The following is a 55,225-nucleotide window of genomic DNA, read 5'->3' on the forward strand; positions in this document are numbered from 1 at the left end:
GCAATTCTTCACTGGCATCGCCCGCAGCTCCGTGCCCGTGCTGTTGCCGTTCGATGCGGCGGCCTACCTCGAGGCCCAGCGCAGCGGGGCGCCCGCGAGCCTGTCGCCGGCGCGCTTCCAGGCCGATTTCAACCCCGTCGATGTGTTCGATGCCGGCCCCGCCGGCTACAGCGCGACGTTCTCGCTCGAGCCCGGCGCCGGCGACGGCATGCCGAGCCGCGTGTTCGCAAGGCCGGTCGAGGTGCAGATCACGGGCTCGGCCCTGATCTACGACATCTCCGATCCCTCGGGCGGCAAGGGCGAGCCGGTCAAGCCGCTCGCAGCAACCTATCCGGACCTGCGCAGGTTCATCCGGGAAGGCTACGTGCGTTACGCCTTCACGCGCTTCGGCGTCGCCTATGTGGTGTCGATCCAGTGCCTGGACAGCGTCGCCAAGCCGCGGCGGCTGGCCTGCAAGGAAGCCTATCCGGTCGCCGAGCGTTTCCTGAAGGCACTGCGGATCGCCGGCGGCCAGCGCCTGCGGCCGCTGACGGACATGGCCTCCGGCATCATCGACCGTCCCGTGGAGCGTTCGGCGGACTTCAGCTATCGGCCAAGCGGCGACATCATCCCGAACACAGGCTATCGCAACAGGGGTGGCCATCCCGACGTGATGGCCTATGCGCAGATCCGTTTTCCGCTGGAGAAGGTGCCCGCCATCGTGCGCTCGCAATCCTACGCCAAGCGCGACAGGAACGAAGGTGCGACCACTTATCCCTGGCGCGACAATTTCTGCGAGTCCCGCAGTTTCGAGGTCTGGCAATGCGCCGGCGGTTACGGCCATCAAGGCGAGGACATCCGCGCGGCGAACTGCCCGCCGCCCGGCGAAGGTCGCGCGCCCTGCGATCCCAAGCAGCGCGGCGTCGTCGCGGTACGCGACGCCATCGTGATCCGCGGCGCCAAGGATCAGGCCGTAACGCTCGAGGTCAACAGCCGAACCGAGCATATCCGCTTCCGCTACATGCACATGAACCCGCAGGTGCTGACCGCGGACGGCGTACTCAATGGGCGCATCGTCATCGAAGGCGAGAAGATTGGCGTGGTCTCGAACTATCTCGACCATCCCGCCGGCACCTCGATGCATTTGCATTTCGATGTGCAGCTGTTCACCCGCGACGGCTGGATCTGGGTCAGCCCCTACGTCACGCTGGTCTCGGCGTATGAACGCCTGATCCACGCTCGCGGCCGCGAGGTCGGCCCGGAGATCGCGGGCGCGCCGCAGCCGGTGGCCCATGCGCTGCCGGAGGACGTGGTCAAGCCGGACCTGCGCGAGGGCTCGAGCGGCGAGGAGAATTGAGCGGCCGGGTCCTTACAAATCACTCCAGATACGTCGTCAGCTGCGCTCCCTCGTCCGCAACGAACACCGCGATCAATTCCGCCGGCTCCGTGGCGCTGGCATTGGCCGAGACCAGATGCGTCGAGCCTGGCGGCTCGAAGAAGGACTGGCCGACGCCGAACGTCTCGACCGGGCCGCCGCCGAGTTGGGAGCGGATCTCGCCCTTGGTGATGTAGGCCGTCACCGAACCGGCATGCCGGTGCGGCCGCGAGAAGCCGCCGGGGCCGTAGAACACGCGCACGATGGTGACGCGCTTGCCCGGCACGTCGGGCAGCGCGTAAGAGCCGATCGGCTCGACCTTGTCGAGCGGAGAGCTCTCCGCCGCGGTGGCGCAGAGCGGCGCCAGCGCGCCGGAAACGGTGTCCATCGTCACCGGCAGCGCTCTGCCGATCGCAAGCGCGCAGGCAAGTCCGCCGACGACGGCCAGCGCCGTCGCGCGCGATGGCACCGGGCGCAGCGTGGTGGCCAAATCCATTGCTGTCATGACAATCTCCCCTTGTTGCGATCAGGATGCCGCGGCATGCGCCGCGCCCGGCCGCTTCGCCGGCGTCCAGCGAAATGCCGCGCCAAAACGGTTCCAGACGTTGATCGAGGCGACCGCCGAGGTCAGATACGTCAACTCCGTCTCGGAGAACTCGCGGCTCGCCTCCGCGTAGACGTCTTCGCCGACGCCGTCCGGCAGCAGGGTCAGCGCTTCCGCCCAGGCGAGCGCCGCCCGCTCACGCGCGGAAAAGATCGGCGCCTCGCGCCAGACCGCGACCAGATGGAGCTTGTCGGCGGGCACGCCAATCCGCTCCGACAACAGGACATGATGCTGCACGCAAAAGGCACAGCCATTGATCTGCGAGGCGCGCAGCTTGACCAGCTCGAGCAGCTGCTTGTCGAGGCCAGCCTTGGCCGCCACCTGGCCCAGGGCGAGCACCAAGTCGTACGCATCGGGCGCGATCCGCTTGAAATCCTCGTATTCACTGCGGGCGTGTGACATTGCCGTTCACCTCGTGCTATTGTAAGTGCGCTTACATCTTATAAGAGCTCTTACATGCCACGCAAGTCTGCCGACATCACAAGATCGAAAACCGCGCGCAAGAGTCCGGCGGACGCCGTGCGCGTGCCTGCTCCCGGCGAGGGCAAGCGCGGCGAAGAAGGCTATCTCGGCTATCTCCTGCGCCAAGCCCATGCCGCGGTCCGGCTGACGATGGAGCGGACGCTCGCCGATCTGGGCGTGACGTCGCCGCAATTTGCGGTGCTGACCATGCTCAAGGCCTATCCGGGTCTGTCTGGAGCCGATGTCGCCCGCCTCACCTTCCTGACCCCGCAGACGGTCGGCGTGATCATCCGCAATCTCGAACGCGACGGCGCCATTGAGATGACGCCTCATCCCGTCCACGGCCGCATCCAGCAATGGACGCTGACGCCGCGTGGCACGAAGTTGCTGACGGCATGCAGGGAGCGCGTGATCGCGCTGGAGAAGCGCCTCGCTCGAAATCTGGATGGCGACGCTGAAACCATGGTCCGGCGCTGGCTCGCCGGCATCGCAGCCGATTTGCAGGAAGATCAGGACGAGGCCTAGTCGCCCCCGCCTCCTCCGTCGCCACCGCCGCTGTCACACCCGCCGAGATCTGGGAAGTCGCCGCCGGAGGCGCCGTCACCATGGATGCCGCGGCCAAAATTCTCGGCGATGATCATCAGAATCACGACGAACAAGCCGGCCCCGAAGGGCCAGGGATTGGCACGGATGATGTCGAACAGCTCCCGCATGCGCGCATTCTGCGCAGAGGGAAACGAACCGACCGTAAAGCGCCGGCTAAAATTTGGGAGATATGCAGCGATGCGGATGGATGACCTATCCGCCCTTCAACGATTTCTTAACCTCGCCGTCGGGCCAGGTCTCGCCTGCGGCGATCACCCGGACGCGGCTTTGGTCGGCGGCATTCACCAGCACATGCGAACTCACCCGGTCGCGGCATCGCTCCAGGTGCAAATCCGTCTCGGGCTTCCAGCTCAGCGTCGTCGCGAGATCGCCAGGGAAAATCTGCCACTGCGATCCGTCATCCAATTGGACGACATGGCTTTCCGCATGCGCGCGTATCTTCATTTCACCCCGAATGCTCGATGAACAGATTGTGGCCCCGGCGATCCGCCGGGGCCGTGCGCCGTCAGTCGTTGTCGTGATGAATCACGGTCTTGCTGCGATTGCCGAATTCATCTTCCTTCTTGATGACAGTGGTGCGGTCTGCGGGCGCACGCTCCTTGATGACGGTCGTGCGGTCGCGATCACGGTCGCGGTATTCATGGGACTGGCCCACCGTCACGCCGGCGCCAACCGGACCGACGTGAACGCCGACTTCGTCCGCAAATGCGGGGGCCGCGATCGCAGTGACCATGGCGGCGGCAAACAGATATTTCCTCATCTTCTCCTCCTCATTGTCGTGTAGGGAATGCGATAGTGCGACAGTTTGTTCCGGGCGAACGGGCTGTTCCCGGCGTTCCGGGAACCGAGTCACATGCGCGATTTTCCGGCTAGAATGGCATCATGAAACAAGCTGATTCCTCGTCCCCTCGCAGCCGCCGCACCCTACTGAAATCCGCGCTCGGCGGAGCCGCCCTGCTCGCCTCGCCTGCGCATGTGCTCGCGGCGCCTCCGGGCTTCGACGAGTGGCGCGAGAGCTTTCGCGCCCGCGCGATGGCCAAGGGCATTTCGGCCGCGACATGGCAGCGCGCGATGGGACGGGTCGAGCCGGACATGAGCGTGTTCAAGCAGATGCGCAACCAGCCCGAATTCCACGAGCAGGTCTGGCAATACATCAATCGCCGCGTCTCGGATTGGCGTATCATCAACGGCAAGATCGCGCTGAAGAACAACGAGGCGCTGCTCGCGCGCATCGAGCGCGACTTCGGCGTCGAGCGCGGCACGCTGCTGGCGCTGTGGGGCGTCGAGTCCGCCTATGGCGATCCCTTGGTGCAGCAGAACCACATGACGCCGGTGTTTCCCTCGCTCGCCGCGCTTGCCTGGAACGAGCCGCGCCGGAAGGCCTATTGGGAGACTGAGCTGATCAACGCGCTGCGCATCGTCGACAAGGGCTGGAGCACGCCCGAGGAGATGAAGGGCTCGTGGGCCGGCGCGATGGGGCATTCGCAATGGATGCCGGAGGTCTGGCTCAATGTCGGCATCGACTATGACGGCGACGGCAAGGTCTCGCCGTTCGGCAAGCCCGACGATGCGCTGGGCTCGACCGCAAAATATCTCGTCAATCGCGGCAAATGGCATCGCGGCGAGCATTGGGGCTACGAGGTCCGCGCGTCCGGCGAGGCAAGCGGCAGCCGTACCTATGCGGCGTGGCAGGCGGCCGGTGTCTCCCGTGCCGATGGCCAGCCGTTCCCGCAGCCCAATGCGTCGGCGCAGATGTGGACACCGGTTGCCGGCGGACCGACCTTCCTCCTCGGACCGAACTTCTATTCGGTGAAGAGCTACAATCCCTCGATGAATTATGCGCTGGCGATCTGCCATCTCGGCGACCGCTGTCTCGGCGCGCCGCCCTTCATCCAGCCCTTCCCCGGCTCCGAGCGCGCGCTGACGCTCGCCGAGGTGCAGGAGATGCAGACGCGGCTAACCAAGGCCGGGTTCGACACCGGCGGCACCGACGGCCGCGTCGGCAACGACACCATGAAGGCGATCAAGGATTTTCAGCAGCGCGCCGGGATCATGCCGGCCGATGGATATGGCGGGCTCAAGGTGCTGGCGAAGCTGCGGCAGGGGTCGTAGGCACCCCGTCATTCCGGGGCGCGCCGCTTGGCGCGAGCCCGGAATGACGCCGAGAGTTCAGTGCCGGTACTGCGGCTCTTCCGCATCGAGCTGCCGCCGGATCGCGGCGAGGTGCAGCCGCGCGGATTCGGAATCGCCCTCGCGCATCTGCCTGTAGGTCTCGGCCGCAATCGTGGGGTCGACCGGCAGAACCTTGCGCCCCGTCGACATCGCCAGCACCTGCACCTCGGCGGCGCGCTCGAGATAATAGAGATCGTCCCAGGCTTCCGCGATGGTCGGCGCCAGCACCATCACGCCGTGATGCTTCATGAAGACGATGTCGGCTTCCCCAACGGCGGAGGCGATGCGCGCGCCCTCGCGGTTGTCGAGGGCAAGGCCGTTATAGTCGCGGTCGACCGCGGTGCGGCCGTAGAACTTCAGCGCGGTCTGGCCGGCCCAGATCAGCGGATCGCCCTCGGTCATCGACAGCGCGGTGGCATAGGGCATGTGGGTGTGGAACGCGACCTTGGCGCGCGGCAGGCGCTTGTGCATCTCGGCATGGATGTAGAAGGCGGTTGCCTCCGGAACGCCTTCGCCGTCGAGCACGTTGCCGTGAAAGTCGCAGATCAAGAGCTTTGACGCGGTCAGCTCGCGGAAGGCGTAACCATAGGGGTTGACGAGGAAGAGATCGTCATGGCCCGGCACGACGGCCGAGAAATGATTGCAGATGCCTTCCTCAAAGCCGTTGCGTGCGGCCATGCGGAAGCAGGCGGCGAGGTCCTCGCGCGCAGTGCGGATCGCGTCGGTGGCAAGGTCCGGCCGGTTCGAGCGGACGGGCTCAGGCGCGGAAGACGGCGAATGAAGGCTGTGCGCCATGGCGAAGGACACCTCTGTCGGTCGGAAGCTCCCAGCGTTCTACAGGGGCCGCGCCTGCACGTCAGCCCCTGCGACCGCCACCCTGCCCTGCGCGTCTCACGCTCGACGCGGCACTCCGCCGGCATTCATGCCGCCGTCGATGACGAGCTCGCTGCCGGTGACGTAGCACGAGGCATCGGAAGCCAGATACAGCACGCCAGACGCGATCTCCGCAGCCTGGCCGGCGCGGCCGAGCGGGGTTGCGACCCTGGCCCGTTCCTCCGGATCGATCGGCGCATTGCCCTGGTTGCCGGTCGCGCCGGTCGGAATCTTACCCCAGATCGGCGTGTCGATGATGCCGGGGTGCACGGAGTTGACGCGGATGCCGTCACCTACTGCGGCGCACTCCATCGCGATCGACTTGGCGAACAGCCGCACGCCGCCCTTGGTCAGCGAATAGGCTGACAGCCCGGGCGCACCGCGCAGGCCCGCGAGCGATGACATCATCACGATCGAGCCGCCGCCGGTCTTGCGCATCAGGGGCAGGCAGTGCTTGACCGAGAGAAACACGCCGTCGAGGTTGATCGCGTTCTGCTTGCGCCAATCGCCGAGCGTCATGTCGACGATCGAGGGCACGGCAATGCCGATGCCGGCATTGGAGACCATGATGTCGAGCCGGCCGTAGCGCCTCGCGATCTCGGCGACGATCTCGATCCAGCGCTCCTCGCTGGTCACGTCCTGCTCCAGGAAGATCGCCTTGCCGCCGGCCTTGGTGATGCGCTTTTCGAGCTCGGGGCCTCTGAGTTCGTCGATGTCGGTGATGACGACTGTGGCGCCCTCGCGCGCGAACAGCTCGACAATGGCCTCGCCAATACCTGACGCGCCGCCCGTCACCAGCGCGACCTTGCCCTCAACCTGCCCTGCCATGTTCACTCCCTTTCTTTTTTGTTGTTTGAGCGATCTATTTTTGACGCATGGGCCCCGCCGGATCTTGCGTTATCTGATCACGGATGGGCCCTGGTCCGGTAGCGCGACGTCGAGGACGCGGAATTGCACGCGCTCGGCGCCCTGGTAGCGGTCGACCGACAGTGAGCCTGCGACATGCAGTTGCTGGCCGCGATTGGCGAGCAGCGCATTGCCGAGCTTCTGGCCGACCGCACGGAATGCGATGCCGTTGACGATCGAACCGTCGCCCGACTTGAAGCGCAGCCTCAAGTGCGCCTGCCCGACCTCGTCGGCAAAGACGAGCTGATGCCCCGGCAGCGCCAGCACCGGCTCCGGGTTGCCGCTGCCGAACGGCCCCGCGCGGTTGAGCGTCGTCGCCAGCTCCGTCGTCACCGCGCGCGCGGAGACCGCGCCGTCGATATCGAGCTCGTTGACGTGGCGTGCTTCGGCGACATCCGGCCCCAGCGCACCTTCGAGATAGGCACGGAATTCGGCGAGCTTCTCCTTGCGCAGTGTCACGCCCGCAGCCATCGCGTGGCCGCCGCCCTTCAGCAAAATGCCGTCGGTCACGGCCTGCCGCACCGCCTTGCCGAGATCAACGCCCGCGATCGAGCGGCCCGAACCAGTGCCGATGCCGCCGGGCTCGAGCGCAATGGCAAAGGCGGGGCGCAAGAATTTCTCCTTCAGGCGCGAGGCGACGAGCCCGACCACGCCCGGATGCCAGCCTTCGGACGCCGTGACGACGACGCCGAGCTTGTCCTCCAGCCCGATCGAAGCCAGCGCCTCCGCTTCGGCCTGCGCTTCCGCGGCCTGCTCGATGATGCGGCGCTCGCTGTTGAGGCGGTCGAGCTCGGCCGCGATCCGCGCCGCCTCGACGCTGTCCCCTTCCAGCAAAAGCCGCACGCCGAGATCGGCGCGGCCGATGCGGCCGCCGGCATTGACGCGCGGACCCAGCATGAAGCCGAGATGCCAGGCCTCCGGCGGGCCGTTGAGCCGCGCGACGTCCATCAGCGCGGTGTGCCCGACATGGTCGCGCCGCCGCATCGCGATCAGGCCTTTGGCGACGAAGGCGCGGTTCAGACCAATGAGCGGCGCGACATCAGCGACCGTGCCGAGCGCGACGTGATGCAGCATGCCCAATAGATCGGGCTCGGGCATCTCGGCATTCCAGAAGCCGCGCTGGCGCAGCTCGCGATTGACCGCGACCAGCGTCACCAGCACGAGGCCGACGGCGGCGAGATGGCCAAGACCCGAGAGATCGTCGAGCCGGTTCGGATTGACCAACGCATCGACCTCCGGCAGTTCGTCACCGGCTTGGTGATGGTCGATCACGACCACGGACATGCCGAGGCGCTTTGCTTCGGCGAGCGGCTCGATGCTGGTGGTGCCGCAATCGACGGTGACGAGCAGCGTGGCACCCTTGGCCGCCAGTCCGCGAACCGCTTCGACGTTGGGGCCGTAGCCCTCAAAAATGCGGTCAGGGATGTGGATCAGCGGATCTAGTCCGCAATGGCGCAGGTGCCAGGCCAGCAGCGCCGCCGAGGTCGCGCCGTCGACGTCGTAGTCGCCGAAGATCGCGACCTTCTCGCCCCTCGCCGCCGCGTCCGCGATCCGCTTCGCGGCCGCCTCCATCTCCGTGACCGTGAACGGATCCGGCATGAGCTTCCGGATGGTCGGATCGAGGAAGTCGGCGACCGCGTCGATATCCACCCCGCGGCCCGCCAGCACCCGCGCCAGCAGTTCCGGCAATTGATGCCGCTGCACGATGGCGAGCGCCTTGGCCGCCCCGCGCGCGTCCAGCCGGTCGCGCCAGAGCTTGTCGGTGAGCGAGCGCGCGACACCCAGGAACGCGTGGGGCGTCTCGACGGGCAAGGCGGTGGCGGGCGGTGTCATGGATCGAAATTGGCTTGAGGAACCCGGAGCCGGACACAGGGCGATACGGTGATCGGCTGACAATGACGATTGACCGGGAATTCCCTGGTGTTTGCAATGTCCCCGCCGCACAAAGCGGTGGATTGCCGCTTTGCTGCGCCGACTGACTATCATTTGGGCAATCCGCGGAACAGCAAATTAAGCAGGCGTTAGGCGGAATCCTCGAAAAAGAATTGTATTAGATCTGTGAGTTGTTGTTCCGGGTTCATTGCAGATCAGGCCTCATTGCCAAGGGAAGTCCCCGATGTCTGCTGCGCTGGGTCTCAAAGCCAAGCCGATCGCCACCGAACCCGCCGACGACGATTCCGACATCTCCGCGCTGATCAACCGCCTCACTGCGGAGGTCAACCAGATCGCGGTCGACAAGACCAAGGCGATCCAGCAGATCACCAACCAGATGAAGATGCTGGCGCTGAACGCGCTGATCGAGAGCTCGCGCGCCGGCGCGCAAGGTGCCGGCTTTGCCGTGGTGGCGCAGGAGGTGCGCGGCGTCGGCCAGCAGGTCGAGACCATCGCACGCGAGCTCGAGACCCAGCTGACGAAACGCACCGGCGATCTCGTCGCCTCGATCGACCGCATGAGCCAGCGCTCGCGCGGCGAGCGCATGGTCGACCTGTCGCTCAACGCGGTCGAACTGATCGACCGCAACCTCTATGAGCGCACCTGCGACGTGCGCTGGTGGGCAACCGACTCCGCCGTGGTCGATTGCGCGGCCACGCCTGCTCCGGCGGCGGTCACCCACGCCTCGCAGCGGCTCGGCGTCATCCTCGGCGCTTACACCGTCTATCTCGACCTCTGGCTCTGCGACCTCGACGGCAACGTCGTCGCCAACGGCCGCGCCGACCGCTTTCGTGTCGTCGGCCAGAACGTCGCCCATACCAAATGGTTTCGCGAGGCGCGAACCCTTCGCTCTGGTGACGACTATGTCGCCGGCGACGTCGAGAACCAGCCGCTGCTCGGCAACGCGCAGGTCGCGACCTACTGCGCCAGCGTGCGTGCCGGCGGAGAGGCCCACGGTGAGCCGATCGGCGTGCTCGCCATCCATTTCGACTGGGAGCCGCAGGCGCGTGCTATCGTGCAAGGAGTCCGCGTCGGCGACAGCGACAAGGCCCGCGTGCTGCTGGTCGATTCGAACCTCCGCGTGATCGCCGCCTCCGACGGCCAGGGCATTTTAAGCGAACGCATTGCGCTGTCTCTCAACGGCCAGCGCTCCGGCTTTTACCACGACCGCACCGGCACGATGATCGCCTTCCACGCGACGCCGGGCTATGAGACCTATCGTGGGCTCGGCTGGTACGGCGTGATCGTCTGCGGGGCGTGAGCGAACGCCGGCGAAATGGCCGGCCCAAACAAAAACCGCGAAAACAACCCCATGCACAGTAGCGAGCGCGTTGCTTTCGTTGGTGTTCTACGCGCCATCGACACGTCAGAGCGCTAGGCTCGGGCGATGCCGGCTCGTTGTGCCGGCAACGCGGCAACTCCGAGTGTCTGCGACGGGCGCTCCCCAAACACTGCAAAGTAATATTGCGCGAACCGGCCGAGTTCGTAAAAGCCCTGCTCCATCGCGACGGCCGCCACGGTGGTTGAGCCGGGCGCGCTCTCGCGCAGGATGGAATGAACGGCGCAGAGCCGCTTGTGCCGGAGGAAACTGACCGGGCCGAGGCCGAACACCTCCTGAAAGGCGCGGTGCAAGGTGCGCCGCGACACGCCCAGCGCCGCGCAAATTTCCGACACGTGCACCGGGCGTGTGCCGGCTTCGTCGAGATAATCCTCAACCCTGCGGATCATCCGTCGCGCCGAAGGCAGCCAGCCGCTGTGGTCAGGCGGCAGCGACGACATGACGTTGGCCGCCATGCATTCGACGATCGCTCGTTTCCAGAACTCGGCGGTCGAGGGCGTCAAGCCGTCCTGGTTCGTCCGCAGATGCGACATGATCCGGACCAGGCGACGCGAGGCAATCGTACCGGTCTCGGGATCCGCCCGAAAATGGCCGCGGCTGCGCCAGGTGTCGGGATCGCTCAGTCGCGCCTCGCCGCCGAACAGCGAGGCAACCCCATCGAGGTCGAAGCGCATCGCGGCGTAAGCGGACGCGCCGTGGAAGACGCCGTCATGCTCGAGCAGCGGCGGGATCACGAGCACGTCGTTGAGCTGCATGTCGAACGACCAGTGCGCAACGCGCTCCTCAGCCGCGAGCAGCATGCCGATGATCAGCTTGTCGTCGCTGGAGACGCGCTGCGTGCGCATGCCGACGTTGAAGGCGCCGATGCTGAGAGAGAAGTCTCCGATACCAACATGCGACAACGTCCCGCGCAGCCGTCCGCGTCCGAGCTGCATCACGTCGACATGCGAGCCGTGAACGGCCTGGTGAAGTCCTTCGAAACCGTCGAGCTTGCGCGAATCAACCAGAAGGAACTGCCCCATGGCCGCACCCTGTGACTCAAGCGCGACAATTCTGCGGCATGCAGCGGTGCGATACCACCACAACGCGAGATGGATGCGACAACCCGCCTGCGCGTTTTGATACAAACGCTATCGAAATCCGGCGAGCGAAATTGCTGCGTCCGACGCTAGTTGCTGCGATTTGTAACATGGGGCGTTAAGTCTCACCCACTGCTTCAGCGTACTGGCACAAACTGCACATCACAGCCTCCCATTCTTCGGATACCGTTTGCAACCTCAGCGATATCAATCGGAAGCGCTCTGTCGATGGCGGAGCGCACGCGGTGGGGTTTTTGCCGCGTGGTGGAAGCCGTGCGTAAAGGAAAGAGCGGTTGACGCAATACCGCGTCTTCCTCTCCAAGAGCGCCGAGAATAAGGGGGCCAGACAATGCGTCCAGCGTACAGGACCACGCGCCGTCGTCGGCATCTGCCACCTACGCCGTAGCGTCGGGTCCACCATGCTGCGGGCGGACCTCGATCATTGTGAGTGGTTGCCGGACGATGCGAAGACCGGCGAGATGGTCTTCATTCCCGGCGGAACCTTTCGCATGGGATCCGACCATCATTATCCCGAGGAGGCGCCGAGCCATCGCGTTTCGGTCGACGGCTTCTGGATCGATCGCACACCCGTCACCAACCGGCAGTTCAAGCAGTTCGTCAACGCGACCGGCCATGTCACGGAAGCGCAGATCGTTCCAGACCCCAAGGACTATCCCGGCGCCCTGAAAGAGATGCTCTACGCGGGATCATTGGTGTTCTCGCCGCTGCCGCGCATCACCGATCTCGCCGACTGGAGCCAGTGGTGGTCTTTCATGCGCGGCGCCAACTGGCGCCATCCTTACGGTCCCGGCAGCAACATCAAGGGCCTCGACGATCATCCGGTCGTGCACGTCTCCTACAGTGATGCGGCAGCCTATGCCCATTGGGCCGGCAAGGAGCTGCCGACGGAAGCCGAATGGGAGTTTGCCGCGCGGGGGGGCCTCGAAGGCGAGGAGTTCGCCTGGGGCGATGCTCTGATGCCGGGCGGCAAGCACATGGCCAATATCTGGCAGGGGAACTTCCCCGTCCAGAATCTCGGCGAGGATGGGTTCAAGCGTACCTCGCCGGTCATGGCCTTTCCGCCGAACGGCTACGGTCTCCACGACATGATCGGCAATGTCTGGGAGTGGACATCCGACTGGTGGTCGGCCCGACACATCGCCGAGGCTGCAAAACCCTGCTGCATCCCGAAGAATCCGCGCGGCGGCCCCGAGGATGCGAGCTTTGATCCATGTCAACCCGACATCCGCATCCCGCGCAAAGTCTTGAAGGGCGGCTCGCATCTGTGCGCGCCGAACTATTGCCGCCGGTACCGCCCCGCGGCGCGCCATGCCGAGCCGGTCGATACCTCGACCAGCCATGTGGGATTCAGGTGCGTGGTGCGGCTACCGGTTGGCGTTCGTCACGAGCAGGAAGGACGTGCCGCAACGTAGGGAGTATCGCATGAGCAGCGAGTCGAAGAACAAGAACAACCAGTCCCGTCAACCGATCGATCGCAGACATCTGCTGCTTGGAACATCCTCCATCGTCGCCGCCGCGGCCCTGACGTCCGAGGCCATGGCGCAGGCCCAGAAAGCAGCCCCTGCCCCCGCCCCGTCGCCGACGTCGTCCGGCCGCAAGCCGAACATCCTCGTGATCTTCGGCGACGACATCGGCCAGACCAATATCTCCGCCTATTCCTTCGGCGTGATGGGATATCGCACCCCGAACATCGATCGCATTGCCAAAGAAGGCATGATGTTCACCGACTATTATGCAGAGCAGAGCTGCACCGCCGGGCGATCCTCGTTCATCACCGGCCAGTGCACGCTACGGACGGGATTGTCGAAGGTCGGCATTCCCGGTGCCGCCGTCGGCCTCCAGTCACGCGACGTGACGATCGCCGAATTGCTCAAACCGCTTGGCTATGCAACCGGCCAGTTCGGCAAGAACCATCTCGGCGATCGCAACGAATACCTGCCGACCGTTCACGGTTTCGACGAGTTCTTTGGCAATCTGTATCATCTCAACGCCGAGGAGGATCCGGAGAACCGGTTCTATCCGCGCGACCCCGGCTTCCTGGAGAAATTCGGACCACGCGGCGTCCTGCGCTGCAAGGCCAGCGATCGCGACGATCCGACCGAGCACCCGCGCTTCGGACGGGTCGGCAAGCAGACCATCGAGGATACCGGGTCCCTAAACAAGAAGCGGATGGAGACGATCGACGACGAGACCTCGGCTGCGGCGATCGATTTCATCAAGCGGCAGGTGCAGGCCAACACGCCGTTCTTCTGCTGGTTCAACTCCACCCGCATGCATTTCCGCACGCATGTCCGGCCCGAGCATCGCGACAAGCCTGGGCTGACGTCCCGGACCGAATATGCGGACGGTATGATCGAGCACGATGCGACGATCGGAACGATCCTGAAGGCGCTCGACGATCTCGGCATCGCCAATGACACCATCCTGATCTACACGACCGACAACGGACCGCACCAGAATTCCTGGCCCGATGCGGGCACGACCCCGTTCCGCAGCGAGAAGAACACCAATTGGGAAGGCGCATTCCGCGTTCCCTGCATGATCCGATGGCCTGGCCGCGTCGCAGCCGGCTCTGTCTCGAACGAGCTCGTCAGCGGTCTTGACTGGATGCCGACGCTGCTCGCCGCCGCAGGAGATGCCGACGTCAAGCAGAAGCTCCTGAACGGTTATCAGATCGGCGGCAAGACCTTCAAGGTCCATCTCGATGGCTACGACCAGCTTGCCTATCTCACGGGACAGCAGCCCAACGGCGCGCGCAAGGAGTTCGTCTATTTCAACGACGACGGCGATGTCGTTGCGGCGCGTATCGAGAATTGGAAGATCGTGTTCGAGGAGCAGCGTGCAAACGGAACGCTGCGCATCTGGGCCGAGCCGTTCACGAAGCTTCGCGTCCCGAAATTCTTCAACCTGCGCTCGGATCCCTATGAGCGCGCCGACGTCACGTCCAATGTCTACTACGACTGGCTCATGTCGGACGCGGCGGGCGTCATGATCGCGGGGCCAACGATCCTGTCGCAGTTCCTGCTGACATTCAAAGCGTACCCGCCGAGCCAGCGGCCATCGAGCTTCAGCATCGACCAGATGGTCGAGAAGATGCAGCAGAGTTTTGACGCGGTGCAGAGTAACTGACGGTGGCGCCAGGGCAGACGCAGACGTCGCGCACGGCCGTCATGCCGAAGGCGATCGAGGCCGTGCCGTTCGCCGTTCGCGTCAGGCTCGACAACGCGGAGTTCGTCAGGCGACTGCCGACCGGCAGCGCCGGAACGGCGGCGATCTACACCGACCACGTCAGGCCGACCCACATCGTCCACCGCCTGCGCCTGCGGCAGGTCGCGATCCTGAACTACGTCAATCCGTTCTAGCTGAGAGGACACATGAAAAGAACAGTGCTGACGGTCCCGTTCCTTCTCTTCATGTCGAGCGCGCAAGCGCAGTCGCCGGTCCCGGTGACCGTCGATAATTTCGGGCGTGCGGAGTCCGACCTCTACTTCGGTAACGGGGTCAAGGAGGCCGGCGGGATCGGCAAGCTGTTTCACCACCGCGAGCCCATGGCGATGGACAAGCAGGGCGTTATCCGCTCGAACCGCGATACGCTGTATTCGCTGGCCGTGGTCGATCTCGATGCCGGACCGGTGACGATTACCTTGCCCGACGCTGGCAACCGGTTCCGGTCGTTGATGGTGATCAACGAGGACCACTACATCGTCGGCGACATCGAGTATCGCGCCGGCAAATACAGCTATGACCGGAACAGGGTCGGCACCCGCTATGGGCTGATCGGACTGAGGACCCTCGTCGATCCCAGTGATCCCAAGGATGTCGAGAAGGTCCGCGCCGTCCAGGACGCCGTCACGATCAGCCAGAAAGCGCCTGGCAAGTTCGAGATACCGAACTGGGATCCGGCAAGCCGGAAGAAGGTGCGCGACGCCCTCCTCGTGCTTGCCTCGACCGCAGGCGGCTTCAAGAATGCGTTTGGCGCCAAGGGACAGGTCGATCCGGTCAGGCATCTGATCGCAACCGCAGCAGGATGGGGCGGAAATCCCGACAAGGACGCAACCTATCTCAGCTTCACCCCCGAGAAGAACGACGGCAGCATGGTCTACAAATTGACCGTTCCCGGCAACGTGCCGGTCGATGGCTTCTGGTCCATCAGCCTCTACAACGCCGAGGGCTATTTCGAGAAGAACCCGTACGACGCCTACTCGCTCAACAATCTGACCGCGGCGAAATCGGCTGACGGCTCAACGACCGTCCAGTTCGGCGGCTGCGACGGCAGGATCCCGAACTGCCTGCCGACCATGAAAGGTTGGAATTACACGGTCCGGCTCTATCGGCCGCGCCCTGAAATATTGAACGGCAAGTGGAAATTCCCCGAGCCGCAGCCGGTGGGCTGAGCATGCACACAGGGAGCCTGCCATGAGGACGTTGCTTTCCGGAGTTGTTGCCATGATGCTGACGGCTACGGGGACATCCGCGCAGACCGCCTCGCTGGACGAGCTCGCCGCGCGCCAGGTCCAGCGCCGCGCCGTCGAGGCGGTTGTCTGGGGCATGCCGATCGTCAATTACGATCTCATGCTGCAGGAGATGCTGACCAAGACACCAGGCAAGGTGAACGAGGTGATCTACTGGGGCAAGCCGCTGGACTGGAAGAACCAGACGCTGACGCCCAATCCCGACACGCTCTACTTCATGGCATTTCTGAATACGAAGGACGTCGGTCCCATTGCCATCGAAATTCCGCCGGCGGGGCCCGCTGGCTCCCTCAACGCCAACATCGTCAACGCCTGGCAGCAGCCGCTGGAAGACGCAGGCCTGCTCGGCGTGGACAAGGGCGCCGGCGTCAAGCTCGTGATGCTGCCGCCCGGCTACACGGGCCAGACGCCGGCCGGATTCGAGCCGCTCCAGCCCAACACGTTCGGCAGCTACGTGCTGTTCCGCTCCAACATGAAGAGCCACGGCGATGCCGATGTCGCCAATTCCATCGCTTACGGCAAGCAGATCAAGGTTTATCCAATTTCGCAGGCATCGAATCCCCAGGCGACGGTCTTTACCGACGTCAAGGACGTCCTGTTCGACTCGACGATCCGCTACGACGACAGCTTCTTCGTCAATCTCGATCGCGCCGTGCAAAGCGAGCCATGGCTGATGCGCGACCGGGCGATGATCGATCAGCTACGCACGATCGGCATCGAGAAGGGCAAGGCGTTCGCACCGGATGCGAAGCTGAGGCAGGCGCTGAAGGATGGCATTCGCGAAGCCCACGCACTGATAGGAGCGAGATACGACGCCGGTCTGCCCGCATTTTTCGACGGCACGCACTGGACGCTCCCTGCGCATCCGGAGGTGCTGAACGCGGCCGCGGCCAATTTCGAGGAGCCGAATGCCTATCCGGTCGACTGGCGGGGTCTCGCCTACACCTATGCCTATGTCGGCATCAAGCGACTCGGCGCCGGCCAGTTCTACCTGATCAACATCAAGGATAGGGATGGCCAGAGCTACGACGGCGGAACGACGTATCGCCTCCACGTTCCGCCGAACGTACCAGTGGACCAGTATTGGTCACTGACGGCCTATGACCGCGATACGCACGCGCTGATCAAGAATGTCGACCGTGCCAGTCGGGCTTCGAACAACGCCGACGTGAAGAAGAATGCCGACGGCTCGGTCGATGTCTACCTTGGACCCAAGCCGCCCACAGGCCAGGAGGCGAACTGGATCCCGACCGATCCCGCCCGCAAATTCGAAATGATGTTCCGCCTCTATGGGCCGAAGCAGGAGCTGTTCGCAAAGAGCTGGAAGCTGCCTGATGTCGAGCCTCTCGCCACGACGGTCGGCGGCGCGACGAAGTAGCGGGAGCCGCGTTTGGGAAGCCCGGCCTGGTGGGTGCAACGACAAGAACGAGAAAACGACATGACGGGACACATGCGAAGCGCCGCGCTGGCATCTGCGTTGATGGTGACGGCCTTCCCCCCTCAACCCGCCCTCGCCGCTGCCGGCGGCGTCAGCTTCTGGCTTCCAGGCATCTTCGGCAGCTTTGCAGCCGTGCCGGTGACGCCGGGATGGGCCTATTCGACGATCTACATTCATCTCAGCGACAAGGCCGGGACCGGGCAGAACTTCGTCACCAGCGGCGGCATCCCGGGATCGGTGACTGCCGGCCTCAATGCACATGCCGACGTGCTCGCGATGGGTATCACCTACACCTCGCCGACGCCGGTGCTGGGCGGCCAGGCCGGATTCAGCGTGCTCACCGCGCCCGGCAATATCGGGGCCGGCATCGACGCGACGCTGACCGGCCCGCGCGGCAACACCATCTCGGGCAGCGCCACGGACAATCGCACCACGCTGACCGACGTGTTCTACCAGGGCACGCTGAAATGGAACCAGGGCGTCCACAACGAGCTGATCTACATCACCGGCAACATCCCGAGCGGCACCTACGATTCCAGCCGGCTCGCGAATCTGAGCTTCGGCTTTCCCGCGATCGATGCGGGCGCCGGCTACACCTATCTCGATCCGAAGACCGGACACGAATTCTCCGTCGTCGGCGGCCTCACCTACAGTTTCATGAACGGCGCGCTGCAGTACCAGAACGGCATCGACTTCCATCTCGACTGGGCCGCCTCGCAGTTCGTCAGCAAGAACGTCCATGTCGGTCTCGCCGGCTATTACTTCCAGCAGATCACCGATGACAGCGGCCCCGGCGCCAAGCTCGGCGGATTCAGAGGCATGTCGGTCGGCATCGGCCCGCAGATCGGCTTCATGATCCCGATGTCCGACGACTATCAGGGCTATCTCAACATCCGCGGCTACAAGGACCTCGAGACCGAGAACCGGCCGAACAGCTGGTCGACCTGGGTCACCTTCTCGGTCTCGCCGGCAGCGCCCGCAGCGGCCGCGACGAAGCCGATCGTTCGAAAATACTGACGGAGGCGTCACGCAGCTCCGATGACGGGAGAGACGACAAAGCGGCAGTTTCGCATCGGCTTCCAGACATCGATCATCACGGTGTTCGTGGGCGTGGTGCTGCTTGTGGGTCTGACGCTGGTCTATCTCAGCTTCGCGCGCGTGACATCGATCACGCGGACCGCTGCCTCCGGCTTCATCGAGAAGGTGGCGCAGCTCGGCGCCGACCACGTCGACGAGCAGTTCCAGAATGTCCGCGACAATCTCGACATCCTGTCCGGCCTGCCGGCGATCCAGGAGGCCGACATCGCGGACAATTCGCGGCTGTACAGCCTGATGGCGGCGATGCTGCGCAACAACCCGCAGCTCTTCAATCTCTATGTCGGCTATGAAGACGGCTCGTTCATCGAGATGGACGTGATCGACCGCGCCAAGCCGGCGTTCAGGTCGGGCCTGAAGGTCGATGAGGATGCGAAGTTCCGGCTGGTCGTCATCTCGCGCACGGCCGGCAGCGCGCCGGTCACGCAATATCTGTCCGAAAATCTCATCGAGGTCGCGGAGGTCCCCGGCCCCACCGGCTACGACCCGCGGCAGCGGCCCTGGTATGTCGAGGCGTTCAGGACCGACAAGACACTGCTGACGGGGCCTTACGTCTTCTACGCCACCGGCGAGCCCGGCTACACGCTGCGGACGCCGCTGAAGGAAGGCCGCCGCGGCGTCGTCGCCGGCGACGTGCTGCTGAACCGGTTCGAGGACATGCTGGCGGAGCAGAAGCTCGGCCAATCCGGGCTCGCCTTCCTCTTCAACGATGCCGAGCGCATCGTCGGCCATCCCGAGATGAGCCGCCTGATGGCGGAAATCCCGGAGCGGCAGGACGACCTGCCGCAGATCGGCGGGCTCAAGATGCCGGCGCTGGTGCCGATCATCCGGTCCTGGCGCAACGGCGGGCCGGCCCAGCAGTTCTTCGCGGATGGCGCGGGCCGGACCTATATCGCTGCGGTTCACCGGCTCGATACGACCGGCTCCGCCAATGTCCGGCTCGCGATGTTCGCGCCACTCGATGAATTCTACGCCCGGATCATCGATGAGCGGCGCACGCTGTTCGCGCTGGCGCTGGCCTTCGTCGGCGCCACGCTTCCGTTCGCGTTCTGGCTGGGGTCGCTGATGGCGCAGCCGCTGCGCAAGCTGGTCGAGGAGACCGATGCGATCCAGCGTTTCGACATCGCGGAACGGCCGCGCATCCATTCCGCCATCGGCGAGATCGAGGAGCTCGGCCGCTCGGTCTTCACCATGCGCAGCGTGGTCCGCAGCTTTGCGAGCTTCATCCCGCGCCCGATCGTGCGGCAGCTGATCGAGACCGGCTCGTCACTCCGCCTCGGCGGCTCCCGGCGCGAGGTCACGGTGCTGTTCACCGATGTCGCCGACTTCACCGCCAAGACCGAACGCGCCGACCCGTCGCAGGTGATGATCTACACCTCGCGCTATTTCGCGGCGCTGTCGGACGAGATCATGCGGCACCAGGGCACGGTCGACAAATATATCGGCGATGCCGTGATGGCGTTCTGGAATGCACCCGCGGATGACCCTGATCATACCGCCAACGCGTGCCGCGCGGTTCTCGCATGTCTCGCCGCGAACGAGGCCCTCAACAAAGACTTCCGGCGCGACGGCTGGCCGCCCTATGACACGCGCTTCGGCCTACATGTCGGCGACGCCGTGGTCGGCAATATCGGCTCGAGCGACCGGATGAACTACACCGCGCTCGGCGCCACCGTGAACCTGGCATCGCGGCTGGAAGGCCTCAACAAGAGCTACGGCACACGCGTGCTCGTTAGCGCAGCGGTGCGCGCCCGAGCCGGGCACGCGTTCCTGTTCCGCAGCGTCGACAACATCACCCCGAAGGGGTTTGCCGAGCCGATCGAGGTCAGCGAGCTGCGCGGCGAGCTGGCGCAGGCCGGCGAGGCCGAGATCGCGATGTGCCGGCGCTGGGACGAGATCTTTGCGTTGATCGCCCAGGATGGTTCCGCCGAGACGGCCCGGGTCCGGCTCTCCGGATTCTTGCACGACCATCCCAAGGATTCCGTCGCACTGCTTCATGCCCAGCGATTGCGGTCCTCGGCCCAGGGGGCGGCGGCATGAGCATTCGCGCCCCCAGTCGCCGGCAATTGCTGCGCCGGGGCGCGGCGCTGGCGGCCGCGTCGGTCGTGCTCGCGGCACCGGCCATTGCGCAGGCCCGCACCAAACTCCGGCTCGGCTATCTCCACGTAGTCGCGGTGGACGGTCACATCTGGACCGGGCTCGATCGCGGCGCGTTCGACCGCGAAGGCATCGATTTCGAGCTGCACGAGTTCAACACCGGCCCCGAGGTCTTCGAGGCGATGACGCGCGGAGAGCTCGACGTCGTCTCGGCCGGCGGTGTCATCTCCAATTATCTGGCGCTCGGCCGCGGCCGGGGTTTTCTCATCAACGACATCGAGGTTGCGACCGCGCAACTCTGGGTTCGGCCGTCGCTCGGGGTGACCAGGCTCGCCGATCTCAGGGGCAAGCGGATCGCGACGACCAAGAAGACCACGGCGCACATCTTCCTCGACCGGGCGCTGCGCGCCAACGGCATCAATCCGTCCGAGGTGGAGATCGTCAACTCGAGCATGCCGGATGCGGTCAAGGCATTCATCGCCGGCGAAGTGCCGGCCGTCGCGCTCTGGGTGCCGTTCAACGTCGCCGTGCGCGAGGCGCTGCCAGACGCGGTCAAGCTGGTGGATGCCTCTGCCTTCTATCCGCAATCGGCCGTGCTCGGCGGCTGGGCGACGCGGACGGATTATTACGCCGAAAACAAGGGGGTTCTGAGCCGGATCATCCGTGGCTGGTTCGATGCGAACGACCACATGGTGCGCAACCCGGCCGCGGCGGCCGAGGCGCTCCAGGCGCACTACGGGCGGTCGCGTCCCGCCGACATCGTCGAGGCCTTCAAGGCGCAAAAACTCTATTCCGCGCGTGAATGGCGCCGGCTCTACGCGGACGGCACCGTCGCAAAATGGTTGCAGCAGGTCAGCGACTTCTTCATGACGGACGCCGGCGTCACCAATGCCCTGCGCGCGACCGATTATTTCGATACGCAGCTCTACCTGGCAGCCGTCGGATAGCGATCGTCCACGAACACGACCGGCGTTCCTTTCGCGACACGGCCCGCAACGCGCTCGGCGTCCCAATTGGTGAGACGCACGCAGCCGTGGGATTCGGCCTTGGAGATCTTGTCCGGCGACGGCGTGCCGTGAATGCCGTAACCCTCGGCGGAGAGGTTGATCCAGACCGTGCCGACCGGGTTGTTCGGACCGGGCTTGATGGTGAAGGGCTTGCGGGAATGGACGCCCTTGAAGCGGTAGGCGGGATTGTAGCGATAGAACGGATTCTTGCTGACTTCCGTCACCTTGAGCGTACCTGAAGGCGACGGCTTCTCCTCGCTCCCGACGGTTGCCGGATAGAACCCGATCAGCGCATTCGACTTGTCGAACAGCTTGACGGTCTGCCTGACCTTGTCGATCTCGACCCTGTCGGCTTTGGCAGGTGCCTCCTCGCCTGCGCTCGCTGTGTCGACGACGACGATGGTGTCGCCGGCACGATCGAACTGGCGCCCGGGATTGAGCGCGGCCAGGAGCCGCTCGCTCATGTGGAACTTCTCGGCCAGGGCTTCGCGCGGACTGGTGTAGCCAAGCTTCGGAATGTCCTTCATGTCCTCCATCTTCGACGGCAGCTTGTTCAGGAACGGTCCCGCCACGTCCTGCCCGGTGATGGTGTAGGTCAGCGTCACCGGCCGGTCGTCCGCCCGCAGTGCCTTCCAGACATCCTCGGTCGGGGTGTCCGTACTCGGCAGTTGCCGGGCTTCGGCATAGGCCCGCAGCGCCTTCTTCGCGTTCTCGCCGAACCTGCCGTCGATCTCGCCTGGCGAGAAATGGGCCCTGTCGAGCAGGACCTGCAGACGCACGCCGGCCGGCGTCGGCTTCTCGTTCGAGAGAGTCTTCTTCGAGGGCTCGGCAGAATCGATGGCAGCGGGGTTGATCTCGGCCGCGAATGCGGGCGCTGCGCTCAGCGCAAGAGCCAGAACAAGGCAGATTTCGCGGGCGCGCCCAATCGACCACGCGCTATTCACCGTCCTCCGTCGCACGCCGTCGTCGCCCATGTGCCAGCTCCGGGATGGAGACATTCACCGAAATGGCAACTCGGCGCGAGGGCAGAAGTTTCCAGTTCTTCCCGGAAGACGACTGGCGCAGCACCTTGATCGGGCGCCACTCAGGATGAGGTCGCCATCTCGGCCGCGAGCAGCAATGCGGCGCGGCTCGCGCCGATCGAGGCGATGCCCTGGCCTGCGATGTCGTAGGCGGTGCCGTGCGCGGGCGTGCAGATCGGGAACGGGAAGCCGCCGAGCAAGGTCACGCCGCGATCGAACCCCATCAGCTTCATCGCGATCTGGCCCTGGTCGTGATACATCGTCAGCACCGCGTCGAACACGCCGGCCTTGGCGCGCAGGAACACGGTATCGGCCGGAAACGGCCCCTCCGCGGCAATGCCCTCGGTCTGCCCCGCCGCGACCACGGGCGCGATCACGTCGATCTCCTCGCGGCCGAAATTACCGCCGTCGCCGGCATGCGGATTGAGACCGGCGACTGCAATGCGCGGCCGCGCAAAACCGGCATTGCGCATGCAGGCATCGGTCAGCTTGAGCGCGCGGTGGATGCGCTCGCCGGACAGCTTTGCAGCGACGTCCTTCAGCGGAATGTGGGAGGTGACGCGCGCGTTCCAGAGCCGGTCCAGCACGTTGAATTCGCTTGCGGGTGTCTTGAGCCCGACGACTTCCGCGGAAAACGCGATCTCGTCGTCATACTCGGCGCGGGCAAGCCGCATCGCCTGCTTGTTGAACGGCGTGAAGCAGACCGCATCGACGCGGCCGTCGCGGCCAAGCTCGAGCGCGTGGCGATAATTGGCCAGCGCGAACTTGCCGCCGGCAAGGGTCGCGGTCTTCGGCTCGACATCCCGGGGATCGAGGTGGCGGAGATCGACGAACAGCGCATCGCCCTGGGTCGCGCGAAAATCAGCGCCCTGCTCCGCCATGGTCAGCTCCGGCATGACGCCAGCGACGCGCGCGCCCTCGTCGAAGATGCGGCGGTCGCCGATCACGACGAGGCGGCAGCGGGCGCGGATGTCGTCCTGCGCCACGAGCTTTGCGGTCAGCTCCGGGCTGATGCCGGCGGGATCTCCCATTGCCAGTGCAATGAGCGGCTTTGCGGTCATATGATTACCTTCTCTGGGGCTCTCTCTTGGGTCGACGGCGCAGGCTTGCGAAAGAGGCGCACGAGCTGCAAGGCGAGCGGAAGCAGCAGCAGCGCGATGCCACCCACGATCAGGCAGGTCACCAGCTTGTTGGCGAAGAAGATCCCGAGCGAGCCCTTCGACATCAGCATCGACTGCCGGAACGCATCCTCGGCCTTGTCGCCGATGACGATCGCGAGCACCAGCGGCGCCAAGGGATAGAACAGCTTCTTGAAGAGATAGCCGACGATGCCGAAGCCGAGCATCATGACCACGTCGAGATAGGAGTTCGACACCGAATAGGCGCCGACGACGCAGATGATGACGATCAGCGGTGCGATCACCACGAACGGAATTCGCATCAAGGCGGCGAACACCGGCACGGTCAGCAGCACCAGCGCGACGGCGACGATGTTGCCGACATACATCGAGGCGATCAAGCCCCAGACGAAATCTTTCTGGTCCACGAACAGCATCGGCCCGGGATTGAGGCCCCAGATCATCAGTCCGCCCATCATCACGGCCGCGGTCGCCGAGCCGGGAATGCCGAGCGAGAGCATCGGCAGCAGCGCGCTGGTGCCGGCGGCGTGATCGGCCGTCTCCGGCGAGATGATGCCTTCGACCTCGCCCGTGCCGAAATAGCGGCCGCGGCGCGAGAAGCGACGGGCGATGCCGTAGCTCATGAAGGAGGCCGCGGTCGGACCGCCCGGCGTGATCCCCATCCAGCAGCCGATCGCGGCGCTGCGCAGCAGCGCAACGCTGTGCCGCGGCAGGCGGCCGACCGAGCGAAACACCTCGCGCCAGTCGATCTTCGAGGAGACCGCGCGGGTGTGAAACTCCTCCTCGACCGCGACCAAGAGCTCGCCGATGCCGAACAGGCCCATGACAGCAACGACGAAGTTCACGCCCTTCACGAGCTCGTCCACGCCCATGGTGAGGCGGACGCTGCCGGAGACGGTGTCGATGCCGATGGCCGCGATGGCAAAGCCGATGGCCAGCGCCACGACGGTCTTGATTGGCGCCGCGCCACCCATGCCGACGAAGCTGGCGAAGGCCAGGAAGTAGACTGCGAAATATTCCGGCGGCCCGAAGGCGAGCGCGACCTGCGCTACCCAGGACGCGAGGAAGGTGATCAGGATGACGCCGATCAGCGCGCCGAACGCGGCCGAACCGAAGGCGGTCGCGAGTGCCGTCGTCGGCCGGCCGTCGCGCGCCATCGGGTAACCGTCGAAGGTGGTGGCGACGGAGGACGGCTCGCCCGGGATGTTGAACAGGATCGAGGTCACGGAGCCCCCGAACAGCGCGCCCCAATACATGCTGGAGAGCAGGATGATCGCCGAGACAGGCTGCATGCCGAAGGTGAGCGGCAAGAGCAACGACACGCCGTTCGGAGCACCCAGCCCCGGAAGAACGCCGACGAGAATCCCGAGCAGCACGCCGACCGCCATCAAGGCCAGATGCGGCACTGTGACTGCGATGGTGAAGCCGTGGAGGAGTTCCTGGAGATTGTCCATCCGCCTCTCCGTCAGAAGCCGAACGCGGCGGCAAGCGCGCCGTGCGGCAGGCTGACCTGGAACATGCGCTCGAATACGACGTAAAGGGCGAGCGCCGTGGCCGCCGCCATGGCGAGCGCGCGCGGCACGGACTGGTGTTTTGGGATCGCCAGCACGGCGAAGACGTAACCCGCCGAGGCGAGGTACATGCCGAGCAGCGGGATCGCGGCGACGAAGATCGCGGCCGGCACGAACAGGCCGGCGAGCCGGCGCAGCTCGATCGGCGTGATCGCGATCGGCACGTTTGCCAGCGACGCAGCCGGCAGCACGCCCCGCACCAGATTGTAGAGGCTTCCAGCGAGGATGATGATGCCGGTCAGGAACGGGAACGTGCCGGCGTCCACGCCTGAGCTCGACCAGCCGATGCCGTTGTCGAGGCTGGAGACGACGACGGCGACACCGAAGCTGCCGGTGAGAGCGGCGGTCGCAAGCTCAAGCGCGCGGCGCGAGATCATGGGCGGGACCTTCCGCTTTACTTCACCAGCCAGCCCTGCTCGCCGGCGACCTGTTTGACGTGCTCAAGGTCCTGCTTGATGAACTTGTCGAAATCGGCGCCGGTCAGGAACGTGTCCACCTGCGAGGTCTTCTCGATGTAGTCCTTCCATTCCGGCGTCGCCTGCACCTTCTTCATGAGGTCGACATAGTACGCGGCCTGGTCCGGCGTGATCTTGCCAGGCAGCCACACGGTGCGCGGCTGCTCATATTGCTTGATGTCGAGGCCCTGCTCGACGCAGGTCGGAACGTCGCTCCAGCCTTCGCTCGCGGTGACCTTCGGCCCCTGCGGCAGGCGCTTCGGGCTGAACACGCACAGCGGGCGCTGCGTGCCGCCGCGCCATTGTCCGACGCTTTCGCTCGGGTTGTTGACGTGGGAGTCGAGGTGTCCGCCAGCGAGCTGCACGGCGGTCTCGGCACCGCTCTTGAAGGGGATGTAGGTCAGCTTGACCTTGCCGGCCTTCTCGATCATGCGCGTCAGCACCTCGTCGGTGTCTTTGGACTGGGCACCACCCATCTTGAATTCGCCTGACGCGGCCGCCTTGAGGTAGTCGCCCGCATTCTTGTAGGGCGCGTCCTGCTTGACCCAGAGCAGGAACTCGTCCTGCGCCATCGCCGCGATCGGAGTGAGATCGGTGTAGTTGAAGGCGACCTTGGAGACGAGCGGCTGCTGCCAGGCGTTCGAAGTGCCGAAGATCACCTTGTAGGGATCGCCGGCGGAGGCCTTGCCGTAGACATAGCCTTCGGCCCCGCTGCCGCCGCCCTTGTTGACGACGACGATGGGCTGCTCCGTCAGCTTGTACTTGGTAATGATGTTCTGCACCGCGCGGGCGAGATTGTCGGTGCCGCCGCCGGGGCCGGCGGTGGCGACGAACTCGATCGGCTTCTGCGGCTGCCAGGCGCTAAGCGCCGGCATAGTGCCGGCAAGGACGGCGGCAGCCGTAGACAGCAGAAGTGTTGACGTCCGACCCATGGTTTCCTCCAGATTCTTTTGTTTTGTTTGATCTGTCGTATCGACGTCCGGTCAGGCGACGCGTTCCTCGCGCCTCCCTGATGCCAGAACGATCGCGCCTTCTTTTTCGAGCGCTTCAATCTGTTTTGTGTCGAACCCGTATTCAGCCAGCACATCGCGCGTATGCTCACCATAGACCGGCGCGCCCGACATCACTTTGCCTGGGGTCTCCGAAAACTTCACGGGAAGACCGATCGTCTTGACGGGGCCCAGCGTGGAGTGCTCGACCTCGACCACCATCTCGCGCGCCAGCGTCTGCGGATCGCTGAGCGCCTCCAGCATGTCGTGCACGGGGCCGCAGGGCACGCCTTTCTCGTCCAGCGCGGCCAGCCAATGCGCCCGCGATTTGGTGCGGAAGCGCTCGCTGAGGACGGCTTCGAGCTCCTTCAAATTCGCCATACGGTCGGAACCGTTGACGAAGCGCGGATCGGCGGCGAGCTCGCTCGCGCCGAGCGCTTCCAGCATCAGCAGCCAGTGCTTCTTGTTGGCGCCACCGACCACGAGCCAGCCGTCGGAGGCTTCGAAGGCCTGATACGGCGCGTTGAGCGGATGGGCCGAGCCCATCGCGCGCGGCGCGGTGCCGGCGGCGAGCGCGATGGTCGACTGCCAATAGGTCTGCACCAGTGCAGCCTCGTAGAGCGAAGTCTCAACCCACTGCCCTTCGCCGGTCTTGAGCCGATGCGTATAGGCGGCGAGGATACCCATGCTCGCGAGCAGGCCGGCAGTGATGTCGGAGAGCGGCGGGCCGCATTTGACGGGCGGTCCATCCGGGCGTTCGCCGGTAAAGCTCATGATGCCGCTCATGGCCTGCGCGACGAGGTCAAAGCCGCGCCGATGCTTGTAGGGACCGGTGCGGCCAAAACCCGATAGAGAGCAATAGATCAGCGAGGGATGCTGCCTGTGCAGATCCTCGTAGCCGAAGCCGAGGCGCTCCATCGCGCCGGGCGCAAAATTCTCGACCAGCACGTCGGCAGTTGCGATCAGCCGCCGCAGCACCGCTTTGCCGCCGTCGGTCTTGAGGTCCAGCACGATGCCGCGCTTGTTGCGGTTCATCATCAGGAAGGAGGCCGCCTCGTCGCCGATCTTCGGCGGCACCGAATGACGGGTGTCGTCGCCATTCGGCGATTTCTCGATCTTGATGACGTCGGCGCCCATGTCGGCGAGCATCAGGGTGCAGGTCGGCCCCGCCATGACGTGGGTGAGATCGATGACCTTGAGGCCGGCGAGCGGCCCGGAACGGCGGGCGGTGGATTGCGAGCTTTGCATCGGGCGTCCTATTGGCCGCGCCATTGCGGCGCGCGCTTGTTGAGGAAAGCATCGAGCCCTTCGCGAAAGTCCTGACTCGTGTAGCACATCAGGATGAGGTCTTCGCCCTCGTCCCGCGTCAGCCGCTTCTGCAGGCGGGCGACCGCCTGCTTGGTCGCAGTGAGCGTCAGCGGCGCGTGGCTGGCGAGCAGCCGGGCCACCTCGTCGGCGCGCCTGTCGAGCGCCGCGATGTCCTCGACGACCTCGCCGAGCAAGCCGACGCTCGCAGCCTCCGCGGCGTCGACGAGACGCGCGGTGAAGATCAGATCCTTGACGCGGGCGGCGCCAATCAGCGCGGTGAGACGGCTGACATTGGACATCGACAGGCAATTGCCGAGCGTTCGGGCGATCGGAAATCCGATCTTGGTGCTTCTCGTCCCAATGCGCAGGTCGCAGGCGGCGGCAATGCCCGCGCCACCGCCGGTGCAGAACCCGTTGATCGCGGCGATGGTCGGCACGCGGCACTGCTCGAGCGTGGTGAGCACCCGGTCGATCCGGTGCTCGTAGTCGATCGCGTCCTGCGGCGTCTTGAATTCGCGGAACTGGTTGATGTCCGTGCCCGAGGCAAAAGCCTTGTCGCCGGCGCCGCGCAGCACCAGCACCTTGATGGCGCGATCGTCGTTGGCCTCATCGCAGATCGCCGCAAGGCGCTCGTACATGGCGAAGGTGAAGGCATTGCGGGCCTGCGGACGGTTGAAGGTGATCCGCCCGATGCCGTCCTTGCATTCAAAAACGAGGTCGTTTGCCTCAACTGCCTGGTCCATTTCCTCATGTCCCCTTGTTTTTTACATTTTTGAATGCAAAATTCGCGATTATCAAGCTGGAACTTCCAGATTTCGACGTATAATTGCATTTTTGCATTCAAACCGGAGAGCAGGTCCTATGCTGCATGAGGAGGTCGTCGGCCGCATCCGCGCCATCCTGCTCGATGGCGAGATCCCGCCGGGCGCGCGGATTCCCGAGCGCGAGCTGTGCGAGCGGCTCCAGATCTCGCGCACGCCGCTGCGCGAAGCGCTCAAGGTGCTCGCTGCCGAGGGGCTGGTGCAGCTGCTGCCGCATCGCGGCTCGCGCGCGGCAAAGCTGACCGACAAGGACATGCGCGACCTGTTCGAGGTCTGCCAGGGCCTGGAGGCGCTCGCCGGCGAGCTTGCCTGCGAGCGCATCAGCGAGGCCGGGATCGAGGAGATCGCCGCCGCGCATGAGGAGATGGTGCGGCATTATCGCGAGGGCGATCTGATCCAGTACTATCGCGGCAACCGGGCCATTCACGAGGCCATCGTCAACGCGGCGGAAAATCCCGCGCTTGCGGCGGTCTATGCCTCCGTGACCGCGCGCATCCGCCGCGCACGCTACGTCACGCCGATGACGCCGCAGCGCTGGGCGCTCGCGGTGAAGGAGCACGAAGCGATCCTGAACGCGTTGCAGCGGCGCGACGGCGCCGGGCTCTCCCACATCCTGCGTGCGCATCTGCGCCACAAGCGCGAGGAGGTGTTGGAGGCGGGCTTTGCCGAAACCGACACAAGCGAGCCCGCGCTGAAGATCGCGTGAGCCGCCTCCTCCTCAGGCGAGATAGCCGGAGACGCCGTCCCACAACAGCTTGAGCGCAGTGACCACGAGCAGACCGTAGCAAGCGCGAAAAATCTGCTGCTGATCGAGCTTTCCGTGCAGGCGCCAGCCGAGCCAGACACCGGCGGGAATGGCGAACAGGCAGATCGCCATCACGATCCAGACGTTGCCACTGGGGCGCACCAGCAGCAGCCACGGCACTGCCTTGGTGGCGTTGCCGACGGTGAAGAACAGGCTCGTTGTCCCCGCATAGACCTCCTTGCTGAGGCCGAGCGGCAGCAGATACATCGCCAGCGGCGGTCCGCCTGAATGCGCCACCATGGTGGTGACTCCAGAGGCAAGGCCGGCGGCGACCGCCTTCGGCTTCGAGCGCGGGCGGATGATCACCTTTGGATCGCTGAAGAACCACAGCCCGACGAAGACCAGGGTGACGAGCGCCATCACAATGGCGACGGCGCGATGGTCGAGCACGCGGAACAGGCCATAGCCGAGACCGACGCCGAGCAGCAGCCCGGGCAGCAGCAACGCGAGGTCCGGCTTCGACCAAGTCGAGGGCTTCCAGTAGCGCAGCGCGAACAGATCCATCGCGATGAACAAAGGCGCGAGCAGGCCGCCGGCGGTCACCGGGTCCATTACGAAGGACAACAGGGGAATGCCGACGATGGAGAAGCCGCCGCCGAACGCACCCTTCATGAAGCAGATCAGGAACACGCCCGCGAAGGCGATCAGGATGGTGGTGACCGTCAATTCCATATCGGCATCTCCGACCCGATCTGGCTTACCCCACCTCCGATTTCTCTATGAAGCCCGCCGGCGCGAGGCGTCCTCACTCCGGAAAAACAGGCCGGGCAGCGCCGAGGGCAAGCCAAACACCAATCCGAGGAATCCGAGAAACAGGTCGAGATAACTAACGGTCATTTTCGTGAGCTCCGTAGTCCCGGGCGAACCCGGTGCAATGTACTGATTGCTCTGAACTATTAGCGGATACATATCTCAGTACAATAAGAACATTGTACTCGGTGCAATTCAGTCGGGGGCTTTGACTAAACGGCGACTCTTCCGAAGCGAAAGGGAAATGACGTTCCGGCTTTCGATCTCTTGGACTCGAACGCTTGTTCGAGAACGCTTCTGCCGATGGTCCCGAGGTGGTTCGATGAAGACGGATCGTGGACATCGCCGCTCCCGGAATTCAGTTCGAGATCGCGTTCGGAAATGCGGATGATCAGACGATCGGCCGGTCCGGCTGAAAAACGGTCTGGAGCATTTTTGTGCAAGTCTGGCCCGTTCCAGGCAAGAGCTCCGGCCGCATCAGGCGTAAGGTACCCCTCGCATCATTTGCTTGAGAGCGTCAGGCCAACTGACCTGATCCTCTCGCACGCACGAATGCCGAGGAGACATGCCATGAAGATCGTCGTGATCGGTGGGACCGGATTGATCGGATCCAAGCTCGTGGCGAAGCTCAAGCAGAAGGGCCATGAGGCCGTCGCGGCCTCGCCGAAATCGGGCGTGAACGCCGTCACCGGAGAAGGTCTCGCCGCAGTGCTGGCGGGCGCGGACGTCGTCGTTGATGTCGCCAATGCGCCGTCCTGGGAGCCTGCCGCCGTGCTCGAATTCTTCGAGCGATCGAGCAAGAACCTCGGGACGACAGAGGCCGCAGCGGGCGTCAAGCATCACGTCGCGCTGTCGATCGTCGGCACCGATCGCTCGCCCGACATCGCCTATTTCCGCGCCAAGCTCGCGCAGGAGAAGATCGTCAAGGCATCCCCGGTGCCCTACTCGATCGTGCGCGCCACCCAGTTCTTCGAATTCCTCGGCGCCATCGCGGAGTCGGGCGCGGCCGACGGGCGGGTCGTCGTCCCATCGGCGTCGTTTCAGCCGATCGCATCCGACGACGTGGCCGCTGCCCTCGCCGAGGTCGCAACGGGCCGGCCGCTGAACGGCACGATCGATATCGCAGGACCCGAAAAGGCGCCATTCAACGAGTTCGTTGCGCGCCGTCTGAAAGCGGCCGGCGACAGCCGTCCGGTGGTGGGAGATGCCAAGGCGCCGTATTACGGCTCGCCCATCGAGGACACCTCGCTGGTGCCGCTCGGCGAGGTGCGGCTTGGGAAGATACCGCTCGCAACCTGGCTCGCGACGGCTTGAGCACTCGCGATCCCGGCGTCACGGCAATCACAATGAAGGACATCCCATGCGCAGATGGCTGATCGCAGCCGCGGTTTATGCCGCGACTTTCATGGCGGCCCATGCAGCGGAGACGGCAGCGTCGCCGGCGAAGATCACGGTCGTTTTCGACCAGACGCTGCCCAACGTCCCGGGCAAGAGCATGAAGGGCGTGCTGGTCGAATATGGTCCCGGCGGCTCCTCGCCGGCCCACATGCACCCGCGCTCCGCGTTCATCTATGCCACGGTACTGGAAGGCGCGATCCGCAGCCAGGTCAATGACGGCCCCGCCAAGGTCTATCGCCAGGGCGAGAATTTTTCCGAACGGCCCGGCGACCGTCATGCCATCAGCGCCAATGCCAGTGATAGCGAGCCCGCGAAGCTGCTCGCGGTGTTCGTGGTGGATACGGCCGACACGGAACTGGTGATGCCGATCGCGAAGTAGAGCGCGGGCCGAGGGCCGGCACGCCTGCTCGGCCCGCAATTTCGCATTCGCCCGATTATCCTTAGCCCCCTCTGTCGGCTGAATTGATGGCGCGTTAGCGTGAAGCTCCCCTGCTCCACGCGTCACGCGCACATGCGCTCGCCCTCAAGCAGCCAACGGAGATCATCATGACCAAACCCGGCATCGTCTTCGCACACGGCCTCTGGGCTGACGGATCGTGCTTCGGCAAGCTGATCCCGACATTGCAGGCCGAAGGTCATGAGGTCATGGCGAGCCAGCACGGCCTCGATTCACTCGCGACCGACGTCGCCGCGGTGACGGCATGTCTTGGCCGCGTTGCCGGACCAGTCGTCCTCGTCGGCCACTCCTATGGCGGCACGCTGATCACGCACGCCGGAACCGATCCGCGGGTGGCTGCGCTGGTCTACATCGCGGCGCTCGCTCCCGATGCCGACGAAACCTCGCAGAGCCAGCTTGCAAAATTTCCGACGACTGAAGTGTTCAGCCATCTCGATGCGCCGCAGGGGCGCATCTGGCTCAAGCCAAGCGGCGTCAAGTATTTTGCCGGAGACCTGCCCGAGGCCGAGCAGAAGCTGGTGTACGCGACGCAGGGCGCGCCGGTGGCAGACCTCTTCAACCAGAAGGTCGACGGCACGGCGTGGAAATCCAAGCCGAGCTGGTATGTCCTCGCGACCCAGGACCAGACGGTTCACCCGGAGCTGCAGCGCTCCGTCTCGAAGCGCATGAACGCCACCGTCACCGAAGTCGCCTCGTCCCACGTCCCCATGCTGTCGAAGCCGGATGTCGTCCTGGACGTGATCCGCAAGGCCGTGAGCGCGGTCTCCAAAAGCTGATATCAAAAGCTGATATCGGCGCATCTGGCTCGCTATCGACTCCAGACGGGGCATGCGCCGTCCGCGGTTTGGCAGCGTGACACCGGCGCGATCCTGAACCGCGACTGCATCGGCCTCTCTTCTCTCCCGTCAGGCGCGACCACCGAACAGGTCGAGCGTGATCGACCGTAGCCAGCGGTGGGCGGGATCGCGATGGTAGCGCTCGTGCCAATATTGCGCGATCTCGATCCGCGGTAGCGCAATCGGCGTCCTGAACACGGTCATTCCGAGCGGCTCGGCGACGATGGCGGCGAGGTTGGCCGGCAAGGTCGCGACCCCATCGGTCTGCGAGGCCACGATCGCGCCCGCGATGAAGCTCGGCACCTGCAACAGGATATTCGTGTGCGCGATCGCGCGCGTTAGCACGCGCTGCGTCTCGAGATGGGCGGCATGCCCGGTCTCGGACGCCGTGATCACGATATGCTTCTCGTCGAGAAATCCCCGCCGCGTGCGCGCCTCTGCCGGCCTTGGATGGCCTCGCCTCACGACGCTTGCGTAGCCGTCCGAATAGAGCCGCTGCGAGCGAAGATGCCCCGCCGCGCGCGGCAAGGCGCCGAGTGCAAGGTCAGCCTCCCCCGCCTCCAGCTTGAGCGCGAAGTGCCGGGAATCGAGCGGCATTGCGCGGAGCTGAACCCGCGGTGCGAGTTCGGAGAGGCGCGCGACCAAAGGCGGCAGGAACCGTACCATGCCGACGTCGGTCAAAAGCAGGCTGAAAGTCTTCTCGGATTTCCCGGGATCGAACGGCAGCCGCTCCTGCCATAACCGGTCGGCCATCTCGAGCAGGGCGCGGACCTGGGCGGCCATCTCGACGGCGCGTGTCGTCGGCTGCACGCCGCTGCCACGTCGCACGAACAGCGGATCGTCGAAGCGCAGCCGTAATCTCGCCAGGAGTTTGCTGATCGCCGGCTGCGTGGTCTCGAGGCTCACGGCCGCGCGCGTGATGCTGCCCTCGCGGATCAATGCATCGAGCACGCGCAAGTCGCGGAAGTCGATCCCGGAAGATTCCATTTTTGACATATGAAACATTCCCTCGTGGCCATGGATCGAGCTTCGCCGTTTGCTATCCTGCAGTCAATCGAACGGCCGCGCGAACATGGAGGACGCCATGACCAAATTCGTGATCGAGTCACATTTTCGCCTGCAGGAATGGGTCGCCGAGGAGAAAGGCTATTTACGCGACGAAGGGCTCGACTACGAATTTCGCGAGCTGATCCGCTCGACCGAGGGCCGGCACCACAACAAGGTCAATGAAGGCGCCTTCCAGAGCATCGAGAAGGGGCGCAAGGCCGACGTCAGCTGCGCCTGCCACTGGACCGTCAATGTCGCGGCCTCGAACGGCCACGCCAAGCTCTACGCCGACGTCTACTCGGTCGCGCCTTCGGGAATCTTCGTTCCGGCCGATTCAAGGATCCGCACACCATCGGATCTCGCCGGCGTGCCGATCTCGGTCGGCTTCCAGTCAGGCAGCCATTATTCGACGATCCAGGCGCTCGAACCGTATCTCGCGCCCGGCGAGATCAATCTGACCTTCGAGGATGGCATGCTGTTCCGCCGCATGGAGCTGTTGTTCGAGGGCAAGAGCGAGGCGGCCGCGCTGTTCAACGGCCCCTATTACTTTGCCGAGCAGCTCGGCTATCGCAAGATCATCGACACGACGTTCATGATCGCGTCCATGATCAACGGCGATCCGGCGCCCGACGACATCAAGCGCTATTTCCGCGCCCTGAAGAAGGCCCAGCGCGACATCGACCTTCGTCCGGAACTCTACACCCGCTACTACAAGAACGAATTTCCGGAGCGCTTTCACGCAGCCATGGACACCAGACGCTGGGGGCCGGGCGAGCGGATCGTGTTCGAGCCCTATTCTCGCGAGATCTACGAGCAGTCGTTCGACTGGATCGCGAAGCACGGCATCTTCAAGGACGGCACGATGGGCGATGGCACTTACGACAAGGCCACGGTCGCGTTCGGGAGAATTTGAGCGCCGGCGCCGGAGCGCCTCAGGCGAGATCGCCGGACAGCGTTGTCACGACCAGCGGCCGCACGTGAGTGCTCGTCGCTCGGCGAGGATGATCGCGCTGTTCATTGCCGATCGCCAAGGAAGCGCGCGATCGGCCGCAAGGCGTCAATGGCTGGAACGGTCTCGCAAGCCTGGAGGGCCGGGCACCATGGATAGGGCAAAGCCGCCAGCCACCGCATGATGGGCTCGGAGTCCTCGGACGGAAGCACGCACATCACCTCGATGTCGATCGCGAGCCTCTTCACGCGCCCGTCGTCGGAGGCAAATTGCCAGTCATAATGTCCGCATCCGACGCGGACGGCGCCGCCCTGCCGCGCCGACATCCCGACCAGCCAGTCGCAACGGAACTGCGGCAGGAGGCCCGCATCGGGATGGGAGAGGCAGAATGTGCGCACATTCTCGTACTGGTCACTGAAGCCGGTGACCAGTACCTGGGTGATTTGCGCGAGCCCCTGGGCCGAACTCGGAAATGAGATGGCGTCGGTCTTGACTGCCATTTCGAGCTCGCAGTCGTCCACGAAAGCGCGCGTCATCAATTCAGGACGGTTGCCGTCCTTCGCCACGATATACGTGCTGATCGCATCGGCAGCGTCGATGGCCGTAACTCGGCTCATTTGGTCGCCCTCAACACGCTCAGGCCGCCTCTAGCACCCCAGCCTATCGGCGATCCCGCCAAAATCCCTGGCGACAATGTCCCACTTGCCGGTGGCTTCGAAATCGACCTTCTGAAGCGGGCCATACTCGGTCGGCCGCGCCACGAAGGCGGTCTTCAAGCCGTGCTTCTGCGCAGCCGCGAGATCGCCGTTGTGAGCGGCGACCATCATCACCTCCTCCGGCTTGAGGCAGAGCAGCTTTGCAGCGCCGAGATAGGTCTCGGGATCTGGCTTGTAGTGCTCGAACAGCTCGGCCGACATGATGAGGTCCCACGGCAGACCGGCGTACTTCGCCATGTTGGTGAGCAGCGCGACGTTGCCGTTCGACAACGGCGAGATCACGAACTTGGTCTTGAGACGGGCCAGGCCGGCGACGCTGTCGGGCCAGGGATTGAGGCGATGCCAGCCCCTGGTGAGATAGTCGAGATCGGCGTCGGTGAGACCCTTGATCCCGAACTGCTCGACCAGGTTTTCCAGCGAACGGCGATGCAGATCATCGAGCATGACATAGCCGCGCTCGGGATGTTTGCGCACGTCGTCCATCGACGCCATGTACATGCCGCGCCAGCCGTCGACCAGAGCGGTCCAGTCGGCGCTGATGCCGCGGCCCTTCGCCCACCACATGAAATCGGTGATGAGGCTGGTGCGCCAGTCCACGACCGTGCCGAACACGTCGAAGACCAGGGCTTTGACGGCGGTGAGATCGGACATGTGCGCTTCCTCCACATTCGTCATTCCGGGATGGCCCGCAGGGCCAGGCCCGGAATCCATAACTCCGACTTGTGGTTATGGATTCCGGGCTCTCGCTTCGCGAGCTCCGGAATGACGGCAGTTGTTACTGCATTGCTTAGTCCAAATGGAACTTCGCGAGTTCGCGGTGCTCGGCCTTGATGTAGCGCACGGTGCCGGTGACGGAGCGCATCACGACCGTCTCGGTCTCGATCACGCCGTCCTTGCGGAATTTCACCCCTGACAGCAGCGAGCCCGTGGTGACGCCGGTGGCGGCGAACAGGCAGTCGCCGCGCGCCATGTCCTCGATGCCGTAGATCATCTTGGGATCGTTGACGCCCATCTTGGCGGCGCGCTCGCGCTTCTCGTCGGAATCAAGGATCAGGCGGCACTGCATCTGGCCGCCGATGCAGCGCAGCGCCACCGCCGCGAGCACGCCTTCCGGCGCACCGCCGGTGCCGAGATACATGTCGACGCCGGTGTTATCGGGGTCGGCGCAGTGGATCACGCCGGCGACGTCGCCGTCGGTGATCAGGCGCACGGCAGCGCCGGTCGAACGCACGCTCGAGATGATGTCGGCATGGCGCGGACGGTCGAGCACGAGAACGGTGATGCCTTCCGGCTTGACGCCCTTGGCCTTGGCGAGACGGAGCACATTGTCGGCAGGGCTCGCATCGAGATCGACGACGCCCTTGTCGTATCCCGGACCGATCGCGAGCTTCTGCATGTAGACGTCGGGGGCGTGCAGCAGCGTGCCACCGTCGGCCATCGCCATGGTGGCGATCGAGCCCGGCATGTTCTTGGCGCACAGCGTGGTGCCTTCGAGCGGATCGACCGCGATATCGACTTCGGGGCCGGCCTTGAGGCCGACCTGCTCGCCGATGTAGAGCATCGGCGCCTCGTCGCGCTCACCCTCGCCGATCACGATGGTGCCCTGGATCGGCAGCTTGTTGAGCTCGCGCCGCATCGCGTCCACCGCGGCCTGGTCGGCCGCCTTTTCGTTGCCGTGGCCACGCAACCGGGCCGACGACACCGCCGCCCGCTCCGTCACGCGCACGATCTCCAGCGTAAGAATGCGCTCGAGCAATGCGTGCGGAGGGACTTCAATATGGGTCGACATCGGCTAACTCCTTCGAAACAGTTTTGGACAGGACGCCCTATCCGCATCAACTCGTAACACCCACAGTTCGTTCGAACGGTGTCAGTTCTTCTCAATCCTGATGACCTGCGGCCGTCCGCTGATCACCTTGTCCTTCTGCACGGCGGCGAGCGCGCGGCGCACCGCGTCCTCATGCGTGGCATAGGTGATCAGGATGACGGGCACGGGGACCGCCTTGCCGTCGCTCGGCGCAGCGCCGCCATTGGGATGGCGCTGCACGATCGACTCGATCGAAATCTTCTGCTCTGCGAGCCGGGTCGCGATCGCAGCCGCAGTCCCCGGGAAATCGCGCGCGAGAAGGCGGATGTAATAGCCGCCCTCGTGGCGCTCCATCGGCGCCTTCTTGGTGTCGTGGAGCTGCGCGATCGGCCGGCCGAACGGATTGGCGCGGATGCCGCGCGCGACATCGGCGATGTCGGCGACCACGGCGGATGCGGTGGCCGCGCCGCCAGCACCCGGGCCGACCAGCGTGATCGGGGGAATGCCCTCGCCATCGATCGTGACCGCATTGGTGACACCCATCACCTGCGCGATCGAGGAGGACTTTGGAACCATGGTCGGATGCACGCGCTGCTCGATGCCCTTGGCAGTGCGAACCGCAACGCCGAGCAGCTTGACGCGGTAGCCGAGATCAGCGGCGGCGCGAAGATCTTCCGGCGCGATGGAGGAGATGCCTTCGACATACACCGCGCTTTGAGCAACTTTCGTGCCGAAAGCGAGGCTGGCGAGAATGGCGAGCTTCTGCGCGGTATCATGGCCGTCGACGTCGAAGGACGGATCGGCCTCGGCATAGCCGAGCCGCTGCGCGTCCTTCAGGCACTCGGCGAAGGACAGGCCTTCCTGCTCCATCCGGGTCAGGATGTAATTGCAGGTGCCGTTGAGGATGCCGTAGACGCGGTTGATGCCGGTTCCGGCAAGACCTTCGCGCAGCGTCTTGATGACAGGGATCGCAGCGCCGACCGCTGCCTCGAAATTCAGCGCACCGCCGTGCGTTTCAGCGGCTTTCGCCAGCTTGATGCCGTGCTTGGCGAGCAGCGCCTTGTTGGCGGTGACGACCGACTTGCCGGCACTCAGCGCGGCCTCGACCGCGGACAGCGCGGGATCGCCGGCGCCGCCCATCAGCTCGACGAAGCAGTCGACCTCGGGATGGGTGGCGAGCGCCATCGGATCCTTGGCCCATTCGACGCCGCGCAGATCGACGCCGCGCTTCTTCGCCTTCGAGCGCGCGGTGACGGCGACGACGCGAATGCCGCGGCCGCTGCGGCCCGTGAGCACGCGCGCTTGCGTTTCGATCAAACGGACAACTTCGGCGCCCACGGTGCCGAGCCCCGCTATGCCCACTTTCAGGGGTGCAACCATGATATCTTAGAAAACCTGCGGAAGAGAAGCTTAGCGCCGATTGGCGAGCGGAACCACGTTGTGCAACGTTTCGATGCCGCTTTCAAGGAAGCGGCGCACGCCGCGCGCGGCCTGCCTGATCCGTTGCTCGTTTTCCACCATGGCGATGCGGACATATCCTTCGCCATGCTCGCCGAAGCCGACGCCGGGCGAGACCGCGACGCCGCTTTTCTCCACCATCAGGGTCGCGAACTGCATGCTGCCGACGCTGCGGAAGGCCTCCGGCAGCGGCACCCAGGCGAACATCGAGGCCTCCGGCGGCGGGATCTCCCAGCCGGCGCGGCCGAACGATTCCACCAGCGCATCGCGGCGCTTGCGGTAGGTGTCGCGCATCTCCTTGATGCAATCGTCAGGGCCGTTCAGCGCGGCGGTCGCGGCGACCTGCACCGGCGTGAAGGCGCCGTAGTCGAGGTAGGATTTGACGCGGGCGAGCGCCGCAATCACGCGGTCGTTGCCGACCGCAAAGCCCATGCGCCAGCCGGCCATGGAATAGGTCTTCGACATCGAGGTGAACTCGACGGTGACGTCGATCGCGCCGGGCACCTGGAGCACCGAGGGCGGCGGGTTGTTCTCGTCGAAATAGACCTCGGCATAAGCGAGGTCGGACAGGATCAGGATCTCGTGCTTCTTCGCGAAGGCGACGAGGTCCTTGTAGAAGTCGAGGCTCGCGACATAGGCGGTCGGGTTCGACGGATAGCAGACGACGAGCGCCAGCGGCTTCGGGATCGAATGCACGATCGCCCGCTCCACCGCCTCGAAGAATTGCGGCGTCGGCTCCGAGGGCACCGAGCGGATCACGCCGCCCGCCATCAAAAAGCCGAAGGCGTGAATCGGATAGCTCGGGTTCGGACAGAGGATGACGTCGCCCGGCGCGGTGATCGCCTGGGCCACGTTGGCAAAGCCCTCCTTCGAGCCGAGCGTCGCCACGATCTGCGTGTCGGGGTTGAGCTTCACGCCGAAGCGGCGGGCGTAATAGGCGGCCTGGGCCCGGCGCAGGCCGGGGATGCCGCGCGAGGCCGAGTAGCGGTCGGTGCGCGGCTTGCCGAGGGTCTCCTTGAGCTTCTCCAGCACATGGGGCGGTGCCGGCAGGTCCGGATTGCCCATGCCGAGGTCGATGATGTCGGCGCCGGCATTCCGCGCGGCCGCCTTGGCCCGGTTGACCTGCTCGAACACGTAAGGCGGAAGGCGGCGGATGCGGTAAAATTCTTCCATGGCTCTCTGGGCTCCAGGCAACCGGTCAGGACAGAATCGACAGGCCATGACGGCCGCCCTCGAAAGGCGCCCCGCCCCTCTCGCGCAAATCGCTCAAAATCAAATACTTAGAGCAATTTTCGACGACGGTGGCTGAAGTCGTTCGCCCTGACTCTCGGCTGAACTGAGGTCTTTTAGCACGGCACGACGGGGGCGCCAGCGATTACCTTGCGCTGCGTTATTTCGCATCCTTGGCGGCAATGGCCTGGCGTTCGCGGGCGGCGGCGAGCTCGGCCTCGATCTTGGCGCGCTGCTCCGGCGGAATGACCGCCTGGTCGCGATCCGGCGGCAGATCGTGGACCGGCAGATAGGTGCCGGGCTCCTTGGGATGCGCCTGCGCATCCGCAGGCGTGAGATCGGCAAGCTGGCTCGAGCAGCCGCCAAGCACAAACACCGCGCCCAGAAGCGCGCCGCAGATCAGCAGCGATTTTTGCAGGTCCCTCAACGCCAACACTTGGGAAATCCCCTACTCGTCCCAAAGCACGGCCCCGGGCAAACCTACCCGACACCGCGCCCAAGCTCAAACCATTGCTGCCCGAAATGGTGCGAGCGAGAAAACAGCCCGGAATTACCAAGACGAGCGGTGCGGCTCGATTGTGACGGAACCAAGAAAATTTGTCGCACCGCAACACATCTTCGAGAGGGTTTAACGCCAAACATGCGAGCTTCGCGGTGACGAATACGGAATGAATCGTTACTGTTCTGGCCATGAGTACCGCCACGACCAAACCCGAGACCAAGTTCGATGCGGAGGCCTTCGCGATGAATGTCGCGCGGGCGATGGAGAGCGGCGGCAAGGCGCTCGCGGCCTACCTCAAGCCGCGCGAGAGCGGTGAGGTGCAGGATCGCCCGCCGGCCGAGCTGACGGAAGTGGTCAAGACCTTCACCTCGGTCGCGGAATACTGGCTGTCGGATACGTCGCGGTCCTCTGATCTCCAGACCAAGCTAGCCAAGGACTATCTCGATCTCTGGGGCTCGGCGGCGCGCCGCATGGCCGGCCAGGACACGGTGCCCGCAATCGCGCCCTCGCCGCGCGACAAGCGCTTCGCCGATCCGGAATGGAAGTCGAACCAGTTCTTCGATTTCATGATGCAGCTCTATTTGCTCACGAGCAAATGGGCACAGGAGCTGGTGCGCGATGCGGAAGGGCTCGATCCGCAGACCCGCCGCAAGGCGGAGTTCTACGTCCAGCAGGTCACCAACGCGATCTCGCCGTCGAATTTCGTGCTGACCAATCCGGAAGTGCTGCGCGAGACGGTGGCGAGCAGCGGCGAAAATCTCGCGCGCGGCCTGAAGATGCTGGCCGAGGACATCGCGGCCGGCAAGGGCATGCTGAAGATCCGCCAGTCCAACCCGGACAACCTCGTCGTCGGCGTCAACATGGCGACGACGCCGGGCAAGGTGATCTACCAGAACGAGATGATGCAGCTGATCCAGTATTCGCCGACCACGGAGAAGGTGCTGCGCACCCCGCTCCTGATCGTGCCGCCCTGGATTAACAAGTTCTACATCCTCGATCTCAAGCCGGAGAAATCCTACATCAAGTGGTGCGTCGACCAGGGCATCACCGTGTTCGTGATCTCATGGGTCAATCCCGACAAGCGGCTCGGCAAAAAGAGCTGGGAAGACTACATGAAGGAAGGCCCGCTCACGGCGATGGACGTGATCGAGAAGGTCACCGGCGAGATGAAGGTGCACACCGCCGGCTATTGCGTCGGCGGTACCATGCTCGCAACCACCCTCGCCTGGCTCGCCGAGAAGCGCCGCCAGCGGGTCTCGTCGGCGACGTTCTTTGCCGCGCAAGTCGACTTCACCCACGCCGGCGACCTCCTCGTCTTCGTCGACGAGGAGCAGATCGCAGCCCTCGAGCACGACATGAAGGTATCAGGCGTGCTCGAAGGCTCGAAGATGGCGATGGCCTTCAACATGCTGCGCTCCAACGACCTGATCTGGTCCTACGTCGTCAGCAACTATCTGAAGGGCCAGCAGCCGAGCGCGTTCGACCTGTTGCACTGGAATTCCGACGCGACACGGATGACGCAGGCGAACCATTCCTACTACCTGCGCAATTGCTATCTGGAGAACCGGCTCTCGACCGGCACCATGGTGCTCGACAACACCCTGCTCGATCTCTCCAAGGTCAAGGTGCCCGTCTACAACCTCGCCACCCGCGAGGACCACATCGCACCGGCGGAATCGGTGCTGTACGGCTCGCAGTTCTTCGGCGGACCGGTGAAGTATGTGCTGTCGGGCTCGGGACACATCGCCGGCGTCGTCAACCCGCCCGCCTCGAACAAGTACCAGTACTGGACCAACGACAACATCAAGGACATCACGGTCGCGGACTGGATGAAGGGCGCGGTCGAGCACAAGGGCTCGTGGTGGCCGGACTGGCGCGAATGGCTGGGCAGCCTCGATCCTGAGGAAGTGCCCGCGCGCAGCGTCGGCAGCGATGCCCTGCCGCCGATCGAGGACGCGCCCGGCAGCTATGTCAGGGTTCGCGCGTAGCGCAGGATCCGGAAAAGTGCCAAGCGGTTTTCCGGAGAGATCATGCGCAAACAAATACGAGGCGCATGGCGCAATCTTTCTCGTTTGTATAAGCTCGCCTCAAGCACAGCGACGACAGAGGGGACCGGGTTATGACGCGCGAATTGTTCTGGCTTACCTGTACGGTGATCCTGACCGGGATCCTCTGGATTCCCTACACCATCAACCGCTGCCAGGTTCGGGGGCTGAGCGGCGCCATGGCCAACCCCTCGCGCGGCGACAAGCCGCAAGCCGAATGGGCGAACCGCCTGATGTTCGCCCATGACAACGCGGTCGAGAACCTCGTGCTGTTCGCACCGCTGGTGCTGATCCTGAACGCGATCGACTATTCCACGAAATGGACCGTGCTCGCCTGCGCGGTCTATTTCTGGTCGCGCGTCGCGCATCTGATTGTCTATGCGCTCGGCATCCCGGTGTTCCGCACCCTCTTCTTCACCGTCGGCTTCCTGGCGCAGGCCGTGCTGGCGCTGGCGATCTTCAAGGTCTTCTGACCGGCGGACGCGCGGCAACGCGTAGCGATGCATCACGAAGCCAACCGCGACTTTCTCCAGTTCCAGGACCTCGGCGCGGACACGATCAAGTCGATCGTCGACCGCGCACAGGTTTTGGCGGCGGCCTGGCACGACCGCGCGATGCCGCAGACCCTCGCCGGCAAGCGCGTCGGGCTCATCGTCGACGACGGCGGATGGCGTAATACCACCGCCTTCGACCTCGGCATCCAGGCGATGGGCGGCACCTGCGTCCGTTCGCCGGTCAGGTTCAATGCCGCCGAGGCCACTGCGGACCTCGCGAAATATCTCGACAATTGGTTCGATGTCCTGGTCGTGCGCACCCGGGAGCTGTCGGCTCTGCGAGAGCTCGCAGCCAGCGCCGATGCTCCGGTCATCAATGCCAGAACGCGGTCGAACCATCCTTGCGAGACGCTCGGCGATCTCGCCTATGCCAGGAGCAAGAGAGCGCGTCTCGACGATCTCAAGGTCGTCGGCGTGGCGCCCGATGCCAACATCCTGCGGTCCTGGGTTGAAGCTTCGATCGCGCTGCCGATCAAGGTGACCCAGGCCTATCCAGCGGATTGGCATGTCAAGGACCTCGCCAGCCCGAACTTCGCTGCCACAACCGACCTCGACGCCTTGTTCGACGCGGACGTCATCGTCACCGACTGCTGGCCCGACCGTGGGCGCGACGATCAACTGGCGAGCTACCGGATATCGGCCGCGATCCTGGACCGGTGCCGCTCCGACGTGATTTTCCTGCCCTGCCCGCCCGTGACCAGAGGTCAAGAGGTCAGCGCCGATGCGATGTCGCATCCGGCTTGCCAGAGCCCGCCCGCAAAGGCCTATCTCCTGCACGCGCAGAATGCGCTGCTCGAATGGACGGTCGCATAGAGGCCGGGGAAGGCTCGCGGCCAATGCAAGCCGGGTCTTCGAACGTCGGCCAGCGCCGCCGTGTTGCCGAGCCCTCACCGCCAACGGCGCGCTGGCCCCTGTCGGCACGTTCTCTCGCACGGAGATTATCGGCCAGGACGTCGACCTGATCACCGCCCGCATCAACTACCGGTTGGGCGGCCCGATCATCGCCAAGTACTGAGCGCACCAACCTCGCAGTCGTCATGGCCGGGCTTGTCCCGCCTGCGCGGCCGAAGCCGCTTCGGCGAGGCGAAGGCCCGGGCATCCACGTTCTTCCTTGATCGCGGCAACGCGTGGATGGCCGGGACAAGCCCGGCCATAACGCGCGGCACGAGACTGCCCTACTCCTCCGGCAATCCCAGCATCAGCCGCATGTTCTGCACGGCGGCACCCGAGGCACCTTTGCCGAGATTGTCGAGCCGCGCGACCAGCACCGCCTGGTGGTACTTGTCGCTGGCGAAGACGTAGAGCTCGAGCATGTTGGTCTCGTTGAGCGCCTCCGGCTCGAGCCGGCCGCCCTTGGTCGCCTCGTTCTGGAGCGGCATCACCTTGACGTATTTCGACCCGGCATAGCGCTTGGCCATCGCGGCCTGGAGGTCGGCACCGCTGGGCTTGCCCGGCAGCGTGTCGAGCTGGAGCGGGATCGAGACCAGCATGCCCTGCCGGTAGTTGCCGACCGAGGGAATGAAGATCGGCCGCCGCGTCAGGTTCGAATAGAGCTGGAGCTCGGGCAGATGCTTGTGCTCGAAGCCGAGGCCGTAGAGCTCGAAGGACGGAGCGCTGCCATCCTCGAAGCTTGCAATCATCGACTTGCCGCCGCCGGAATAGCCGCTCACCGCGTTGACGGTGACGGGATAATCGGGCGGCAGCAGACCGGCGTCGACGATCGGCCGCAGCAGCGCGATGCCGCCGGTCGGATAGCAGCCGGGATTGGAGACCTTGCTCGCGGCCTTGATCTTGCCGGCCTGGTCCGGCGTCAGCTCGGGGAAGCCATAGGCCCAGTCGGGCGCGACCCGGTATGCGGTCGAAGCGTCCAGCACCTTCGGCGCCGAGGCGCCCATGCTGTCGACCAGCGCGACCGTTTCCTTGGCGGCATCGTCGGGCAGGCAGAGGATGACGAGGTCCACCTCCTCCATCAGCGCCTTCTTGGCCGCGGGGTCCTTGCGCTTGTCGTCGGCAATGGTCTTCACCACGACATCGCTCTGGAGCTTCAGCCGCTCGTTGATGCCGAGGCCGGTGGTGCCGGAGCCGCCGTCGACGAAGACGGTGGCCGGCTTCTTCGGTGCGCCGGCGGTCGGGGCTTTGGTGGTTTCCGTGAGGCTCATGGCGCGCTCCTTTCGAGCATGTTGGTTTCGTTCACGAAGGCCTCCGGCCTCACGTCCTGCATCAATTGTGCGATCTCTCTGGCGTCGGCGGCGGGCTGTGCCCCGAGCGCATTGGCGATCGCCGTATAGTCGGCGTCCGACTTGTGCTGGTTGAGCTTGAAGCTGCCTTCAACCTCTTCAACCGACATGACCAGACCCACGATCCCCTTCTTCAGCGCCTCAAGCCGGCCCGCCGTCATCTTGGCCGATGTCCAGGGCTTCTTCGGCAGCAGCCAGTTCTCGAACTTGTCGCTGAGCGTATCGATCTGCACCGACAGCTCGTCCTCCGACAACGGCCGCACCGGCCCGCTCAGATGCACCGACTGGTACAGCCAAGTCGGCACCTGGTCCGGCGAGACGTACCAGTCCGGCGATACATAGGCATCGGGGCCGTTGACCGCGAGCAGCCAGGACGCACCGCCGCCCGCAAGCTTTAGCAGCGGATTGTGACGGGCGACATGAAAGGCGGCCTGCGGCGTGCCGTCGGCGGCGTAGGTCAGATAGAACGGCAGCGGCGAGGCCACCGGCTTGTGGCCGTCGAAGGCGCACATCGTGCCGAAGCCGCGCTCCTCGGCGAATTTCAGGCTCGCGGCGCGGTCCTGTCTAAAAAAGGGTGGCGTGTACATCGTGGTCTCCTGCTGGGTCTCCTTGGGGGAGCCGCCGGATCAGATCGCGCTGACAGGAGAGAGAGTGTGCCGCGGATCGGGTCCAGCGGCAAAGACGATGATCTCAAACGCGATCGACCGCCCGAACCGCTAAAGCGCGGCGGCGGCGACGGGCGAACAGGGTGGTCGCGGCGTTGATCATGGCGCGCGGCTATAAGGCCACCGGGTTCCATGGTCAAGTCCAAATGCGTGGCGCATCAGGACGGGATGCCGCGGAATTTCCTTTAAGCGTGGGGGTTCCGGAGACAGACCGACACGCCACAGCCTGCCGGTCCTTAGTCTTTCGAAAACCCAGCCCAGGACATCGCCATGACCGAAATTACCCGTCGCGCAACGCTGGCCGGTGCCGCCGCCTCGGCGCTCCTGCCCTTCGTGAAGACCTCGCCCGCGAGCGCCGCCGCGCCCCCGGCCGCGACCCAGAACGCGAGTTTCTATCGCTACAATGTCGGCACCCACCAGATCACCGTGGTCTGCGACGGCGTCGCCACCGTCAACCTGACTGACAATTACGCGGCCGGCGCCAGCAAGGACGACATCAACAAGGTGTTCGCCGAACATCACCTGCCGACCGACAAGGTCACCCACACCTTCAACCCCGTCGTCGTCAACACCGGACCGAAGCTCGTCGTCATCGACACCGGTCTCGGGCCCGACCAGTTCACGCAGACCAAGGGCAAGGTCGGTCAGTTCCACAACAACCTCGCGGCCGCCAGCATCGACCGTGCGGCGGTCGACACCGTCATCATCTCCCACTTCCACGGTGATCACATCAACGGCCTGCTCGCGGCCGAGAACAAGCCCGCCTTCCCCAATGCCGAAATCATGGTGCCGGCGGCGGAATGGAAATTCTGGATGGACGACGGCGAGATGAGCAAGGGGACGGGTAATCCGATCCTCGAGAGCAACTTCAAGAACATCCGCCGCGTGTTCGACGCGCTCGGCCGCAAGGTCACGCAATACGAGCCCGACAAGGAGGTTGCGCCCGGCATCACCTCGGTGGCGAGCCCCGGCCACACGCCGGGCCACAACTCCTTCATCGTCGCCTCCGGCGCGGAGAAGGTGCTGGTGCAGGTCGACATCACCGCAGGCGCGGCGTTCCTGTTCGTGAGGCATCCCGAATGGAACATCGCCTCCGACGTCGACAAGCCGCTGGCGCAGGAGACGCGGCGCAAGCTCTACGACATGGCGATCGCCGAGAAGATGCCGATCCAGGCCTTCCACGCCGCCTTCCCCGGTCTCGTCCGCGTCGAGAAGGACAAGGACGGCTCAGGCTATCGCTGGATCCCGTCGATCTGGAACGCCTCGCTCTAGGCTCGCCGACACGCTGACCGGCGGCCTTCGCCGTCCGGTCAGATCAGGCTCCAGATCCATTCCATCAGCTTGGCCATCACATCGCCGAACAGCAGCAGCGCCGCCGCCCAGACCAGCGCGGAGATGAAATTGGCGGCCTGAAAGCTCCAATAAGGCATCTCGAAGATGCCGGCTGCGAGCGGCACCGAGGCGCGCAAGGGCCCGAAGAAGCGGCCGATGAAGATGCTCGGCACGCCCCAGCTGCGCACGAAGGCCTCGCCCTTCGGCAAGAGTTCCGGATAGCGCGAGAGCGGCCACATCTGCGCGACCTGCTCCTTGTAGCGATAACCGAACCAGTAAGAGACCCAGTCGCCGAGCGCCGCGCCAAGGCCGCCGGCGATCCAGACCGGATAGAAGCTGATCCCGCTCGCCCCAATCAACGCGCCGATTGCTACCAGAGCGCCCCAGGCCGGGATCAGCAACGAGATGAAGGCGAGCGACTCGCCGAAGGCGAGCAGGAACACGATCGGGGCAGCCCAGACCTGGTGAGCGCGCACGAAGTCGGCCAGGGCGTGCGCAAACTGCTCCATTCAAAAATAGCCTTCCCGCCCTGCCTCAAGGTGCTGCTCGATGAAAATGACTGGTAAGCCAAGGGCTTGTGTGACATCAAGTCACAAAACCGGCGCCCAACCGTACCGGAACGTCAAATTGCCGGGAATTACTGGGGCTGCGGCGTAAAATCGCCGGGATTGGCTCCCACCCACACCCCCTTGGCCGGCATGCGGTGACCTCTATAGGTGAGCCGTGGCATAGTCGCCCGAACCGATTCGCCGCCTGCGCGGCCCTCAAAACGCATCAAGATATATGTCCAAGCAGTTGAAAACAAAAGGCAAAGACGATTTGTTTGACGGCAATGAGCCGAAAGCGCGTGCGAGCGCCGCGAAGGCGGCACCGCGCGCGAGCGGTGGCGAGGCCGATTACACCGCCGCCGACATCGAGGTGCTCGAAGGCCTGGAGCCGGTGCGGCGCCGGCCCGGCATGTATATCGGCGGCACCGACGAGAAGGCACTGCATCACCTCTTCGCCGAAGTCATCGACAACTCGATGGACGAGGCGCTGGCGGGACATGCGACCTTCATCGGCGTCGAGCTCAGTGCCGACGGGTTCCTGACCGTCACCGACAACGGCCGCGGCATCCCGATCGATCCGCATCCGAAGTTCCCGAAGAAGTCGGCGCTCGAAGTCATCATGTGCACGCTGCATTCGGGCGGCAAGTTCGACAGCAAGGTCTACGAGACTTCGGGCGGTTTGCACGGCGTCGGTATCTCCGTGGTGAACGCCCTCTCCTCGCGTCTCGAGGTCGAGGTCGCGCGCAGCCAGAAACTCTACCGCATGAGTTTCGAGCGCGGCCATCCCAAGGGCAAGCTCGAGGATCTCGGCAAGGTCAACAACCGCCGCGGCACGCGCGTGCGCTTCAAGCCTGATACCGACATCTTCGGCGCCAAGGCCGCGTTCAAGCCGCAGCGCCTGTTCAAGATGACACGCTCCAAGGCCTATCTGTTCGGCGGCGTCGAGATTCGCTGGAACTGCGCACCCGAGCTGCTCAAGGGTATCGAGGACGTTCCGGCGGAAGCCACATTCCACTTCCCCGGCGGCCTCAAGGACTATCTCGCCGCCGCGATCCACGCCGACACGCTGGTGCATCCCGACATCTTCTCCGGCAAGTCGGGCCGCAACGGCGCGCATGGCGCCTGCGAATGGGCCGTGGCCTGGACCGCCGATGCCGACGGCTTCCTGTCGTCCTACACCAACACGGTGCCGACACCGGACGGCGGCACGCACGAATCCGGCCTGCGCAGCGCGCTGCTGCGCGGCCTGAAGGATCACGCCGAGCGCGTCGGCCAGGGCAAGCGCGCCTCGTCCATCACGTCGGAAGACGTGATGGTGGGCGCGGCCGTGATGCTCTCGGTGTTCGTGCGCGAGCCTGAATTCCAGGGCCAGACCAAGGATCGTCTTGCCACCGCCGAGGCGCAGCGCATCGTCGAGCAGGCGATGAAGGATCCGTTCGACCATTGGCTGTCGGGCAATCCGAACATGGCCAACCGGCTGCTCGACTTCGTGATCGACCGCGCCGAGGAGCGGCTGCGCCGGCGACAGGAGAAAGAGACCGCGCGGAAAACCGCCGGCAAGAAGCTGCGCCTGCCCGGCAAGCTCGCCGACTGCACCGATGCCGGCACCGAGGGATCCGAGCTCTTCATCGTCGAGGGCGACTCGGCAGGCGGCAGCGCCAAGCAGGCGCGCGACCGCAAGACCCAGGCGGTGCTGCCGCTGCGCGGCAAGATCCTCAACGTCGCCTCCGCCGGCAAGGATAAGCTGACGGCGAATGCGCAGCTCTCCGATCTCGTGCAGGCGATCGGCTGCGGCCAGCTCTTGCATTATCGCGAAGAGGATCTGCGCTATCAGCGCATCATCATCATGACCGACGCCGACGTCGACGGAGCCCACATCGCTTCGCTGCTGATCACTTTCTTCTACCGGCAGATGCCCCGGCTGATCGACGAAGGCCATCTCTTCCTCGCGGTGCCGCCGCTCTACAAGCTGACGCACGGCTCGAAGTCGGTCTACGCCCGCGACGACGCGCACAAGGAAGCGCTGCTCAAAAGCGAGTTCAACGCCAACGCCAAGGTCGAGGTGAACCGCTTCAAAGGCCTCGGCGAGATGATGCCGGCGCAGCTCAAGGAAACCACCATGGATCCGAGCAAGCGGACGCTGCTGAAAGTGGTGCTGCTCGCCGACGACCGCGATACCACGGCGGATTCGGTGGAGCGCCTGATGGGCACCAAGGCCGAGGCGCGCTTCGCCTTCATCTCCGACAAGGCCGAATTCGCCAGCGAAGAGCTGCTGGACGTCTGAGGCAGGCTCCGATGCGCTGCAAAAGCCCCGGCCATCGGCCGGGGCTTTTTTGTTGCAGCCAGGCCTCAGAGTTCCCGCGAGAGCGCGACTCGGTCAACGACTCAGGGGTCGCCGAGGGCTGAGGCAGGGCTGCCTCCATTTCGGACAAGGGCGATGTGCTAACGAAAACTTACTCCAGGCACGAAGTCCAAAACATGATATAAAGCTTTGTGATTGCTTCGTTTTTCAAGTTTCTGCCAATCGCGTTTCAAAACCCGATCGAAGGGTGTTTTCCGGCGACTGTGCCTGTGCAGCAACAGCATTTCCGGGAGAACCGTCTATAGTCCGGGCATCAGATGACACGGACTTCAGTGCGCTCGCGCCTGCTGCGACAGACAAAGGTTGGGGATTTTAACATGAAGAAGATTTTGCTCGCTCTGACCGCTGTTGCGGCAATGACCGGTTCGGCCTCGGCGGCCGACCTGGCTGCCCGCCCCTACGTGAAGGCCCCGGTTGCGGCGCCCGTCGCCAACTGGACCGGCTTCTACATCTTCGGCGGCGGCGGCGGCGGCCTCTCGAACTCCGACCAGCGCGTCCAGACCACGGTCGGCGCCGTTCCGCTGACGATTGATCAGCGCCAGGGCGGTTCGGGCTGGTTCGGCACCGTCGGCCTCGGCTACGACTGGCAGTTCAACAGCACCTGGGTTGCCGGCGTGTTCGCCGATGGTCAGTTCGGCAGCATCCGCGGCACGGTGCAGGATCCGCTCCTGTTCGGTGGCATCACCGGCAGCCAGAAGCTGGAAGACTCCTGGGCCGCTGGCGTGCGCCTCGGCTGGCTGGTTGCTCCGAACGTTCTCACCTATGTCAACGGCGGCTACTCAGGCGCTCACTTCGGCAGCACGAACTTCCTGACGCTGGCTGGTGTCCCCGCGGGTGTTCATCTCAATGGTTACAACCGCAACGGCTGGTTCGTCGGCGGTGGCGTCGAGAACAGCCTGAACTTCTTCGGCATCTCCTCGCCCGGCTGGTTCATGAAGACCGAGTACCGTTCGGCCTTCTACAATGCCAAGACCCAGGACATCCTGTCGGACGTCAGCAATCTTCCGGTCGGTGGTCAGAGCATCCGCGCCAACAGCTGGAACCAGACGATCTCGACCTCGCTGGTCTATCGCTTCAACTGGACCGGTCCGGTCGTCGCCAAGTACTGAGCGACCAAGTACTGATCCGAACGCAAGTTCAGACGTCAAAGCCCCGGCATCGCCCGGGGCTTTTTCGTTGCGTGTGCATCACCGGCTGACGCTCGCCTTGAGCGATCGGTACGCCTCTCCAAGCCGCCCTTCGATCGTGGCCCAATCCGCCACCGCGATCCCCTCGCCGCGCGAATCGCGAAACGCCATCGCCTCCGCCCGCGCGATGCCGAACTGCTGGATGCCGGAATCGTCCGCACTCTTGCCGTAGGTCAGCGCGGTGACGCGGGCGATGGTGAGGCCATAGTCGCGCGGCGCTACCGCCTCGCGCCGCGCCTGCCACCAGTCGAGCTCGAGGCGCGCGGCCTCGGCCACGTCGAATGCCACGGGCGCGGCCGGCGCAAAATCACGGTAATATGCCGCGAGGGCCGGCAGCGCCGCATCGGCCTCCCGGCGCGAGCGCGTCGGCTGGAACGTTCTGGCGGCCTCGGCTGCGCTGAACGCAATGTGCAGGCTGCGCAGCGGCGAGAAGCCGAACTGCGTCCGCGTCGATTCGTAGAGATGGTAGAACAGCGCGCCATAGCGCTTGTCGTAATAGTCGCGCCACATCGCGGTCTCCAGCCGCGCCATCTCGGCCGGATCGAAAGCGCGCAGATCCGCCTGGCGCGGAACGGCGGCATAGGCGGCAACCAGCGCGAGCCCGGCCGCGGCGCCGAGCGCCATCTTCCGCAGGGGCATGCATCCTCCCTCCCTGCCGCGTTGCGTCCGCGGCCATTGTATCCGAACCGAAGCTACGGCTAGTCTGGCGGGAAGTTTTCGCGGCCCGCGGCAATCGTTCATGCCGTGCGCCGCGACAGAAGCAGACCGATGGGGAGGAATGCATGCGCAGATTTCTGCTTGTCGCAGGCCTGTTTGCCCTCGCCGTCGGGCTGCTCTGGATCGGACAGGGCACGGGCACCGTTCCCTGGCCGCGATCGAGCTTCATGGTCAACCAGTTGCAATGGGCCGGCTATGGCGCCGCCATGGCCGGCTTCGGGCTGGTGCTGATCTGGCAGAGCAACCAATAGAAGAAACCAGGGAATACAAGCATGACATCCAACCGGTTCGATCTTCGCGGCAAGGTCGCGATCGTGACGGGAGGCAATGGCGGCATCGGCCTCGGCCTCGCCCACGGCTTGGCCGACGCCGGCGCCGACATCGCCGTCGTCGGACGCAATGAGACCAAGTCAGCCGCAGCCGTCGCCGACCTCAGGGCGCGCGGCGTGAAGGCAATCGCCGTCGCCACCGACGTGACCGACAAGGCGGCGGTCGCTGCCATGATCGACCGCGTGGTGAAGGAGCTCGGCCGGATCGACATCCTCATCAACAATGCCGGCATGAGCATCCGCAAGCCGCCGCACGAACTCGAGCTGGACGAGTGGAGCAAGGTGATCGACACCAACCTCACCAGCGCCTTCGTGTGCTCGAAGCTGGCCTATCCGGCGCTGAAGGCATCCGGCAACGGCAAGGTGATCAACATCGGTTCAATGATGTCGATCTTCGGCGCGAGCTTCGCGACCGCCTATGCGGCGAGCAAGGGCGGCATCGTGCAGTACACGCGCGCCTGCGCCAATGCCTGGGCACCCGACAACATCCAGGTCAACGCCATCCTGCCGGGCTGGATCGACACCGACCTCACCCGCGGCGCGCGGCAGCAGGTCTCGGGGCTGCACGAACGAGTGCTGGCACGTACGCCCGCGGGGCGCTGGGGCGACATCGACGATTTCGCCGGCATTGCTGTGTTCCTGGCCTCGTCCGCGTCGAACTTCGTCACGGGCACCGCGATCCCCGTCGACGGTGGGTTCTCGGTGATGGCGTAAGCCTGTCCCATACGCAGGATAACTGCACGCAAAAAAGAAGCCCCGGCAATGCCGGGGCTTTAAATTTGGGTCGTGATTTTCTTGTCGCTTGCTTGGTCGTTTCGTTGACGCGCTCAGTAGCGCGCGATGACCGGGGCGTCGAACTTGTAGCTCGCGCGCACGACGGCCCACTGGATGTCGCGCGGCTTGGCATCGAAGGTGTAGTTCCCCGAGGTGCCGCCGAGCTGATAGGTCTGGCCGCCGAAGGCCGCGTAATTGTATTCGAGGCCGACGATCCAGTTGCGGGTGATGCCGTATTCCCAGCCAGCGCCGACGGTCCAGCCGTTGGCCCAGTGGGTCTGACCGCCCGAGCCCGTCGCCGGGGGAACGGTGTCGCTGACGTTGAGACGGTTGTTCACGCCGGCATAGCCGCCCTTGATGTAGAACAGGTTGTTCTGCACGGCGAAGCCGGCGCGGCCCACGACCGTCGCAAGCACGTTGGCGCGCCAGGTGAAGATGTCGTCGCCAGCACCGAAGGCGGTGTTCACGACCGTGCCCTTGTTATCGAGGCCGGAGATCGTGCCTTCCATGCCGAACACGTAGTTGTTGGCCTGCCAGTTGTAGCCGATCTGGGCGCCGCCCATGATGCCCGAACCGCGCTGACGATAACCCTGTCCCGGAAGGAGATCGCCGAACGGTGCGCCGGTCCCGTTGTTGATGAACTGCTCGTTGGTCCAGGCGCCACCGATGTGGCCGCCGACATAGAAACCGGTCCAGTTGAACAGCGGCTCGACATAGGCGGGCGCCTTCGTGTAGCGCGCACCGAGATCGGCGGCGGAGGCAGTGCCGGTCGAAACCAGAGCGGTCGTGCAGGCGAAGGCGGCAATCAATTTGTTACGCATGGTACACCCCGTGTCCCCGTGTCCTTTGATGGGTGCACGCTCACACGCAGGTCTTACTCAAATTTGAATCAAGAAAGTTAAGACGCCGGATTGGCACACAGCGCGTCGTGAATCCGTTTGCGCTGTTGCACGCACGCAACGCGCCGCGCGCGATTTAACGCGGCATTATCCCTACCGCCTGCTTGCATTACGGTGCCGGCGCGGCCTTCGGCTGCACATGCTCGGGTCGCACGCCGATGGCGAGGAAGCGCGCGGGGATGCCTTGCAGCCACGGCACGGCGGTGAGGAGGCGCAGGACCAGCGGCACCTTCAGCGGCCGATCGCCGCTCTGCAACGCGCCGCTGATGATGTTGTTCTGCACGATGACCTGCATCGCCTGCGTCATCCGCACCGGAAACGCGCGCCGGCGCCGCACCGCATCGAGTTCATCCTCGGAGGGGCAGCCGCGCTGAAGCTTGTCGGCGAGCAGGTTTGCGGTCGCGACCGCGTCCTGCACGGCGAGATTGACGCCGACGCCGCCGACAGGCGACATCGCATGTGCGGCATCGCCGATGCAGAGCAATCCGGGCCGCGTCCAGCGGCTCAGGCGATTGATTGCGACGGTGAGAAGCTTGAGGTCGTCAAAACTCTTCACGTCGGCGATGCCGGACCTGAGGATCGGCGCCATACGCACGACGTCGTCGAGCAGCGCCTGCAATCCCCTCGCCTTCACCACCTCATATTGCCCCTTGGCGATGACATAGGCGCATTGCCAATAGTCGCCGCGGTCGAAGGTGACCATCATCTTGCCGGGCTCGATGCGCGCGAACAGGTTCTCGGTCTCGTTCGCCCTGCGGCCGACACGGAACCACAGCACGTCCATCGGCGCGCCGATCTCCTCGACCTCGAGACCCGCGCGCTCGCGCACCGTCGAATGCCGGCCATCGCAGGCGATGGT

At 64.8% G+C, this 55,225-nt stretch carries 55 protein-coding genes (2 of these 55 cut by a window edge); 25 read left to right on the forward strand and 30 right to left on the reverse strand.

The window, feature by feature from the left end; all coding sequences use genetic code 11:
• Positions 1-1,336, forward strand: partial view of a M23 family peptidase gene (locus tag AAFG16_RS26850; RefSeq protein WP_342740978.1) — the 3' portion only. The gene continues 287 nt to the left of window position 1, outside the view; only the last 1,336 of its 1,623 coding nucleotides appear in the window; its start codon lies off the left edge, out of view; its stop codon occupies positions 1,334-1,336.
• Positions 1,337-1,355: 19 nt separating this feature from the next.
• Here AAFG16_RS26850 and AAFG16_RS26855 read toward each other — a convergent pair whose 3' ends face one another.
• Complete coding sequence (locus AAFG16_RS26855) at positions 1,356-1,859, reverse strand: cupin domain-containing protein (RefSeq protein ID WP_342730128.1); 504 nt, start codon at positions 1,857-1,859, stop codon at positions 1,356-1,358.
• 21 nt (positions 1,860-1,880) lie between these two features.
• Positions 1,881-2,360 (reverse strand): carboxymuconolactone decarboxylase family protein, encoded by a 480-nt coding sequence (locus tag AAFG16_RS26860; protein ID WP_342730129.1) that lies wholly within the window; start codon positions 2,358-2,360, stop codon positions 1,881-1,883.
• A 54-nt stretch (positions 2,361-2,414) separates the two neighbouring features.
• Between AAFG16_RS26860 and AAFG16_RS26865 the strand changes: the two genes are divergently transcribed.
• The gene (locus AAFG16_RS26865; protein ID WP_342730131.1) at positions 2,415-2,945 is read left to right on the forward strand and encodes a MarR family transcriptional regulator; all 531 of its coding nucleotides are present in this window, start codon (positions 2,415-2,417) and stop codon (positions 2,943-2,945) included.
• On the opposite strand, the gene AAFG16_RS26870 is transcribed toward AAFG16_RS26865, so the two are convergent.
• From AAFG16_RS26870 to AAFG16_RS26880, 3 genes are all read right to left on the reverse strand, one after another.
• Complete coding sequence (locus AAFG16_RS26870) at positions 2,942-3,133, reverse strand: hypothetical protein (RefSeq protein ID WP_342730133.1); 192 nt, start codon at positions 3,131-3,133, stop codon at positions 2,942-2,944. The genes AAFG16_RS26865 and AAFG16_RS26870 overlap by 4 nt on opposite strands.
• Positions 3,134-3,218: 85 nt before the next feature.
• Entirely contained in the window at positions 3,219-3,470 is a 252-nt protein-coding gene (locus AAFG16_RS26875) for a hypothetical protein (RefSeq protein ID WP_342730135.1), read from the reverse strand.
• A gap of 61 nt (positions 3,471-3,531) precedes the next feature.
• On the reverse strand, positions 3,532-3,786 hold the full coding sequence (locus AAFG16_RS26880; protein WP_027557921.1) for a hypothetical protein: 255 nt from the start codon (positions 3,784-3,786) through the stop codon (positions 3,532-3,534).
• A 122-nt stretch (positions 3,787-3,908) separates the two neighbouring features.
• Between AAFG16_RS26880 and AAFG16_RS26885 the strand changes: the two genes are divergently transcribed.
• A complete protein-coding gene (locus tag AAFG16_RS26885) occupies positions 3,909-5,138 on the forward strand; it encodes a lytic murein transglycosylase (RefSeq protein WP_342730138.1) in 1,230 nt (409 codons plus the stop codon).
• 57 nt (positions 5,139-5,195) lie between these two features.
• Here AAFG16_RS26885 and AAFG16_RS26890 read toward each other — a convergent pair whose 3' ends face one another.
• The 3 genes from AAFG16_RS26890 to recJ form a co-directional block, all read right to left on the reverse strand.
• Positions 5,196-5,993 (reverse strand): aldolase, encoded by a 798-nt coding sequence (locus AAFG16_RS26890; protein ID WP_342730140.1) that lies wholly within the window; start codon positions 5,991-5,993, stop codon positions 5,196-5,198.
• Positions 5,994-6,089: 96 nt separating this feature from the next.
• Complete coding sequence (locus AAFG16_RS26895) at positions 6,090-6,899, reverse strand: glucose 1-dehydrogenase (protein WP_342730142.1); 810 nt, start codon at positions 6,897-6,899, stop codon at positions 6,090-6,092.
• 69 nt (positions 6,900-6,968) lie between these two features.
• Positions 6,969-8,810, reverse strand: coding sequence for a single-stranded-DNA-specific exonuclease RecJ (recJ, locus tag AAFG16_RS26900; RefSeq protein WP_342730144.1), 1,842 nt, complete (start codon positions 8,808-8,810; stop codon positions 6,969-6,971).
• Between the two features lie 283 nt (positions 8,811-9,093).
• Between recJ and AAFG16_RS26905 the strand changes: the two genes are divergently transcribed.
• Complete coding sequence (locus AAFG16_RS26905) at positions 9,094-10,170, forward strand: methyl-accepting chemotaxis protein (protein WP_283079387.1); 1,077 nt, start codon at positions 9,094-9,096, stop codon at positions 10,168-10,170.
• A 113-nt stretch (positions 10,171-10,283) separates the two neighbouring features.
• Here the strand turns inward: AAFG16_RS26905 and AAFG16_RS26910 are convergent, their stop codons facing one another.
• A complete protein-coding gene (locus tag AAFG16_RS26910) occupies positions 10,284-11,270 on the reverse strand; it encodes a helix-turn-helix domain-containing protein (protein ID WP_342730147.1) in 987 nt (328 codons plus the stop codon).
• Positions 11,271-11,746: 476 nt separating this feature from the next.
• Between AAFG16_RS26910 and AAFG16_RS26915 the strand changes: the two genes are divergently transcribed.
• The 8 genes from AAFG16_RS26915 to AAFG16_RS26950 are packed head-to-tail and all read left to right on the forward strand — an operon-like array spanning position 11,747 to position 21,397.
• Positions 11,747-12,760 (forward strand): formylglycine-generating enzyme family protein, encoded by a 1,014-nt coding sequence (locus AAFG16_RS26915; RefSeq protein ID WP_342740979.1) that lies wholly within the window; start codon positions 11,747-11,749, stop codon positions 12,758-12,760.
• Positions 12,761-12,770: 10 nt separating this feature from the next.
• Positions 12,771-14,477 (forward strand): arylsulfatase, encoded by a 1,707-nt coding sequence (locus AAFG16_RS26920; protein ID WP_342730149.1) that lies wholly within the window; start codon positions 12,771-12,773, stop codon positions 14,475-14,477.
• A 2-nt stretch (positions 14,478-14,479) separates the two neighbouring features.
• A complete protein-coding gene (locus tag AAFG16_RS26925; protein WP_283079391.1) occupies positions 14,480-14,710 on the forward strand; it encodes a hypothetical protein in 231 nt (76 codons plus the stop codon).
• Between the two features lie 12 nt (positions 14,711-14,722).
• Complete coding sequence (locus AAFG16_RS26930) at positions 14,723-15,742, forward strand: DUF1214 domain-containing protein (protein WP_342730152.1); 1,020 nt, start codon at positions 14,723-14,725, stop codon at positions 15,740-15,742.
• Between the two features lie 22 nt (positions 15,743-15,764).
• The gene (locus tag AAFG16_RS26935; RefSeq protein ID WP_342730154.1) at positions 15,765-17,198 is read left to right on the forward strand and encodes a DUF1254 domain-containing protein; all 1,434 of its coding nucleotides are present in this window, start codon (positions 15,765-15,767) and stop codon (positions 17,196-17,198) included.
• A 60-nt stretch (positions 17,199-17,258) separates the two neighbouring features.
• A complete protein-coding gene (locus AAFG16_RS26940; RefSeq protein WP_342730156.1) occupies positions 17,259-18,275 on the forward strand; it encodes a transporter in 1,017 nt (338 codons plus the stop codon).
• 21 nt (positions 18,276-18,296) lie between these two features.
• Entirely contained in the window at positions 18,297-20,393 is a 2,097-nt protein-coding gene (locus tag AAFG16_RS26945) for an adenylate/guanylate cyclase domain-containing protein (protein WP_342730158.1), read from the forward strand.
• Positions 20,390-21,397 (forward strand): ABC transporter substrate-binding protein, encoded by a 1,008-nt coding sequence (locus tag AAFG16_RS26950; RefSeq protein WP_342730160.1) that lies wholly within the window; start codon positions 20,390-20,392, stop codon positions 21,395-21,397. The genes AAFG16_RS26945 and AAFG16_RS26950 overlap by 4 nt, the downstream gene beginning before the upstream one ends.
• Here the strand turns inward: AAFG16_RS26950 and AAFG16_RS26955 are convergent.
• The 7 genes from AAFG16_RS26955 to AAFG16_RS26985 all read right to left on the reverse strand — a co-directional run bounded on the left by AAFG16_RS26955 (position 21,376) and on the right by AAFG16_RS26985 (position 28,684).
• On the reverse strand, positions 21,376-22,431 hold the full coding sequence (locus tag AAFG16_RS26955; protein WP_342730162.1) for a L,D-transpeptidase family protein: 1,056 nt from the start codon (positions 22,429-22,431) through the stop codon (positions 21,376-21,378). The genes AAFG16_RS26950 and AAFG16_RS26955 overlap by 22 nt on opposite strands.
• 110 nt (positions 22,432-22,541) lie before the next feature.
• On the reverse strand, positions 22,542-23,540 hold the full coding sequence (locus AAFG16_RS26960; protein ID WP_342730164.1) for a 4-hydroxythreonine-4-phosphate dehydrogenase PdxA: 999 nt from the start codon (positions 23,538-23,540) through the stop codon (positions 22,542-22,544).
• Positions 23,537-25,072, reverse strand: a complete 1,536-nt coding sequence (locus AAFG16_RS26965; protein ID WP_342730166.1) for a tripartite tricarboxylate transporter permease — start codon at positions 25,070-25,072, stop codon at positions 23,537-23,539. Before AAFG16_RS26965 ends, AAFG16_RS26960 begins: the two co-directional genes overlap by 4 nt.
• A gap of 11 nt (positions 25,073-25,083) precedes the next feature.
• A complete protein-coding gene (locus AAFG16_RS26970; protein WP_283079400.1) occupies positions 25,084-25,566 on the reverse strand; it encodes a tripartite tricarboxylate transporter TctB family protein in 483 nt (160 codons plus the stop codon).
• Positions 25,567-25,583: 17 nt separating this feature from the next.
• A complete protein-coding gene (locus AAFG16_RS26975; protein ID WP_342730168.1) occupies positions 25,584-26,576 on the reverse strand; it encodes a tripartite tricarboxylate transporter substrate-binding protein in 993 nt (330 codons plus the stop codon).
• A 51-nt stretch (positions 26,577-26,627) separates the two neighbouring features.
• Positions 26,628-27,881: a CoA transferase gene (locus AAFG16_RS26980; RefSeq protein ID WP_342730170.1), complete on the reverse strand. Its 1,254-nt coding sequence runs from the start codon at positions 27,879-27,881 to the stop codon at positions 26,628-26,630.
• A gap of 8 nt (positions 27,882-27,889) precedes the next feature.
• Positions 27,890-28,684 carry an enoyl-CoA hydratase/isomerase family protein gene (locus AAFG16_RS26985; protein WP_342730172.1) on the reverse strand — a complete coding sequence of 265 codons (795 nt, stop codon included), beginning with the start codon at positions 28,682-28,684 and terminating at the stop codon, positions 27,890-27,892.
• A 118-nt stretch (positions 28,685-28,802) separates the two neighbouring features.
• Here AAFG16_RS26985 and AAFG16_RS26990 point away from each other — a divergent pair, with 118 nt between their 5' ends.
• Complete coding sequence (locus AAFG16_RS26990) at positions 28,803-29,468, forward strand: GntR family transcriptional regulator (RefSeq protein WP_342730174.1); 666 nt, start codon at positions 28,803-28,805, stop codon at positions 29,466-29,468.
• A gap of 12 nt (positions 29,469-29,480) precedes the next feature.
• Here AAFG16_RS26990 and AAFG16_RS26995 read toward each other — a convergent pair whose 3' ends face one another.
• Positions 29,481-30,239, reverse strand: coding sequence for a sulfite exporter TauE/SafE family protein (locus AAFG16_RS26995; protein ID WP_342730176.1), 759 nt, complete (start codon positions 30,237-30,239; stop codon positions 29,481-29,483).
• Between the two features lie 648 nt (positions 30,240-30,887).
• Between AAFG16_RS26995 and AAFG16_RS27000 the strand changes: the two genes are divergently transcribed.
• The 3 genes from AAFG16_RS27000 (at position 30,888) to AAFG16_RS27010 (ending at position 32,948) form a co-directional block, all read left to right on the forward strand.
• Positions 30,888-31,631 (forward strand): SDR family oxidoreductase, encoded by a 744-nt coding sequence (locus AAFG16_RS27000; RefSeq protein ID WP_342730178.1) that lies wholly within the window; start codon positions 30,888-30,890, stop codon positions 31,629-31,631.
• 46 nt (positions 31,632-31,677) lie between these two features.
• Positions 31,678-32,094: a cupin domain-containing protein gene (locus AAFG16_RS27005; protein ID WP_342730180.1), complete on the forward strand. Its 417-nt coding sequence runs from the start codon at positions 31,678-31,680 to the stop codon at positions 32,092-32,094.
• Between the two features lie 167 nt (positions 32,095-32,261).
• Positions 32,262-32,948 carry an alpha/beta hydrolase gene (locus tag AAFG16_RS27010; protein ID WP_342730182.1) on the forward strand — a complete coding sequence of 229 codons (687 nt, stop codon included), beginning with the start codon at positions 32,262-32,264 and terminating at the stop codon, positions 32,946-32,948.
• Positions 32,949-33,077: 129 nt separating this feature from the next.
• On the opposite strand, the gene AAFG16_RS27015 is transcribed toward AAFG16_RS27010, so the two are convergent.
• Positions 33,078-34,004: a LysR family transcriptional regulator gene (locus AAFG16_RS27015; protein WP_283079409.1), complete on the reverse strand. Its 927-nt coding sequence runs from the start codon at positions 34,002-34,004 to the stop codon at positions 33,078-33,080.
• An 88-nt stretch (positions 34,005-34,092) separates the two neighbouring features.
• Between AAFG16_RS27015 and AAFG16_RS27020 the strand changes: the two genes are divergently transcribed.
• Entirely contained in the window at positions 34,093-34,968 is an 876-nt protein-coding gene (locus tag AAFG16_RS27020; RefSeq protein ID WP_342730184.1) for a hypothetical protein, read from the forward strand.
• Between the two features lie 101 nt (positions 34,969-35,069).
• Here AAFG16_RS27020 and AAFG16_RS27025 read toward each other — a convergent pair whose 3' ends face one another.
• From AAFG16_RS27025 to AAFG16_RS27050, 6 genes are all read right to left on the reverse strand, one after another.
• Positions 35,070-35,570: a hypothetical protein gene (locus tag AAFG16_RS27025; protein ID WP_342730186.1), complete on the reverse strand. Its 501-nt coding sequence runs from the start codon at positions 35,568-35,570 to the stop codon at positions 35,070-35,072.
• An 81-nt stretch (positions 35,571-35,651) separates the two neighbouring features.
• Positions 35,652-36,371 carry a haloacid dehalogenase type II gene (locus AAFG16_RS27030; protein WP_342730188.1) on the reverse strand — a complete coding sequence of 240 codons (720 nt, stop codon included), beginning with the start codon at positions 36,369-36,371 and terminating at the stop codon, positions 35,652-35,654.
• A 136-nt stretch (positions 36,372-36,507) separates the two neighbouring features.
• Positions 36,508-37,509 carry a class II fructose-bisphosphatase gene (glpX, locus tag AAFG16_RS27035; protein WP_283079413.1) on the reverse strand — a complete coding sequence of 334 codons (1,002 nt, stop codon included), beginning with the start codon at positions 37,507-37,509 and terminating at the stop codon, positions 36,508-36,510.
• A gap of 81 nt (positions 37,510-37,590) precedes the next feature.
• Positions 37,591-38,907, reverse strand: a complete 1,317-nt coding sequence (locus AAFG16_RS27040) for a homoserine dehydrogenase (RefSeq protein ID WP_283079414.1) — start codon at positions 38,905-38,907, stop codon at positions 37,591-37,593.
• 30 nt (positions 38,908-38,937) lie between these two features.
• Complete coding sequence (locus tag AAFG16_RS27045) at positions 38,938-40,158, reverse strand: LL-diaminopimelate aminotransferase (RefSeq protein ID WP_027557884.1); 1,221 nt, start codon at positions 40,156-40,158, stop codon at positions 38,938-38,940.
• Between the two features lie 217 nt (positions 40,159-40,375).
• Entirely contained in the window at positions 40,376-40,651 is a 276-nt protein-coding gene (locus tag AAFG16_RS27050; RefSeq protein WP_342730193.1) for a hypothetical protein, read from the reverse strand.
• A 254-nt stretch (positions 40,652-40,905) separates the two neighbouring features.
• Here AAFG16_RS27050 and phaC point away from each other — a divergent pair, with 254 nt between their 5' ends.
• From phaC to AAFG16_RS27065, 3 genes are all read left to right on the forward strand, one after another.
• A complete protein-coding gene (phaC, locus tag AAFG16_RS27055; protein ID WP_342730195.1) occupies positions 40,906-42,705 on the forward strand; it encodes a class I poly(R)-hydroxyalkanoic acid synthase in 1,800 nt (599 codons plus the stop codon).
• A 131-nt stretch (positions 42,706-42,836) separates the two neighbouring features.
• Entirely contained in the window at positions 42,837-43,235 is a 399-nt protein-coding gene (locus tag AAFG16_RS27060; RefSeq protein ID WP_283079418.1) for an MAPEG family protein, read from the forward strand.
• Between the two features lie 27 nt (positions 43,236-43,262).
• The gene (locus AAFG16_RS27065; protein ID WP_342730198.1) at positions 43,263-44,129 is read left to right on the forward strand and encodes an ornithine carbamoyltransferase; all 867 of its coding nucleotides are present in this window, start codon (positions 43,263-43,265) and stop codon (positions 44,127-44,129) included.
• A 362-nt stretch (positions 44,130-44,491) separates the two neighbouring features.
• On the opposite strand, the gene argC is transcribed toward AAFG16_RS27065, so the two are convergent.
• Positions 44,492-45,475 (reverse strand): N-acetyl-gamma-glutamyl-phosphate reductase, encoded by a 984-nt coding sequence (gene argC / locus AAFG16_RS27070; RefSeq protein WP_342730200.1) that lies wholly within the window; start codon positions 45,473-45,475, stop codon positions 44,492-44,494.
• On the reverse strand, positions 45,472-46,140 hold the full coding sequence (locus AAFG16_RS27075) for an FMN-binding negative transcriptional regulator (protein ID WP_342730202.1): 669 nt from the start codon (positions 46,138-46,140) through the stop codon (positions 45,472-45,474). Before AAFG16_RS27075 ends, argC begins: the two co-directional genes overlap by 4 nt.
• Before the next feature lie 348 nt (positions 46,141-46,488).
• Between AAFG16_RS27075 and AAFG16_RS27080 the strand changes: the two genes are divergently transcribed.
• On the forward strand, positions 46,489-47,490 hold the full coding sequence (locus tag AAFG16_RS27080) for an MBL fold metallo-hydrolase (RefSeq protein WP_342730204.1): 1,002 nt from the start codon (positions 46,489-46,491) through the stop codon (positions 47,488-47,490).
• Between the two features lie 38 nt (positions 47,491-47,528).
• Here the strand turns inward: AAFG16_RS27080 and AAFG16_RS27085 are convergent, their stop codons facing one another.
• Positions 47,529-48,059: a DedA family protein gene (locus AAFG16_RS27085; RefSeq protein ID WP_283079423.1), complete on the reverse strand. Its 531-nt coding sequence runs from the start codon at positions 48,057-48,059 to the stop codon at positions 47,529-47,531.
• 274 nt (positions 48,060-48,333) lie between these two features.
• Here AAFG16_RS27085 and parE point away from each other — a divergent pair, with 274 nt between their 5' ends.
• Together parE and AAFG16_RS27095 are read left to right on the forward strand one after the other, a co-directional pair.
• Positions 48,334-50,382: a DNA topoisomerase IV subunit B gene (gene parE / locus AAFG16_RS27090; RefSeq protein ID WP_342730206.1), complete on the forward strand. Its 2,049-nt coding sequence runs from the start codon at positions 48,334-48,336 to the stop codon at positions 50,380-50,382.
• 395 nt (positions 50,383-50,777) lie between these two features.
• Positions 50,778-51,569 carry a porin family protein gene (locus tag AAFG16_RS27095; RefSeq protein ID WP_283079425.1) on the forward strand — a complete coding sequence of 264 codons (792 nt, stop codon included), beginning with the start codon at positions 50,778-50,780 and terminating at the stop codon, positions 51,567-51,569.
• Positions 51,570-51,647: 78 nt separating this feature from the next.
• On the opposite strand, the gene AAFG16_RS27100 is transcribed toward AAFG16_RS27095, so the two are convergent.
• Positions 51,648-52,286: a hypothetical protein gene (locus AAFG16_RS27100; protein ID WP_342730208.1), complete on the reverse strand. Its 639-nt coding sequence runs from the start codon at positions 52,284-52,286 to the stop codon at positions 51,648-51,650.
• Positions 52,287-52,429: 143 nt separating this feature from the next.
• Between AAFG16_RS27100 and AAFG16_RS27105 the strand changes: the two genes are divergently transcribed.
• Both AAFG16_RS27105 and AAFG16_RS27110 read left to right on the forward strand, forming a co-directional pair.
• Positions 52,430-52,615, forward strand: a complete 186-nt coding sequence (locus tag AAFG16_RS27105; protein WP_027557870.1) for a hypothetical protein — start codon at positions 52,430-52,432, stop codon at positions 52,613-52,615.
• Between the two features lie 21 nt (positions 52,616-52,636).
• Entirely contained in the window at positions 52,637-53,407 is a 771-nt protein-coding gene (locus AAFG16_RS27110; protein WP_342730211.1) for a glucose 1-dehydrogenase, read from the forward strand.
• A 113-nt stretch (positions 53,408-53,520) separates the two neighbouring features.
• Here AAFG16_RS27110 and AAFG16_RS27115 read toward each other — a convergent pair whose 3' ends face one another.
• Positions 53,521-54,288, reverse strand: a complete 768-nt coding sequence (locus AAFG16_RS27115) for an outer membrane beta-barrel protein (protein ID WP_342730213.1) — start codon at positions 54,286-54,288, stop codon at positions 53,521-53,523.
• A 187-nt stretch (positions 54,289-54,475) separates the two neighbouring features.
• Positions 54,476-55,225, reverse strand: the 3' portion of a protein-coding gene (locus AAFG16_RS27120; protein ID WP_342730215.1) for an FAD-dependent oxidoreductase. 498 nt of this gene lie beyond the right edge of the window; 750 of the gene's 1,248 nt are visible here — the last part of the coding sequence; the start codon falls outside the window, past its right edge; its stop codon occupies positions 54,476-54,478.

This window comes from Bradyrhizobium sp. B117, from assembly GCF_038969555.1.
Classification (GTDB): domain Bacteria; phylum Pseudomonadota; class Alphaproteobacteria; order Rhizobiales; family Xanthobacteraceae; genus Bradyrhizobium.

Bases quoted from the DNA above. Each gene is read 5' to 3' on its own strand.
- AAFG16_RS26855 (WP_342730128.1), bottom strand. From the start codon at position 1,859: ATGACAGCAATGGATTTGGCCACCACGCTGCGCCCGGTGCCATCGCGC.
- AAFG16_RS26860 (WP_342730129.1), bottom strand. From the start codon at position 2,360: ATGTCACACGCCCGCAGTGAATACGAGGATTTCAAGCGGATCGCGCCC.
- AAFG16_RS26865 (WP_342730131.1), top strand. From the start codon at position 2,415: ATGCCACGCAAGTCTGCCGACATCACAAGATCGAAAACCGCGCGCAAG.
- AAFG16_RS26870 (WP_342730133.1), bottom strand. From the start codon at position 3,133: ATGCGGGAGCTGTTCGACATCATCCGTGCCAATCCCTGGCCCTTCGGG.
- AAFG16_RS26875 (WP_342730135.1), bottom strand. From the start codon at position 3,470: ATGAAGATACGCGCGCATGCGGAAAGCCATGTCGTCCAATTGGATGAC.
- AAFG16_RS26880 (WP_027557921.1), bottom strand. From the start codon at position 3,786: ATGAGGAAATATCTGTTTGCCGCCGCCATGGTCACTGCGATCGCGGCC.
- AAFG16_RS26885 (WP_342730138.1), top strand. From the start codon at position 3,909: ATGAAACAAGCTGATTCCTCGTCCCCTCGCAGCCGCCGCACCCTACTG.
- AAFG16_RS26890 (WP_342730140.1), bottom strand. From the start codon at position 5,993: ATGGCGCACAGCCTTCATTCGCCGTCTTCCGCGCCTGAGCCCGTCCGC.
- AAFG16_RS26895 (WP_342730142.1), bottom strand. From the start codon at position 6,899: ATGGCAGGGCAGGTTGAGGGCAAGGTCGCGCTGGTGACGGGCGGCGCG.
- recJ (WP_342730144.1), bottom strand. From the start codon at position 8,810: ATGACACCGCCCGCCACCGCCTTGCCCGTCGAGACGCCCCACGCGTTC.
- AAFG16_RS26905 (WP_283079387.1), top strand. From the start codon at position 9,094: ATGTCTGCTGCGCTGGGTCTCAAAGCCAAGCCGATCGCCACCGAACCC.
- AAFG16_RS26910 (WP_342730147.1), bottom strand. From the start codon at position 11,270: ATGGGGCAGTTCCTTCTGGTTGATTCGCGCAAGCTCGACGGTTTCGAA.
- AAFG16_RS26915 (WP_342740979.1), top strand. From the start codon at position 11,747: ATGCTGCGGGCGGACCTCGATCATTGTGAGTGGTTGCCGGACGATGCG.
- AAFG16_RS26920 (WP_342730149.1), top strand. From the start codon at position 12,771: ATGAGCAGCGAGTCGAAGAACAAGAACAACCAGTCCCGTCAACCGATC.
- AAFG16_RS26930 (WP_342730152.1), top strand. From the start codon at position 14,723: ATGAAAAGAACAGTGCTGACGGTCCCGTTCCTTCTCTTCATGTCGAGC.
- AAFG16_RS26935 (WP_342730154.1), top strand. From the start codon at position 15,765: ATGAGGACGTTGCTTTCCGGAGTTGTTGCCATGATGCTGACGGCTACG.
- AAFG16_RS26940 (WP_342730156.1), top strand. From the start codon at position 17,259: ATGACGGGACACATGCGAAGCGCCGCGCTGGCATCTGCGTTGATGGTG.
- AAFG16_RS26945 (WP_342730158.1), top strand. From the start codon at position 18,297: ATGACGGGAGAGACGACAAAGCGGCAGTTTCGCATCGGCTTCCAGACA.
- AAFG16_RS26950 (WP_342730160.1), top strand. From the start codon at position 20,390: ATGAGCATTCGCGCCCCCAGTCGCCGGCAATTGCTGCGCCGGGGCGCG.
- AAFG16_RS26955 (WP_342730162.1), bottom strand. From the start codon at position 22,431: ATGGGCGACGACGGCGTGCGACGGAGGACGGTGAATAGCGCGTGGTCG.
- AAFG16_RS26960 (WP_342730164.1), bottom strand. From the start codon at position 23,540: ATGACCGCAAAGCCGCTCATTGCACTGGCAATGGGAGATCCCGCCGGC.
- AAFG16_RS26965 (WP_342730166.1), bottom strand. From the start codon at position 25,072: ATGGACAATCTCCAGGAACTCCTCCACGGCTTCACCATCGCAGTCACA.
- AAFG16_RS26970 (WP_283079400.1), bottom strand. From the start codon at position 25,566: ATGATCTCGCGCCGCGCGCTTGAGCTTGCGACCGCCGCTCTCACCGGC.
- AAFG16_RS26975 (WP_342730168.1), bottom strand. From the start codon at position 26,576: ATGGGTCGGACGTCAACACTTCTGCTGTCTACGGCTGCCGCCGTCCTT.
- AAFG16_RS26980 (WP_342730170.1), bottom strand. From the start codon at position 27,881: ATGCAAAGCTCGCAATCCACCGCCCGCCGTTCCGGGCCGCTCGCCGGC.
- AAFG16_RS26985 (WP_342730172.1), bottom strand. From the start codon at position 28,684: ATGGACCAGGCAGTTGAGGCAAACGACCTCGTTTTTGAATGCAAGGAC.
- AAFG16_RS26990 (WP_342730174.1), top strand. From the start codon at position 28,803: ATGCTGCATGAGGAGGTCGTCGGCCGCATCCGCGCCATCCTGCTCGAT.
- AAFG16_RS26995 (WP_342730176.1), bottom strand. From the start codon at position 30,239: ATGGAATTGACGGTCACCACCATCCTGATCGCCTTCGCGGGCGTGTTC.
- AAFG16_RS27000 (WP_342730178.1), top strand. From the start codon at position 30,888: ATGAAGATCGTCGTGATCGGTGGGACCGGATTGATCGGATCCAAGCTC.
- AAFG16_RS27005 (WP_342730180.1), top strand. From the start codon at position 31,678: ATGCGCAGATGGCTGATCGCAGCCGCGGTTTATGCCGCGACTTTCATG.
- AAFG16_RS27010 (WP_342730182.1), top strand. From the start codon at position 32,262: ATGACCAAACCCGGCATCGTCTTCGCACACGGCCTCTGGGCTGACGGA.
- AAFG16_RS27015 (WP_283079409.1), bottom strand. From the start codon at position 34,004: ATGTCAAAAATGGAATCTTCCGGGATCGACTTCCGCGACTTGCGCGTG.
- AAFG16_RS27020 (WP_342730184.1), top strand. From the start codon at position 34,093: ATGACCAAATTCGTGATCGAGTCACATTTTCGCCTGCAGGAATGGGTC.
- AAFG16_RS27030 (WP_342730188.1), bottom strand. From the start codon at position 36,371: ATGTCCGATCTCACCGCCGTCAAAGCCCTGGTCTTCGACGTGTTCGGC.
- glpX (WP_283079413.1), bottom strand. From the start codon at position 37,509: ATGTCGACCCATATTGAAGTCCCTCCGCACGCATTGCTCGAGCGCATT.
- AAFG16_RS27040 (WP_283079414.1), bottom strand. From the start codon at position 38,907: ATGGTTGCACCCCTGAAAGTGGGCATAGCGGGGCTCGGCACCGTGGGC.
- AAFG16_RS27045 (WP_027557884.1), bottom strand. From the start codon at position 40,158: ATGGAAGAATTTTACCGCATCCGCCGCCTTCCGCCTTACGTGTTCGAG.
- phaC (WP_342730195.1), top strand. From the start codon at position 40,906: ATGAGTACCGCCACGACCAAACCCGAGACCAAGTTCGATGCGGAGGCC.
- AAFG16_RS27060 (WP_283079418.1), top strand. From the start codon at position 42,837: ATGACGCGCGAATTGTTCTGGCTTACCTGTACGGTGATCCTGACCGGG.
- AAFG16_RS27065 (WP_342730198.1), top strand. From the start codon at position 43,263: ATGCATCACGAAGCCAACCGCGACTTTCTCCAGTTCCAGGACCTCGGC.
- argC (WP_342730200.1), bottom strand. From the start codon at position 45,475: ATGAGCCTCACGGAAACCACCAAAGCCCCGACCGCCGGCGCACCGAAG.
- AAFG16_RS27075 (WP_342730202.1), bottom strand. From the start codon at position 46,140: ATGTACACGCCACCCTTTTTTAGACAGGACCGCGCCGCGAGCCTGAAA.
- AAFG16_RS27080 (WP_342730204.1), top strand. From the start codon at position 46,489: ATGACCGAAATTACCCGTCGCGCAACGCTGGCCGGTGCCGCCGCCTCG.
- AAFG16_RS27085 (WP_283079423.1), bottom strand. From the start codon at position 48,059: ATGGAGCAGTTTGCGCACGCCCTGGCCGACTTCGTGCGCGCTCACCAG.
- parE (WP_342730206.1), top strand. From the start codon at position 48,334: ATGTCCAAGCAGTTGAAAACAAAAGGCAAAGACGATTTGTTTGACGGC.
- AAFG16_RS27095 (WP_283079425.1), top strand. From the start codon at position 50,778: ATGAAGAAGATTTTGCTCGCTCTGACCGCTGTTGCGGCAATGACCGGT.
- AAFG16_RS27100 (WP_342730208.1), bottom strand. From the start codon at position 52,286: ATGCCCCTGCGGAAGATGGCGCTCGGCGCCGCGGCCGGGCTCGCGCTG.
- AAFG16_RS27105 (WP_027557870.1), top strand. From the start codon at position 52,430: ATGCGCAGATTTCTGCTTGTCGCAGGCCTGTTTGCCCTCGCCGTCGGG.
- AAFG16_RS27110 (WP_342730211.1), top strand. From the start codon at position 52,637: ATGACATCCAACCGGTTCGATCTTCGCGGCAAGGTCGCGATCGTGACG.
- AAFG16_RS27115 (WP_342730213.1), bottom strand. From the start codon at position 54,288: ATGCGTAACAAATTGATTGCCGCCTTCGCCTGCACGACCGCTCTGGTT.